Below are 44,415 nucleotides of genomic sequence, written 5' to 3' on the forward strand. Positions count from 1 at the left end.
ATTCCGTCAGCCCAGAGCTGACAGGTGAAAGGCTGAGATGGTATGACGACGTAAGGTGCCCCCTTTACCATGCTCAGAATTCAAACTGCGAAAAGCACTTTGATGTGAAGCTGCCTGCGGATCTGAAATCCCTGACACCTGAACAATATATGGAGCAGTTCCCGCAATGGCACAAGTGCTGTGACAGTTGTGCTGCCAGCAACAAGTAACCCCGGTTAACTGCCCATACAAAAAAATCCGATGACACAGGTTCATCGGATTTTTTATTTCGGGTTCAGTAAACCAGTAAGACTTTACTTAAATTCAGTCCAGATAGGTGCGTGGTCTGAAGGTTTGTCGATACCACGCAGCACGTAGTCCACATCAGCCCCTGTCGCTTTGGCTGCAAATGATGGGGTAGCCAGGATCACATCAATGCGCAGGCCGCGGTTGTCATCGAAACCTTTACTGCGATAGTCAAACCAAGAGTAACGCTCTGTCATATCCGGGTGCAGTTTGCGGAAGGTATCTTCAAAGCCCCAGTCCAGCAGTGTCTTAAGCCACTCACGCTCTTCAGGTTGGAAGCTGCATTTACCTGTCTTCAACCAGCGCTTGGCGTTGGCATCACCAATACCAATATCCAAATCCAGTGGCGAAATATTGATATCACCCATCACCACAATATCTTCGTCGCTACTGTGGTGTTCATTCAGATACTGCATCAGGTCTTTGTAGAACTTGCGCTTGGCCGGGTACTTGGTCTCGTGGTTGATGTTCTCACCCTGAGGGAAGTAACCGTTCAGTACTGTCAGAGTGCGGCCATCAGCTTGCTTGAATTTACCCATGATCATACGACGCTGAGCATCTTCTTCATCAGTGGGAAAGCCTTTCTGGACGGATTCTGGCTCAGCCTTTGACAGCATGGCCACTCCATAGTGCGCTTTACCACCATGGTAGTGAACCTTGTAGCCCATGGCTTCCACATCTTCAGCGGGAAAGGCTTCATCGTGAACCTTGGTTTCCTGCAGGCCGATGATGTCTGGCTGGTGAGCGTCAATCAAAGCTTGCAGCTGGTGTAGTCGGGCACGCAGACCATTAATATTAAACGATACAATTTTCATAGTTATTCTCAGGGCAGCACTGGTTTGAAAGGTTTGACTATAACGCTTTGATAAACGCCGGCGGCAATATAAGGGTCTTCATCGGCCCAGCTTTGTGCGGCTTCCAGAGAGGCGAACTCGGCAACCACCAATGAACCTGTGAAACCAGCTTCCCCAGGGTTCTCGCTGTCGATAGCCGGGTGAGGTCCAGCTAACATCAGGCGGCCTTCATCCGCCAATTGCTGAAGTCTGGCCAGGTGAGCCGGGCGCGCAGACATACGCTTTTCCAGGCTGTTTTCCACATCCTGGGATGAAATCATATACCACATTATTTGAGTTCCTTTTTCTGATCTTCCGGCAGGTGTTTAAACAGGTAGAACACAGTGGCCACTGTATTTACCAGGGTCAATGCCGTTAATCCAAATACTTTAAAGTTTACCCAGGTGTCCTGAGACATATAGAAAGCCACATAGATATTGGCCAGACCGCAGACAACAAAGAAGCCAACCCAATACCAGGTCGCCTTTGCCCAAATGGCATCGTCCAGCTTCATCTCTTTGCCCAGCATGCTTTTCAAAATGGGTTTATTGATGAACTGGCCAACAATCAGCGCTGAGGCAAACAGTGCATAAACTATGGTGACCTTCCACTTGATAAAGGCGTCATCGTGGAACACCAGTGTCAGGGTGCCGAAAACTGTGACCAGGGCGAAAGTGATCAGGTGCATCTTCTCTACGGTTTTATAGATGGCATAGGTAAGTCCAATCTGTACTGCTGTTGCCGCAATCAGTACGCCGGTCGCCGTGTAAATGTCGTAGAACTTATAGAAGGCGAAAAATATGACTAGTGGGAGAAAATCCAGTAACTGCTTCATGGGTAAATCAAGATGTAATTATTAAGTATGGAGCCCGAGTTTAGCACGGCAGAGTTTACAGGCAAATGTGGGCTGAAGCCCATGATATCGGGGATTGTAACAATCTATTCCCGGCTGGCATTAAAGGGGAGTATAGCTGGCTCTCTGGCTTACCTTTGTGCTCTGAGCTCCGTGGCTGCGGTGGCCTGTGTCGCCTCTGAGGATATCTGTTTGTCCCAACGCGCCAATTCGGCTTGCAGTTCTCCCGCCGCGGGATGAATTTGGGGGACGGATTCAGTTTGCTGTTCACTGAGCTTGGCGGAGCGATTCATTGACTCCAATGCCTGACTCAGGTTGTCCAGCTCTGATGTCAAATGCTGCAATACTGCCTGACTTTGTCGGGTATCGACTGTGGTAAGGGGGCTTTCAGGCTCCAACTGCTGCAACACTTCAGCCTGCGCCGCAAGCTCACTCAGAACATCCTGAGCCAGGTTACTGTTATTGCCCGAGCGGGTAGCCAGTGCTCTGACTTCATCTGCCACTACGGCGAAACCTCTGCCCATCTCTCCGGCCCGGGCGGCTTCGATGGCAGCATTAAGCGCCAGCATATTGGTTTGCTCTGCGATTGCCTGATTGTCCTTCAGCATCTGTGTCATTTTTTGGCAGCTGTCCAGAAGTTTGGCTGCGCAATCGGATTGGTGGTTCACATCATTTGTGGGTTTAGATACCGCCAACTCTTCAAGCTGCGTGGTTAAGGTTTGCACCAGTTGGGACAGTGTCTGCACCCTGGATTCAAGCTCTGAGGTGTCAGGGGTTATCAGTTGAGGAGAAGAGGGAAGCGTCCAGTCACTGCTGCGTACGATTTCATTCAGCCGCTGCATCGCCTGCTCACAACTTTGCCTGTATACCTGATGCTGTTGTTGAACGTCTTGCAGCGTTTTAAGCTGATTTTGTATCTCACTCATTCGCCCCTCTTGCTGTTTATAGTCCTCTGCTGTTTGTTTGCCGCTGAGGCTGCTTCTCCACCAAAGCAGGCTGGCAGCCAGGGCCAGTACTAAGCTGATAACCAGTGTGAGATTAAGGCTGTGCATTGCATGCTGCGACTGCTCAAGAACCGCTCTGGCGCGGGTCGACAATCTCAGTTCGGTAACTTGCTGCGCAGTATCAAAAGCCCACAACAGCTGTTGTTCACTTTGCGCGTGCTTTAGTTTCAGTTCCGCCACTTCCACTATTAATGATTGGGCTTGCGAATGACTCAAGTGGTAGCGGGTAAGGGCTTTATTCAACGCCTGTTGTTGCTGAGGTTTATCCGTAGCCATCAGGGCTATGGCCAGCTTTTTTTCTCCGGCTAGTTGATTCTCCTCATTTGATTCGCTGACAGATCTGTATTGATAACTATCCCATCGTATCTGGCTTTGAACCCGGTTGCTGTAGTAGAGAGAGATAATATCGTTGTCCGCCCTGGCATCTTTGGTGATGGTATCCAGCATGGTGACCAGCGCATCTGCAGCCTGCGGCACTGCCTGACCTTTCACAAAGTCCAGCTGCTGCTGTTTTTCTCCCAGATTAAGGGATAACAACTGGTATTGATCAAATAACTGGCCGGAATGCTGCCATTGTTCGGGAGCAAGCTCCTGCAATGCTTGTGGAATATCTTTTGGAACTTGCACTGCATATTCATCCGTCCCGGACGCCTGGGGCTGAGGTTGAGGTAATTTTGATACTTGCTGCTGAAGGGTGGAGATCTGGTTGAATTGAGATTTAAGGGATTGGAGTGACCACCAATAGTGGGCAGCAGTACCTGCCAACCCGAAGATAAGCATAATGAATATAAATAACAGTGCCTTAGCTTTGGCTGTCATCATGTTTCATTCAGTCCATTGTGCAGGACAACAAATAAAGGGCGTACAGATTCAGGTAAAGAAACCGATTTAAACCTGTTCCCTTTAGGTAGTTAGCTTTCTTTTAATAACCATGAGTTTAGTTCAATCCGGGAAAGTTTGCCCGGAAGAGGGGCTGGCTGATGAATAGGTATTCACTTAGTCAGTGTAAAGTTGCAGATAAGTAATGGGGAAAGCGAGGATGGAGCCGGACATTTTTGTGCCCGGCAGAGATCTGGCGTATTTCTACAATGAAAGCTTACTTTTCCTGATTTTTACAGTTATCCAGATAGACGCCAACCATCAGGCTCATCACAACTATCAAGGAAAAGAAACCACCTACCATGTATGCAAAAGTGTCTGCGCTCATTGTTTTTCTCGCTGCCGGATTAAAAGTTGCGCGCAGTATATTAAATGACCAAAGCAGTCGCAAGGCCAAATGTTAAAAATATAATTTTAAAAGGTGAAAAACACCTTTGCTGGGTGTTGTTTTTTGTTTACCAGATGGTTTTTCTCGATCTTGAAGGTGTAATCCAGTGTTTACCGAATGTTTTGAAGAAATTTTTATTGGCAGGGGTTCTCAATCCAACCAGAGGAAACCAGCCTGAGCTTCAGGCTGGTATCCCCGGACCGGTACTTCAGCTACTCAAGATCACAGCGGGGCAGGTCTTGCTGCTGTTGCGCTTTTCGATAGCTGGCTTTTTCATCTTCCATCGCCTGTTTCATGGTTTCCTCAAGTTGCAGGAAGAGATCGCGATAATGGGTATTGCTGAACCTGTTGTCATCTGCACCTGCTTTCCAGGTTTGGTAGAGCACCTCTTTACTCTGTTGCTCCCGGCGAACAAAGGCATCGCGCATCATATCGGCTTTGGGAGCAGGCATACCCACTACCTTTAATGCCTCTGTGCCCATTTGTACTGCAGAAAGGAAGGTTTCACTGATCACCATATCCGCGCCGGCAAGTTGCAGCGCATAAAGATGGCCTCTGTCGTAGGCCCGGGCCAGCACTTTAACTTGTGGGTAGTGATGTTTAACGTAGGTGACCAGTTCCACAGCTCTGTCTTTATCGTCAATGGCGATCACCAGCAGTTTGGCGGCTTCTATTCCTGCGGTATGCAGCAAGTCCGGACGGGTAGCATCGCCGAAATAGCCTTTAATTTTGATTTGCCGCATCAAATCTATCTGGCTTGGCTGGTGGTCCAGAATCACAGTCCTGATATTATTGGCCGTTAACATGCGGTTGACTATCTGACCAAAGCGTCCAATCCCGGCAATAATCACACTGGCCTGATCCTGAATATCATCTGCATCCCGTTGCTCAGCTTCGGCCTCATATCGGGGCAGAATGACTTTGTCGAAAAAGATAAACAGAGCGGGAGTCAGGAACATGGAGAAGGTGACCACCAACGCCAGCATCTGACTTAAATCCGTCGGCAGCACATGGTTTTGTTGGGAGTAATTCAGCAGTACAAAGCCAAACTCACCGGCTTGCGCCAGTGACAGAGAAAATAGCCAGCGGTCGCTGTATTTCACTCTGAAAATTAAAGTAAGGCAGAGCAGTACCAGAGCTTTAATCAGGATGACACCAAGTGTCAGGCCGATGATGGCCCCAAAGTCTTGCCACAACACGCTGAAGTCTATGCCTGCGCCGACCGTGATAAAGAAGAGGCCCAACAACAGGCCTTTAAAGGGCTCTATGTTTGACTCCAGCTCATGGCGGAACTCACTGTTGGCCAATACCAGACCAGCCAGGAAGGTTCCCAATGCCGGTGACAGCCCAATCAGGCTCATCAGGGCTGCGATACCAATCACCAGCATCAGAGCGGTGGCGGTAAAAATCTCCCGCAGGCCGGATTCAGCCACGTAACGGAACAGGGGGCGGCTGAGGTAGTGACCCGCAGTCACCAGCCCGGTGATGGTGAGTACTATCACTATGGCGTAGACCCATCCCGGCAACTCAGCAACAAGATTCCAGTGCTCAGAGTGAGAAGCTGCCTCTGCGGCCTGAAGCTGCGCCTGGGCCACCAACTCAGGAAGCGCAAGTAAAGGCAGCAGCGCCAGAATAGGGATAACAGCGATATCTTGGAACAGGAGTACCGAAAATGCCGTTCGTCCACCTTCTGTGCGGTTGAGCCCTTTCTCGTTGAAGGTCTGCAGCACAATGGCGGTGGATGACAGTGAGAAGATAAGGCCTATGCTCAGCGCGACGGTAAAGGTTTGACCAAGGGCAACGGCAATCAGGGTAATCGCAGCCGTGGTCAGCCCCATTTGCAAACCACCCAGGCCGATCAATTTATGTCGCATATCCCACAGTGATTTGGGGTTCAGCTCCAACCCCACCAGAAACAACATCATGACCACGCCAAACTCAGCGAAATGCTGAATGGCGACAGTTTCCTGCCCAACCAGACCAATCACAGGGCCGATAATTACCCCTGCTGCCAGATACCCGAGCACCGAGCCCAGTCCCAGTCGTTTGGCCAATGGCACGGCAACCACCGCCGCGCACAAATAGATAAAAGCTTGCAGGAAATAAGCTGTCATGAATTCTCCTCTGATGAAAAGCCCACGGATATTGCTCCTGTGAAGTCGGAGCTGAAATGAAGGAAGTTGCGGGCAGAAAAACGCCGCTACCTTGGTAGCGGCGGGATTATATCATGTATCAAGCTGTATCAGTTTGCGTCAGCGCAATTGCTTTCAATACCGCCAATCACAGAGCTAAGACTTGAGGGGCAGATAGATATGAGTTTCGCTCATATGTTCGGGGACTTCGGGAAACCAGGCTATGCGTTCAAAAAACAGGGGGAAGTCAGCGGCCTCTCTGCCACTGTCATTGAGCCATTGATAGAGCTGGTTTACCGCATCACCCAAACCATTATCTGAACCTGTGTAGGGTATCCAGGCGCAAAGCGCTCTAGGGAATTCCATTAGCTGTACTGGGTCATCAGTAAGCGCATCTGCCTTAATGCTTCCATGTTTGATTCCCGCAGCCAGTCCGAATCTGAACTGCTGAGGTGGGACGGTCGATGGATCGTCATAGATAAGGTTGAACGTGCGGCTGTCGGGAGGAATACATCCAGCCTTACGACGCCAGTTGATAAAGCGGCTGATAGTTTGGGGCAGCATTTGCTGGGGCCCTGAATGCATCATGAGGGCGATTGACTGACTTTCAAATTGACGGACTTCTACTGGGTATGAGGTCATGCTTTTTTCCCTGTTATTGTCGGGCAGGACCGTCAGGAACTTGAACTCAGGCGTGCGTCTGAATGCGCTGGGAGACATTCCCACGAGCTGCTTAAATGCCCGGCTGAAACCTTCCAGCGACTCAAACCCATTATCCAGCGCGATGTCGGTCACGCTGAGCTTCCGGTAGGTCAGTTGGTGGGCAGCGCGCTCAAGTCGCAAACGTCTTAAATACTCTGCAGGTGTCAAACCGAGCTGAGCCTGAAACACCCGGTGAAAGTGAAACCGGGACAGACAGGTACTTGCAGCCATATCTGCAAGAGACCAGTCTTTGCTGATCTCTTCAGTCAGCTGCTTGATAAGACGTTCAAGCCTACTTTGAATATTGCCTTTGTTTGTCATCCTGGCCTGCTTAAGTTAAAACACAGGGATAAATTACAGCTGTTGTTCCCTAAAAACCTGACCTGGATTGCGGTCTTGCTGATGCCAGTCAGTAAAAAAGAAGGCGGTGTTGCCACGGCCTTCCTTTTATATTGGTTGAGTTGAGCGCTTTTATCAGCTTGCGGCTTTCATGGCTGAGGTAAATTCGGCAAGTTTCGCCAGCATCACTTCAGGTTCAGTTTGATGCTGCTCAATAATCTTCACTACAGCAGAGCCTGAAATGGCACCGGCTGCACCGGACTCAATAGCGGCGCGAACCTGATCCGGAGAACTTACGCCAAAGCCCAGCAGTGGCGGCGGCGCATTAAACTCTGCCAATGCTTTTAATACTTCTCCCACTGGTTTGCCAGCTTTGGAGTCTGTACCTGTTACCCCGGCGCGGGACAGCAGGTAAGTGTACCCACTGCCAGCTTCGCTGACGCGTTTGAGGGTTTCGCTGTCGGCATTGGGCGGCGCGATAAAGATAGGGGCAATACCGTGGGCTTTAGCTGATTCGATAAACGGCCCGGCTTCTTCAACCGGCACATCAGCTATCAGAACTGAGTCGACACCGGCATCTTTGGCCTTGGCATAGAAGTTATCCATACCGTTGGCGTATACCAGATTGGCATAGACCAGCAGGCCGATAGGTAATTGTGGATATTTGGCGCGTACCTGGGTCAGCATTTCAAAGCAAACCGATGGCGTCGTTCCCGATGCGCGGGCACGCAGATTGGCGCCCTGGATCACAGGGCCATCGGCCAGAGGGTCAGAGAAAGGGAAACCCAGTTCCAGCGCGTCGGCGCCGTTTTGTACCAGGGTATCGATAATCGCCAGTGACAGCTCAGGGCTTGGATCGCCCAGGGTCACGAAGGGAACGAATGCACCGCGCTGCTGTTCATGTAGGCGGGCAAAGGTTGTTTGATAACGTGTCATTGTGTGCTCCTGCCGCCTTATTGGCCTGCTTTACTGTCTTGGGCTTGTTGTGCTGATGCCGATACAACAACTTTGGACTGAGCTTGTTGCTCAAGGATGTCAGATACAGTGAAGATATCTTTGTCGCCACGACCGGACAGGTTCACCACCAGAATGGTTTCCTCTGTGGCTTGTTCGGCCTTTTTCACGGCGTAAGCCAGGGCGTGGGCAGACTCCAGTGCGGGAATAATACCTTCAGAGCGCGCCAGCAACTGGAAAGCTTCCAGCGCTTCATCATCCGTAGCAGACCCGTACTGTGCACGGCCGGATGCGTGCAGGAAGGCATGCTGTGGCCCCACAGAAGGGAAGTCCAGACCTGCAGAGACTGAGTAGGACTCTTCAATCTGACCATCTTCATCCTGCATCAGCGGGGCTTTCATGCCAAAGAAGATGCCGGTCTTGCCATGGTGCAGGGGCGCGCCGTGTTCATCTGTATCTATTCCTTTACCGGCGGGTTCAACGCCAATCAGCTGGACTGAGGTTTCATCGATAAAGTCAGCAAACATGCCTATGGCATTGGAGCCGCCACCCACACAGGCGATAACTACGTCGGGCAGGCGACCTTCTTTTTCCAGAATTTGTTTCTTGGTTTCTTCGCCAATCACCCGCTGGAACTCACGCACAATAGTGGGGAAAGGGTGAGGACCGGCGGCGGTACCCAGCAAATAGTGGGCATCGTCGTAGCTGGCAGACCAGTCGCGCAGCGCCTCGTTACAGGCGTCTTTCAGGGTTGATGAGCCTGAATGTACAGGAATGACCTCTGCGCCCATCAGCTTCATACGGAATACATTGGGTGATTGGCGCTCAACGTCCTTGGCACCCATGTAGACGCGACACTTAAGGCCGAGCAACGCACAGGCCAGTGCAGTAGCCACGCCGTGCTGACCGGCGCCGGTTTCGGCAATGATCTCTTTTTTGCCCATGCGCTTGGCCAGCAGAGCCTGACCCAGTACCTGATTGGTTTTATGGGCGCCGCCGTGGAGCAGATCTTCACGCTTAAGGTAAATTTTCGCCAGCGGATTAGGGCTTAAGTTCTTGGTCAGGGTCAGGGCTGTTGGGCGACCGGCATAGTTTTTCAAAAGGTCGATAAATTCTGCCTTGAAGCTGTCGTCCGCCATGGCGTCAATAAAGGCTTGCTCCAGTTGTGCCAGAGCTGGCATCAGGATTTGCGGTACAAAGGCCCCGCCGTATTCGCCAAAGTAGGCATCTAATTTAAAGTGACTCATCTTTTTTCCTTTTGGCTTTCCATATCACCCAATTTCTTTGTCGAAAGTGCTCATTTATGATTTATAAACTCCGCGCTTTCTCCTTGAACTTGGGCGATTTGGCTATGCCTTTAATTCATTGATATTTGTTATTCGGTTCGTTTTGCTCAGCGTCTAATACAATCTCAGGGCGCTGAAGGCTTGCTCAATTAATTCCGGATCTTTGATGCCGGGCATGGACTCAAGACCTGAGTTGAAATCCAGCGCCAGAAATCCTGCGCTATCTGCGTCTCTGGCATTACCCGCATTCAGGCCGCCTGCCAGCATTGCACTGCTTTTATTTGGCAGGCTCTGTTGCCAGTCAAACTGCTCGCCGCTACCGCCAAAGCCCAATTGGCCCTTGCTGTCATATAGCAGGCGATCACAGCTTTGAATAAGTTCATCCGGGCAGTTGCCCACTTCCCCTGAGTCAGTATTGACACTGACTGCTTTCCAGACTTGTGCAGAGCCTGGCAGCAGCGTTTTAAGCTGGGCGATTTCATAAGGGGTTTCCTGACCGTGCAGCTGCACCGCAGTAAGCCCAAGCTGATTGGCGTACCCGGCAATCAGCTCTGGGCTCTGGTTTACAAATACGCCAACCAATGCCAGCTTTTGCTCAGCCTGTGCATTGGCGGCTGCAAGTGATTGGGCCTGCTCCAAGGTGATTTTGCGTTTGGATTTGTCAGCGAAAATCATGCCGCCATAAACTGCGCCTGAGCTGGCAGCGGCCTGCATATCTTCAATTCTGGTCAGGCCGCAGACTTTGTGCTCGCCACGAATAAGTTTGCGGCAAGCCATATCCAGATCATCTTGAGCCATCAGTGAACTGCCTACCAGGAAGCCAGCTACCAGAGGACTTAAGCGACGAACATCCTGATGGGTGTAGATGCCGGATTCGCTGATCACCAGGGTGCCCGCCGGAATGCGTGGCGCAAGCTCCTCTGTGGTGGCCAGATCTGTGCTCAGATCCCTCAGGTTACGGTTATTGATACCAATAATGCGGGCATCCAGGGCAATGGCGCGCTCAAGCTCCTGTTCATTGCTGACTTCGGTCAGAATATCAAGACGGTATTTGGCAGCCTCCGCGGCCAGGCTCCTGTACTCCTGGTCATCCAGCACGGAGAGCATCAGTAGGATAGCGTCAGCTCCCTGATGGGCAGCCAGTTGCACCTGATAGGGAGAGACAAAGAAGTCTTTGCACAAAATAGGCTGTTGGACTAACTCCCGTACCTGAGGGATATAGGCCATATCTCCCTGGAAAAATTCTTCGTCGGTCAGCACCGAAATCGCACTGGCGTGACGGCGATAAATGGATGCGATTTGGGCCACATCAAAGTCATCACGAATGAGTCCTTTGGATGGGCTGGCCTTTTTACACTCCAGAATAAAGCCTGCAGCAGGGGCGGCCAGGGCATCATATAAGCTGCGGTCTGAAATTTTGGGCTCAAGCGCTTCACCAAAGCGTGCTTTAAGGGCGTCGATATGTGCGGCCTTGGTGTCGACAATTCGGGTCAATACATTGCTCATGCCTGCTTCTCCTGAGCGATAGTGGCTTTGGTGTTGTCATCGATGCTGGCTAACTCCTGCAGCAAACTCCAGGCTTTGCCGCTTTCCAGGGTTGCCAGTGCCTGAGCTGTACCGGTTTTTACGCAAGGGGCCAGACCGCTCAGGTACAGGGCACAACCCGCATTGATGGCCACGGCATTGGTATGAGCCTGCTCGCCATTGCCCTGCAAAATTGCCTGAGTGATAGCGGCATTCTCTTCCGGCTCTCCACCTTCCAGATCTTTGATTTCAGCGCTTTCAACGCCAAAGTCTGCCGGGGTCAATGTGTATTGATTAAGCTGACCATCTTTAAGCTCAACCACGGTCGTCTCACCATGCAGGGCGACTTCATCCAGACCGCTGCCATGAACCACCATGGCGCGGCTTACTCCCAGCGCTTTGAGGGTTTCTGCAATGGGCACCAGCAATTCATCTGTGTACACACCCAGCAGCATATAGTCAGGGCTGGCAGGATTGATCAGTGGTCCCAGAATATTAAACAGGGTGCGGGTTTTCAGCTCCTGACGCACAGGCACCGCATGCTTGACGCCTGCGTGGTAGTGAGGGGCAAACAGGAAACACAGGCCCAGCTCTTCCAGACATTTGGCTGCAGTTTCAGGGGACATGGTCAGATCGATACCAAACTTGGCCAGCAGATCCGATGAACCTGACTTACTGGACACACTGCGGTTGCCATGTTTGGCGACCTTGGCGCCACTGGCGGCTGCAACAAAAGAGGCGGTTGTGGAGATATTGATTGTGTTGTAGCCATCGCCACCTGTGCCTACGATATCGATAATGCCGGACACCTCATCGGTTTTTGGAAAAGGCCTGGCGGCGGCGCGCAGGGCGCTGGCGGCCCCGGTTATTTCATCAATGGTTTCGCCGCGCATCTTCAGGGCAATCAACATAGCCGCGATATTGGCCTGGCTCATTTCGCCCTGAATGAGGGAGGCAAACAGTGACTGGCTTTCGGCTTTAGTCAGACTTTGACCCTGGTACAGCTGCTCCAGCAGGGCTTTTTGTTCGAACAGGCTTTGCTGAGATTGTGCCATCACAGGCCTCCTTTTACTTCTGACTGACTCTTCAGGTAATTGAGTGTTTGCACCAGCAACTGGCTACCGGCAGTGGTTAAGATGGACTCAGGGTGGAACTGGAAGCCCACTGATGGATGCTGCTGATGACCGATGGCCATAGGCAATTCATCTGTAGTGGCGATAATCTCCAGACAATCCGGGACCGAGGTCGCCACCAAAGAGTGATAACGGGCTACCGGCAGCGGGGTTGGCAGACCATCAAATAACGGGTTGCCATTGTGGATGATATTGCTCGCCTTGCCATGAACCACAAATGGTGCACGCCCCACAGTGCCGCCATAATGCTCAACCAGTGCCTGATGGCCCAGACAAATCCCCAGAATGGGTAACTTGCCAGCAACTTTATTCAGCAATTGCATCATGCAGCCAGCCTGATGAGGGGCTCCCGGACCGGGAGACAATATCAGGGCGGTGGGATTGGTCTCTGACAGCAGTTTGTCCGTCAGAAAGTCCACGTCTATATCGTTACGGTAGATCACCACTTCACAGCCAAGGGAACGGAATTGATCGACCAGGTTGTAGGTAAAGGAGTCGAAGTTATCCAGCAGATAGAGTTTCACAGGCCACCTCCCTGCTTGATGGCATTGATAACGGCCTGAGCCTTTTGTCTTGTTTCGTCGGCTTCCAGTTGTGGTACGGAATCAAATACTACGCCGGCACCGGCCTGAATATGCGCCACGCCGTTCGCAACAAATGCGCTGCGAATAACGATACAGGTATCCATATCACCCAGGCCGTTTAAGTAACCTACTGCGCCGCCATAGCTGCCCCGACGCTCACCTTCACACTCACGTACCAACTGAGAGGCTCTGACCTTGGGGGCGCCCACAAGTGTGCCCATATTCATGCAGGCCTGATAGGCGTGCAGGGCGTCCAAGTCATCTCTCAGTTCTCCGGTGACCCGGCTTACCAGATGCATCACATGGGAGTAGCGGTCGACTTTCAAAAGCTCGGCCACTTTGCGGCTGCCGGCGCGAGCAATACGCGCAATATCGTTACGGGCCAAGTCCACCAACATCAGATGTTCAGATAGCTCTTTCTTATCTAATCTGAGCTCAAGCTCAATGCGGGAGTCCAAATCGGCATCAATACTGCCGTCGAGTGCTTTGCCACGGGGGCGGGTACCGGCAATGGGGTACACCTCAACCTGATTGGACTGTGCTTCATATTTCAGCGCACTTTCCGGCGATGCGCCGAACAGGGTGAAATCTGGCCCACGGAAATAAAACATATAGGGGCTGGGGTTGCTGGCCCGCAGCGCCCGGTAAGCGCCAAGAGGATTTGGGCAGGGCAGGCTGAAACGGCGTGAAGGCACTACCTGGAAAATATCACCGGCGACAATGTGCTCTTTTAGTTCATCAACCTTGGAACAGAAATCACTGTCGCTGATATTCACGCTCAGTTCGGCTGTGACGGGATAGATTTCCTCGGCCGGGCAATGGGCTTTGGCTTTGTCGATAAGGTTGGCGGTGCGATTGGCCAGCTTACCGAGGACCAGATCGTCACGGGTGAAAGCATGGGTAATCAGTTCAGCAGACGCTTGTTGATGGTCAATCAGCAGCAGGGTTTCAGCAAGGTAGAAGAGGTAATCAGGACAGTGGTTGGCGCCATTGGCAGTGGCAGGTAGGGGTTCGACCGTATCTATCAGGTCATAGGCCAGCACGCCGCCGAGGAAGAGATCTTCAAAGGCATCCACGCCGCCTATCTCTTTGACCAGCATCCGCAGCCCTTCCAGTGGCGAACAGGCTTTTAAGCGGGAGTCTTCATCCATGACGCCGGTTGGCCGCACCAAAGTCACTGTCAGTGTGTCACCGTTTTCGCTCTTGCTCGAGCCCGGGAACTGCTCAGTGTTGAAGTAAGCGGCTATGGGGGCGAACAGGGCGCGGCCATTGCCACTTAAGGCGGTGAAGGTTAAGCGGTAGCCATCGGCGCGGATCATCAGAGCCGCATCTGTCATCACCAGGCTTTTTAAATGATCCTTGGTGTCGATTTCGGCAGATTCCAGCAGCAGGGTGTTGGCGCTGTCATTGCACAAATGCTGGTATAGACTCAGCGGATCACTGTGATAGCTGATCGCCTGCTTTTGGGTAAAAACGTCGGGAAATGTAGGGAGTCCCGTATTTTCTGTGTTTTTCATCTGTCTATCCTGTTTTCGCCAGTCTTGCTGACCTTTTGACCTGCTGCCTTGCGGGTCTTTTTGTAGATGCAGATTTAACTCAGATACAAAAAAGGCCCGCATTGTGCGGGCCTTTTGTCGAATTCTGTCTCAGTTAAATGAGTGCAGCACAACACACTACCCGCAAGTTGGATAGTGCCACCACCAGTTATTGTTAACGATGAAAGTATGCTTGTTCATTTAACGTGTCATCTCTGTTGTCTATGCCCTATAGAAAAACCAATCGTGGAAACTTTGTCAATTGAATAATGCTCATTTTTAACGATAACTGCTTTTTTCTTCGGCAAAGTGGGATTTTGGCAAGCTTTGCCTGTAAAACAGACCTGATATTTACCATCTGAACTCTGAGTATCTGCTACCGCAATTACACTGCGACCCCGATATTTGTGCAGTCTAGCTGTGACCGGCTTTAGTGAGTTTGCCTGACATTAGCTAAGTTCGCGCTTTTCCTGAAAGAAAAGAGTACAATTGCCACCATGACAACAGATACCTTACTGGCTGATTTACACAGCCATACCACAGCATCCGATGGCCGTCTGGCTCCAGCGGACCTGGTTGCCCGTGCGATTGAGCAGGGCGTGCAAATGCTGGCAATTACCGATCACGATACCGTTGACGGCTTGGGTGAAGCTCACCAATACAATAATGCCCAAAGTGAGCCTCTTAATTTGATTAATGGCGTTGAAGTGTCCACCCGTTGGAATCACTTCGATATCCACGTAGTGGGACTGAATGTCGATATTCACCATCAGCCACTGCTGGATTTTCTGGAAAATCAACGGAGCTTGAGAGAAGAACGTGCCCGTGAGATAGGTGTGCGGTTAGCCAAAGCTGGCATTGAAGGCGCCTATGAGGGGGCTAAATCACTGGCTGGGGATGCCGCCATCAGTCGTGGTCACTTTGCCCGTTTTTTGGTGGAGCATGGTCATGCACCTGACTCCATGGCGGTATTCAAGCGCTTCCTTGCCCGGGGAAAAACCGGCTACGTACCCAATAACTGGGCGGATATTCCCACAGCGATCGAGATAATACATGACGCTGGCGGCGTTGCTGTGATGGCTCATCCAAGTGCCTATAAACTCTCGGCGAAATGGCTTAAACGCTTGCTGAGAGAATTTAAAGAAGCCGGTGGCGATGCCATGGAAGTGGTCATGGGACAGCAGACATTGGATGACAGAACCAATCTGGCAGCTCTCAGTATTCAAAAGGGATTGCTGGCCTCTGTGGGCAGCGACTTTCATTTCCCCGGCCGATGGATCGAGCTGGGCAAAAACTTGTACCGGCCTCAGGGACTCTCCTGGGTCTGGGAATCAGAAAAATGGGAAACCAGATCATGAGTCAGTTTTTCTATGTACATGAGGTCAATCCTCAGGCCCGTTTGATTAGCCAAACGGTGAATATTCTTCAAAGCGGTGGTGTTATTGTTTATCCAACTGACTCGGGTTATGCCCTGGGCTGCATGATTGGCGATAAAGGTGCGATGGAACGTATTGCCCGTATTCGTAATATCAAGCATGACCACAACTTTACCCTGATGTGTCAGGATCTGTCCGAGCTCTCCAATTACGCCCGGGTCGACAACCAGGCGTTTCGCTTGCTTAAACACTGCACCCCGGGGCCTTACACCTTTATCTTTAAAGGCACCAAGGAAGTTCCCAAGCGCCTGCTTAACGATAAGCGCAAAACTATCGGTATTCGTGTGCCGGACAATGTGATTGCCCGTGAACTGCTGGAGGCCTTGGGTGAGCCAATGCTGTCCACCAGTTTGATTATGCCGGGTCAGGATTTTACCGAGTCAGATCCTGAGGCAATTCGCGATATGCTGGAGCATCAGGTCGATGCGATTGTGCATGGCGGTTATTTGGGTGAGAACCCAACGACCGTGGTGGATCTGTCTGAAGGCGAAGTGGAGATTATCCGTGAAGGCGCTGGAGATCTGACCCCATTTCTTTAAGTTCAGATAGCAGGTATAATCGCGCGTTTGGCGATAAAACGCCTGATTGCGGGTTAACTTTGGAGAGCTCATGCAGAGCGTACAACAAGTCTTACCATTAGCTGTTGTTCGCGGCGAGCCAATATCCGAGCTGCCCGCAGACCTGTTTATTCCTCCGGAGGCGCTAGAAGTTTTCCTGGAAGCCTTCGAAGGACCGCTGGATCTCTTGCTTTACCTGATCCGCAAGCAAAAACTGGATGTGGTGGATTTGCCACTGCAACAGATTGCGGCTCAGTACCTGGAATATATCACCTTGCTGACCGACGCCAGAGTAGAGCTGGCGGCGGACTATCTGGTGATGGCGGCGACGTTGGCGGAGATTAAATCCCGTTTGTTGCTGCCCAAAATGGTCACAGAAGATGATGAGGAGCTGGACCCAAGAGCCCAGCTGATTAAGCAGCTGAAAGCCTATGAGGTGATTAAGTATGCCTCTGAATCTCTGGATGCTCTGCCACGAATGGAGCGGGACCTGTTTCAGGCCAACGCCAAGGTAGGGCCAGGGGTAAAACCCGAAATATTGCCGCCGGACGTGACGCTGGCTGAACTGGCCAGAGCCTTTGCCGGAGTGCTTAAACGCATTGAGCATACCGCCCATCATGAGGTGAAACGGGAAAACCTCTCCACCCGTGAGCGGATGAGCCAGATTCTGGCGATGTTGGATGGCGAGAATTTTATCCCTTTTTCGTCGCTGTTTAAGGCGCAAGAGGGCAGAGCTGGTGCCGTGGTGACCTTTCTGGCACTGATGGAGCTGGTTAAAGAGTTGCTGGTGGAGCTTTACCAGCGCGAACCTCTGGCTATGATTTATGTAAAGGCGCGCTGATGCAGATTAATGCCGAGCAGCTGAAGCAACTGATTGAAGCCTGTTTGTTTGTGCAGGCCAAACCTATCACCCTCAAGGAACTGAGGGAAACTGTACTGGCACCTTTCAGTGTGTCCAGAGAGCGTATCCGGGCCGCAGTAGAAGAGCTGCAGCAGGATTATCTTCCCCGTGGTGTGCAACTGGTGAAAGTCGCCGGTGGCTACCGATTCCAGAGCCGGGAAGAGCTCAGTCCTTACCTGCAGGTACTTTGGCAGGAAAAGGCGCCTAAATATTCAAGGGCGACACTGGAGACACTGGCTGTGATTGCCTACCGACAACCTGTGACCCGCGGAGATATTGAGCAGGTTCGCGGCGTCGCCGTAGGCAGCCATACCATCAAGGTGCTCTCTGAACGGAATTGGATCCGTGTTGTGGGCCATAAAGAGGTCGCGGGCAGACCCGTTCTCTATGCCACCACCACGGAATTTTTATCATACTTTGGCCTGGATACCCTGGCGGATTTGCCCCCGCTGACTGATCCTGAGTCATTGGCTGCCCTGTTTTCCAACCGGGAGCAGGCAGCAGAGCAGTTAGAAGAGTCTACTAATGAGTGAAAAATTGCAGAAAGTCTTGGCCCGCGCAGGCCATGGCTCCCGTCGTGAGATGGAGGCATGGATTGCTGCAGGACGAGTTAGTGTTGACGGACAAATCGCAAATTTGGGTGACCGTATCGAGGCAGACGCCAAGGTACGTATCGATGGTCGTGCAGTTTCTCTGAAGTCTGCCGACGACATCGTGTGTCGTGTATTGGCTTACCACAAGCCTGAAGGTGAAATCTGTTCCCGTAAAGATCCAGAAGGTCGTCCTACCGTATTCGACCGCCTGCCCAAGGTGCGTGATGCACGCTGGGTGGCTGTAGGTCGTCTGGATATCAACACCTCAGGTTTGTTGCTGTTTACCTCTGACGGTGAACTGGCCAACCGTTTGATGCACCCATCCAACGAAGTTGAGCGTGAATACGCAGTACGTACCTTTGGTGAAGTCACTGAAGCGGCCGTGCAGCGTTTGCGCGGTGGCGTGATGCTGGAAGATGGCCCGGCCCAGTTTGATTACATCAAGGCTGCCGGTGGTGAAGGTATCAACCAGTGGTGGCACGTAGGCCTGCGTGAAGGTCGTAACCGTGAAGTGCGTCGCCTGTGGGAATCTCAGGAGATCCAGGTCAGCCGTCTTATCCGTGTTCGCTACGGTATGATTGAGCTGCCAACCACACTGCCTCGCGGCGGTTGGATGGAGCTGCCACTGGAGCAGGTAAACTATCTGCGTCAGTTGGCGGGTATGGATCCTGAAACCCGTACTTTGCTGGGCGCTGACAAGCACAGTGTTGCCCGTGCCAAGGTACGCAGTGCCAAGATTAAGCGTGCGGTACGCAAGCACAAAACTACAACCGGTAAGCCACGTCAAAAACCAAGTCGCCAGCGCAGCTAATCTCCGCTGACGATAAGCTTAAGGCTTTATCCTGTTGATTAAAAAGGTCGCATTTGCGGCCTTTTTGTTTTTCAGACAGACTGATAATAGGAGCCGAAGCTATTTGAGCGTCCAAATGTCTGCCAGGGATGAATATGAAACTCCAGTCTGTTGCTTGTATCTGGGATAAAGGTGAGCACAACGCCTTTACCGACCTGTGCCGTTTTAAGGGCCAATTTTACTGTATTTTCCGCGAAGCCAGCGCCCATGTGAGCGATGAGGCCGACTTGCGTATTCTTCGCTCTGATGATGGAGTTGATTGGCATTCTATTGCCCTGCTCAAGATGCCAGGCAAGGATTTACGGGACGGAAAGCTATTGGCTCAGGAAGATAGATTATTGGTTTATGGCGCAGCAGTAGACCGCAGTGACAGCGCTGATCCACATAACTGTCTGGAGTCCTGGGTGTGGCAAAGCACTGATGGTGTTGATTTCAGCGAACCTGAGATAACCGTTTCAGATAATAACTACTGGCTGTGGCGGGTAAGGCAAGCTCAGGATGAATCGGGCTTTTATGGCGTAGCCTATCGAGGCGGCCCTGAAGGGGATGTTCGCCTGTATCAAAGCGATAATGGCCTTGATTTTGAGTGTACTGTCGCACCCTTGAATTCATCCGGCTATGTCAATGAAGCCGATATGTTGTTTGAAGATGGTAAGGCTGAGATTTTACTTCGTCGCGACCCGGTATGGGGCCCGGAATTTACCGGTTTATTGGGGACTGCCGACGCTCCATATCAGGAGTGGAACTGGCTTGAGCTCAGTTGCCGTATCGGCGGCCCCGTGATGTTTGAATGGCAATCCCGTCTTTTTGCCGTAGTGCGCCTCTATGACGATAACGTCAGAACTTCTATAGTTGAAATCGACAGAGTCAGTGGCAAGATCACTGAGCATCTGACACTGCCCTCAGGCGGCGATACCAGCTACGCAGGAGTGGTGCTTGAAGGCAATAGTCTCTACATCAGCTACTACTCATCCCATGAAGGTAAAACCAATATCTACTTTGCTAAGGTTGCCTTGGCTTAACCTAACGGGCTAACCGAGAACTGAGTTCTATAAGTTTGTTTAGCGAGAGCTGGTATACCCATAATGTTTAAGGAACATCTGGTAGGGAAGCATGCCACTCTTCACAAATTCTTATTGAGGGGGCGTAATTACGCTTCTGATATGTCAGATCCATGCTAGCCACTACCTTACGTTGGTGCAAGAAAACAAAAAGCCACCTGCTGAGCAGATGGCTTTTATTGAATCGGATAAGTCAGAGAGGATTACTGAATGTTCTCTTCATCACCGAACTGGCCCTGGAACAGGACAGAAGAGAGGTAACGCTCTGCCGCTGATGGCAGGATAACCACAATGTTCTTGTCTGCAAACTCAGGCAGGGCAGCGATGCGGTTGGCTGCTACCACGGCTGCACCGGAAGAGATACCGACCAGAATACCTTCCTCTTTCATCAGGCGGTGAGCCATCTCGATGGATTCTTCATTGGTCACAGTTTCGACGCGGTCCAGCAATTCCAAATCCAGGTTACCCGGGATGAAACCGGCACCGATGCCTTGAATTTTGTGTGGTCCAGGTTGAACGGTTTGGCCGTTCATGGTCTGGGTAATTACCGGAGAGTCCGCTGGCTCAACGGCGACAGAGGTGATCTGCTTGCCTTTGGCATTTTTGATATAACGGCTGACACCGGTAATGGTACCGCCGGTACCTACGCCTGCTACCACCACATCCACTTCACCGTCTGTATCATTCCAGATCTCCGGACCTGTGGTCTGCTCGTGGATCTGTGGGTTGGCCGGGTTGCTGAACTGCTGCAGCAGCACATACTTGTCGGGATCTGAAGAGCGGATCTCTTCAGCCTTATCGATAGCGCCTTTCATCCCCTTGGCACCATCGGTCAGTACCAGATTGGCACCCAATGCTTTCAGCAGTTTACGACGCTCCAGACTCATGGTGTTTGGCATGGTCAGAGTTAACTTGTAACCGCGGGCGGCAGCTACATAGGCCAGTGCAATACCAGTATTACCTGAAGTGGGCTCGATAAGCTCTTTGCCTTCGGTGAGCAAGCCTTGCTTTTCGGCATCCCAAATCATATTGGCACCGATACGACACTTAACGCTGAAGCTCGGGTTACGGGCTTCTACTTTCGCCAGTACCTTGCCGTTGCTGACACGGTTTAAACGAACCAGTGGTGTGTGGCCTATGGTCAGTGAGTTGTCTTCGAAAATCTTGCTCATGGAATCTCTACTCCTTTGATTGCGTATGTAGAGCATAATTGCTGGCAGGCGTTTTTGAAGTGATTGTTTGCTATGCGTTATTCCATTTGGTTATACCATTATTTGCTGTTATTAAATTTTAGATGGCATGAAGGAGTAAGCGAGCTGGGAAGCCTGTGGTTTGGTGACGGAATAAAGAAGGGCAGCAGCCTGGTTGGTTTTGCACTGCTGCCCATAAACTTTAAGGTTGAACCTAGATCAGCCAGGCGTAGCTGATTTTCATAAACAGCGTCTGCTCATCCTGGGTCAGGCTTTTAATCTCATCATCCTGACGGAAGCCATCTGAGTAACCAAGATAAAACACGCTTTGTGGATTCAGCTGGTAGCCATACAGCACTTCGTTAAACATGCCTTTGTATTCGCTGTCTGGCGTGCTGTAGAGGTAGAGTGATGGATCGCGCTGAATGTCCGTATAGACAGAGCTGACACGCAAAAAGCTTTGCAGACTCAGTTGCCAGTTCAGGCGCAGATCACCCAGTGAGGCGTTAAACAGCTCACCCTCGGCAACATCCAGGCTGCGGTACTCCCAGGCGAAATCCAGTGCCAGGTTGTCCATCACATCCCAGGAGATACCGGGGCGGAAGCGGGTATTGGTGCCGGGACGGTTATTGGCAAAATCTATGGTGTCGCCGTAACTCATATTAAGACGGGTCTTGATGGTCTGGGCAGGCCAGAACTCCCCATAAAACCAACCGAAGGTTTCGTGAAACAGCGTGGTGTTATCTTCTATATTGAGGATGGACTTATCTTCCCGCAAGCCAACCCGGCTGCGATGTACCAGTCCCATTTCCATATAGCTCTGCAGCTTGCCCTCAAGCTCCAGCGAGGTTTCAATTTCCCGCTCAAGTTCTTCACCGGCGTCGTTGTGGGTGATATCCCAGTCTCCACCCCAGCGAATACGGTTGAAAGTGGCATCTTCCGGATACCAGATATACCCGCCACCGGCGACAAATTTATTAAAATCGACTCTGTCCACAAAGCCCAAATCCGCGCGGTAGTCCGCTGACGTTGCCTGATAGTGGAGATTGGCATACCAGTTACGGGTTTCCCTCTGGTATCTCAGCCGCAGCAGATCTCCGTCAAAGTCCTCCTGTTTGAGCAGGCGCAGTACCCGCTCATTGATATCACAATCGCCGCGTTCACAGCCGCCTGGCGGGATTTCGCAGTTGTCACTGTCGCCGCAGAACTCCTTGTAAAGACCTTCAGGGTACTGAGTATTACTGACGGAGTACTGGGCTGTGAAAGTGTCCTGATCTGTGGGTTGATACTTAATATCAGTGGCGAATTGATAGTTATGGTAATCCCCGGCTTTTCTCAGCGTCGTCAGCGCGCCGATCGAGAGTCCGGATGACACGTCATAGCGATAACGGCCCACCACATTCTGGCTTTCTTTGTCTATGCTGGCGACAGAAGAGGAGAGGTTACCCGGCACCAGAAATCGGGTTTGAGTGTCGTTGGCTACCAGGGCGCCAAAGGTATGTTGTCCTTCCCGGCCGGTAAGCTTGGCACCATAGTCAGGGTCGCCGATATTCCGCGTGTACACCAGGTTCATCTGGGTGTCGAAGTAGTCTTTATTATCCAGGAAGAAGGCGCGTTTTTCTGGAAAGAACAGGGCGAAGGTGTTGTTAACATCTAACTGTCCTGCATCGGCCTCGACCTGGGAAAAGTCAGGGTTAATCGTGGCACTGAGCAGCAGGTCAGGGGTGATGCCCCAGCGCACGTCAACTCCGACATCAACATCGGTTTCATCTTGCCAGTCACCGTTTGGCAATTCCCTGTCACGGTTGTGCCCGGCGACTAACGATGGAGTAATTTGCAGGTCATTACCCTGTTCCAGATCCTCAAGCCCGGTCACCACACCCAGCTGACACAGGGTACAGTTATTGTCCCTGTCTCTGGCCTGGGTCGACAGTCGGTGGTTTTCATCTCTTGGCCAGTAGCGGATCAGCTCAAACCCCCACTCCTGAACACTGGCCTTGTCGAAGTTGAACATACGAAATGGCAGCTCAATTTCGACCTGATACCCTTTATCTGTCATCTCTCCTGCGGCATACCAGATACCGTCCCAGGCGTCACTTTCGCGGCCGGTCAGCTCGTTTTCTATGGAGTCAGCCTGCACTCCGAAAGGATTGATAAAGAACTGGTAGGCGAGTCTTGCATCGTTATAAGTATCGAGTTTAATCCCCACCAGATCGTCGCCCCAGTTTCTGTCTCTGGGGCTGAGATTGGCGCGGATTTTTGAGGGATCAGGATCATGGGCAATAAAGGCCACAAACAGACTTTCCTGGGTTGCAAAGATTTTTGCATCGGTCATTACCGGTGCCGGCGTATTCTCGCCGGGGCCAGTTTCAATGGTCAGTTGGGTAGTGGCGGCTTGTTGCCAGACGGCATCATCCAGTCTGCCGTCGATTTCAGCAGGTGCAGTGAGCATGGGGATGTCGAGATGAAAGTTACCGGCATCTCCGGCGGTGGCCCCAAAAGAACTGCCAAGCAAGAGTGCAAGGGCAAAATATTGGCGTGGCATGTTTTTATTTCCTGTTGTTAACGCCTTGTGATTTCATTGTTATTTTGCCCGTAATGGCAGTGGGGTTGAAGGTAAGTGGGTAATAAGTATGTTACAAAACATGAAAAACGCAGCCTGAGCTGCGTTTTATCTGGTTGAGCGGGAAAAGGCAGGATTAATCCGGGGCGATTGCCGGGTTGCGATAGGCCTCGCGATATTTATCAACCCACATGGCGGTCGCACCGCAAATTGCCACAGGCATGACGATAAAGTTCACAATAGGGATCATGGCGAACAGGGTCACAGTAGCCCCAAAGCTGAAGGAGCTGCCACGGGTTTGCTTAAGAGCAAACTTCATATCATCAAAGGGAACCCTGTGGTTATCGAAGGGGTAGTCGCAGTACTGCACAGCCATCATCCAGGCACTGAACAGGAACCAAAGCACCGGCGCCACCATCTGACCCAGAACCGGCACCCAAAACAGCAGCAGGAAAACAATGGCTCTGGGCAGGTAGTACTTCAGCTTGGTCCATTCCCGTCCCAGCATACGGGGTATATCTTTGACGGTATCGACGGCACCGCCGGTATTGACCGACTTGCCGGTGAGCATCTGTTCAACCTTCTCTGCCAGCAAGCCGTTAAATGGTGCTGCCAGCCAGTTCATCACGGATGAGAAGATGAAGGCCATCACGACCACCATACTGATAACAGCCAGTGGCCACAGCAGGAAGTTAAACCATTGCAGATATTCAGGTAGCTGGCCTTCCAGCCAGGCAAACATGCGTTGCAGCTCGCCGAAGGCAAAGTAAAAGCCTGTGGCAAACAGCAATATATTTATTAATAAAGGAATCACCACAAAGGTGCGTAATCCGGGACGGCGAATAAGCTCGAACCCATCCATAAAATAATTGACGCCACTTTTGGCGGCTTTTGCTGTCTCTTTCATCTTCTATATCAGCATAAATCAACTCGTTAGCTCCGATTGTGGGCAAGGCTTGCGCGGAACACAAGCACAGGAGCGTTCAAGGGGGAGAAAAAGCGTTACAAAATGCTGCACCCTTTGATAAAGTTGCCTCCATAACTTCAGGGTTTTACTGATTATTTTTTAACGGCTTATTCCGGACCAACGTCGCCCACATGAGACTGAAACAGATAAAACTGGCTGGATTCAAGTCGTTTGTCGATCCCACCAAGATCCCTTTCCTTAAACCTTTGACCGGTATCATAGGTCCCAATGGCTGTGGTAAATCCAACACCATTGATGCCGTGCGCTGGGTACTGGGGGAAAGCAACGCCAAGCACCTGCGTGGCGATGCCATGACAGACGTTATTTTTAATGGCTCTTCTGCCCGTCGCCCTGTCTCTGTGGCCTCGGTTGAACTGGTGTTTGAAAATCTGGACGGTCGTTTGGGCGGCCAGTATGCCAGCTATCAGGAGATCTCCGTTAAGCGTCAGGTTAACCGTGATGCCGAGTCCAGCTACTTTCTTAATGGCCAGAAATGTCGTCGTAAAGATATTACCGATCTGTTTATGGGAACCGGCCTGGGTCCCCGCAGTTACGCCATTATTGAACAGGGCACCATCTCCCGTCTGATCGAGTCCAAACCCCAGGAACTGAGAGTCTTTATTGAAGAGGCCGCGGGTATCTCCCGCTATAAAGAGCGTCGTCGGGATACCGAGAACCGTATTCGCCATACCCGTGAAAACCTCGAGCGCTTGGGAGACATCCGGCTGGAGCTGGGCAAGCAGCTGGATAAGCTGGCGAGTCAGTCTAAGGCGGCGCAGCGCTATCGAGAGTATAAGCAGGAAGAGCGGCAAACTCAGGCACAGCTGTTGGTGATGCGTTATCGCGAGCTGATGCAAAGAGCCGACAGCCTGACGGATGAGATTAACAGTAATCAGCTTGAGCAGGAGAAACTGCTGGCTGCCAAAGCTTCTGCTGAAGCCAACAGCACTCGGGAACGAATCAAGGTTGAAGAACTTGAGCGACGTGAGCAGGAGTTGGTTCAGGCCTTCTTTCAGGCCGGTACTCAGGTGGCAAGACTGGAACAGCAACTGGCTCACGAAGTACAGAAGGACGCGGGTCTTAAGTCCTCTCTCGATAAGCTGGCCAATCAAAGAGAAGCACTGGTTAAAGAGCGTCAGATATTGCTGGAAACCATTGCTAACCTAAGCAGCAGTCGTGAGCCTTTAGCTGAAGAAGCGCCGTTGCTGGAAGAGATGCTTGCTGAACTGCAAGAGCAGTTTGCCGGGATGGAGGAGCAGAAAGACGCGCTGGATAGCGACCTGCACAGCGCCAGACAACAGCAGTCAGAACTCCAGTTGCAACTCGCCAAATATCAGGGGCAGCAGGAGCACAGCCGCCAGTTGTTAGTTATGAAGCGAGAGCAACTGCAGGAGCTTGATGACAGCAGTGACTCTTCGGCGGGGACCGATAAAATCTCCGATCTGCAGCTTCGTCTTGATGAGCTTAAAGAAAGACAGGATGAAGCCAGATTTCAGCTGGAAAATCTCAGAGATGGGTTAAACCAGCTGAATCAGCAGCGCGAGCAGGCAGAGGCCGACAGTCAGAAACTCAGAGCCGAACTCAGCGGCAATGAATCCCGGCAGACGCTGATCCGCCAATGGCTGGATAAAGCTGCTGGTGATGAACAGCCAGGATTGTGGCAGGTGTTGGATGTTAAGCCCGGTTGGGAAGATGCCGTATCACTGTTGCTGCGTGGCTGGCTCGACAGCCCTGTCGTTGACGATAACGCCGATGCCGGTACAGGTAATGCCTGGGTAAAAGCCGGTGAAGGCACTGTGCTGCCGCAGCTCAGTGCGCCGGTCAATCTGGAGCCCTGGCTTAAAGATGTTATTTGGCTTGATTCTCTGAATGAGGCGAAAGGCCGTCAGGCCAGTCTGGCTGCCCACGAACGTATTGTCACCGCCGATGGTTATCTGGTGGGGCAGGGCTTTGTGCTGAGTCAGTCTGACGCTGAAGACTCTGCCATGGCGCTGCAGAATGAGCTGCAGGCGTTGGAAAACGCAGCCGAGCCCCTGCTTAAAGCGGCTGGTGATGCCAGTGAAGAAAGTCGGCGATTAAAAGGTTTGATTGATGAGCAGACCAATAGACTGGATGCAGCCAGACAAACACTTGAGCAGGAATCCCATGAACTGATCCGGGTTGAACAGACTCTGCGCAGTGAACAGGAGTCTTTGGCCCGGCAGCAGCAACAGCTGTCTGCCAAAAAGCAGAAAACCGACAAGCTGAAGCATGAGATCGCCTCTCTTGAGGTTCAGGTCGAAGGGACTGAAAAACAACTGGAGCAGGTTAAGGTCAATGGCGAGGGGATCAACGAAACCGTAAGCCAACTGACACAGTCACAGTTAACTGCTGCTACCGCGCTCAGAGATTGTAAGGCACAGCTTGGCAGCCGCCGGGAGCAGTTACAACAATTGCAGCGGCAGCTGAGCCACGCCGAGACACAACTGGCGCTGAGTCGACAGCAGGAATCCCAGATCAACAGCCGTCTGGCTGAGCTGGATGCCAATGAGACTGAATTGAAAGACCAGCGTCGGCAACTTGACCCGGCCGGAGCCGGTGAGCGGGATGCTGTCCAGCAGGAACTGCAGCAGCAGATGGCCCGTCACAGTGAATTGCAGCAGCAACTTGAACAAATACGCGCCGAACAGGCCAGTTGGCAGGCCCAGCTGGAAGCATCACTATTGATGCAAAAACAGGAAGTTGGCAAGATAGAGGCGCTGAGTCAGAGTATTGCCGATCTGAAATTGAAAAGAGAAGGCATTAAAGGCCAGGCAGGCAGCCAGATGCAACTGCTCACTGAAGCCAATATCCGGCTGGATGAAGTGACGGGCAGTTTGCCGGAAGAGGCTAATGCAGAAGTTTGGCAACAAAAGCTGGATAGTCTGAGAGGGAAGATCTCCCGACTTGGCCCTATCAATCTGGCGGCCATTGAAGAGTATGAACAGCAGAGTGAGCGCAAACAGTATCTGGATAACCAGAATGATGACCTTGCCTCTGCGCTGGAAAGCCTGGAAGAGGCTATCCGTAAAATCGACAGGGAAACCCGAACCCGTTTTAAAGCGACGTTTGAGCAGATAAACGCGGATTTGGGCAGTTTATTTCCCAAGGTATTTGGCGGCGGCAGCGCTTATCTGGCGCTGACTGATGATGACCTGCTGGAAACCGGTGTCACCATTATGGCCAGACCGCCGGGTAAGAAAAACAGCACGATTCATCTGCTGTCCGGTGGTGAAAAAGCGCTAACCGCTTTATCATTGGTGTTCGCTATTTTCCGGCTGAATCCAGCACCTTTTTGCATGCTGGATGAAGTAGACGCTCCTTTGGATGATGCCAACGTCGAGCGATTCTGCCGCCTGCTCAGGGAGATGTCCCAGAGCGTGCAGTTTATTTATATCAGCCATAACAAGATAACCATGGAAATGGCAGATCAACTAATTGGGGTAACTATGCATGAACCCGGGGTTTCTCGCATTGTTGCTGTGGACTTGGAAGAAGCAGTGGCTATGGCCGATGCTGGATAATTAGAGTTAACGACAGGGTAACCAATGGAAAATTTTCAACTGGTATTGTCAGTCTTGGGTGGCGTCGCCATTGTCGCGGTGCTGGTGCATGGATACTGGTCAATCAGGAAGCAGCAACCCAAGCCCCTGCGAGATGGCACATCTGCACGTGCAAAGCAGGAGCCGGGCGCATCCCGTGATAAAGAGGGCTTTGATGCTGACGGTATTGGTCAGGTGCGTGTGGTCAAGGTCAATGACGAGCCAGAAGAGGCAGAAGCAGCGCCTGCGGCCGTCAAGGTTGAACCTCAGGTTAAGCAAGAGCCTGTGATTGCGCCAACCAGACAGGAACCCGTGATCAAACCTGAAGCTGAGGCCCCGGTTCTGGGAGAACAGGCCAGCCTGTTTGCCGAAGATGAGCTGACCACTCAGGCAGAAGAAAAAGTGAAACCCGAGGCGGTGGAGCCAGTCATCGAAGAAGCACCTGTTCAGGATGTAGAGCCAGAGTTGGAGCGGGAAGAGGAATTGCCGGACCCTCAGGATGTGCTGGTATTGCACGTTTGTGCCAAAGAGGGTGAAGAGCTGGCGGGCGCCGAGTTACTGCCATGCCTGCTGACACTGAACTTCAAGTTTGGTGATATGAATATTTTCCACCGTCACGAAGACAATGCAGGCACAGGAAAGGTGCTGTTCTCTCTGGCCAACATGGTTAAGCCAGGAGTATTTGACCCGGACAATATGGAGCAGTTCAGCACTCAGGGTATCGCCCTGTTTATGACACTGCCTTGCCATGGCGATGCGCTGCGCAACTTCTCAATTATGCTGAACTCCGCATGCCAGCTGGCAGATGATTTGGGTGCAGAAGTGTTGGATGACAGACGTCAGCTCTGGCACGCCGACACCAAGCAAGCCTACCTGGAACGCATCCGTGCCGTGGTGCAGTAAGGCTCATCAACAGAATTAACCGCTTCAAGGCCGCCTGTGCGGCCTTGTTCATTTCGGATAAGAGATATGCAAGAGATCCAACAGAAAATCCAGCAGCTTTCCAATGAGCTGAACCAACACAATATTCACTATTATGTTGATGATAATCCGACTATTCCTGATGCTGAATATGACCGCCTGATGCAGGAACTCAAGCAGCTGGAAGCTGACTATCCTCAGTTTGCACTTGCTGACTCGCCAACCCAGCGCGTCGGTGGTATGGCACTGGATAAGTTCAATCAGGTCGCTCACCTCAAGCCAATGTTGAGCCTGGATAACGCCTTCGATGAGGAGGATTTTAACGGTTTCCACAAGCGTATTACTGACCGAGCCGGACAGGTGGCATTCTGCTGCGAGCCCAAGCTGGATGGACTGGCTGTCTCGCTGTTGTATCGCAATGGTGTGCTGGAGCGTGCTGCAACCCGGGGAGACGGCACCACAGGGGAAGAGATCACTGAAAACGTCCGTACCATTCGCTCTGTGCCTTTGCGCCTGCGTGGTGAAGGCTACCCTGAGCTGTTGGAAGTTCGCGGCGAAGTGTTTATGCCCAAAGCGGCATTTGAGGCACTGAATGAGCGCGCCATCAAGAAGGGTGAAAAGACCTTTGTAAACCCGCGTAACGCTGCTGCAGGCAGTTTGCGTCAGCTGGACAGCAAGATTACGGCTTCACGTGCACTGGCTTTCTATGCTTACGCGCTGGGTGTGGTTGAAGGCGAGCACACGCCGATGGCGGGTGGTCACTATCAGCAACTGATGCAGCTGAAAGAGTGGGGGTTCCCGGTCAGCAGTGAAGTGAAGACAGTGGATGATGTGGCTGGAGTATTTGCTTACTACGCCGATATTTTGAAGCGTCGAAGCGACCTTGCCTATGAAATCGATGGTGTGGTGCTTAAGGTCAATGATATTGCCCAGCAGCAAACTCTGGGCTTTGTGGCCAAGGCGCCGCGCTGGGCCATTGCCTACAAGTTTCCGGCGCAGGAAGAGATGACCCTGCTGGAAGGTGTGGACTTTCAGGTGGGACGTACCGGTGCAGTAACGCCGGTTGCCCGTCTTAAGCCGGTATTTGTAGGTGGGGTGACTGTCTCCAATGCTACCCTGCACAACGCCGATGAAATTGCCCGTTTGCAGGTGAAAGTCGGTGATACGGTTATCGTACGCCGCGCCGGTGACGTAATCCCGCAGATAGTTGCCGTGGTTGCTGACAAGCGTCCTGACAATGCCGCTGATATTGTATTCCCTCACGACTGTCCTGTGTGTGGCTCTTTGGTTGAACGTCTGGAAGGCGAAGCCGTGGCCCGTTGCTCCGGTGGTCTTTTCTGCGAAGCCCAGCGTAAGGAAGCCATTAAGCACTTTGCCTCCCGTAAGGCGCTGGATATCGACGGCATGGGCGACAAAATTGTTGAGCAGCTGATTGATAAAGAGCTGGTGGCCAGCCCTGCAGATCTGTTTAAGCTGACAGCCTCAATGTTGACCATGCTGGAGCGTATGGGCATGAAGTCGGCCAACAATCTGGTGGCAGCGCTGGAAGTCAGTAAGCAAACTACCTTGCCACGTTTCCTGTACGCCCTGGGTATCCGTGAAGTAGGAGAGGCTACTGCCGCCAACCTGGCCAACTATTTCAAAACACTGGAAGCGCTGCGTGAAGCGACCGTCGAGCAGTTGATTGAAGTAGAAGATGTGGGTGCTGTTGTGGCCCAGCATGTGAAGTCTTTCTTCGAGCAGCCTCATAACAATGAGGTGATCGACAAGTTGGTTGAAGTGGGCATAGTATGGCCTGCCATTGAAGCGGTAGCTGAAGATGCGCAACCACTGAAAGGCGAAACCTGGGTGCTGACAGGTACGCTGACCCAATTGAACCGCAACGATGCCAAGGCCCGTCTGCAGGCACTGGGCGCTAAGGTTGCCGGTAGTGTATCCAAAAACACTACCCGCCTGGTTGCCGGTGAAGCCGCAGGTTCAAAACTGGCCAAAGCTCAGGAACTGGGCGTCGAAGTGTGGGATGAAGATCAGTTGCTGGCTTTGCTGAATAAATAACAGCAGGTCAGGAAGCCAGACTGACATAAACCAAGAACCCGGCAAAACCGGGTTCTTTTGTATCCTGGATAACTCGTTGTTGGACAGTAGTTACTTTGGATTATAGGGGTATAACGTACTAAATAGGCGTAAAGTGCTTAGCTAAAATTAGCGACGAAGTAGCGCAAGCCCTGTGTTTCGCATCCTTTTGAGTAATTTGTTAAGTAGACGATTTCCACTTAGCTACAATACTTTCATATTTTTCGCCAACCAGTTCATCAACGTCAGGGCACGAAAACAAGACAACTTGAAGCGCATTATAGGATTTTGGAAATGCTGAAAGTTTTTCCATTATGCTCAGTGCTTCTGAGTCAGATATCTCAGTTTTGTTAATATATGAAAGGGAAGCTGGTTCTACGATGTCCTGCACTGGGCTGAAAGACGATTGCTTCCAATATTTATACATTTCCATATGCTTTACTTGATCCAGCTTCTCTGAAGAAGGAACTCTGCATATTTCTTGAAGTACGAGAAAATGTGCGTCTTCACCTATTTCAATTGATTGCCCAATAATTCGCTTCCACTCACTTTCTTGATGGTAAGGAAATTTGCAATCAATGCTGTAATAAAATTCTTCGTAGGTCATTTCAATGCCATACTTTCCTTGGCTACTTAACGCCCCATTCAGGGGCTTTTAATTGCTGGCTAAAATAACGAACGCAATGAGAAAAAGCCAACTGTTAAAAGTCCCGCACTGCAGTGGTTTGTTATATTACTTAACCTGAGACTACCTCCCAGAACTTTATTCTAAACTGAGGTACACCAACAAATAGAACAATAAAACCCAAAACTATGCAATTTATACACACCAGCATAAGCGTTGCAACCAATTTACGTCTATCTTCATTTTTCTCATAGTACCGAGGGAAAAAGACAGATAGCCCTGAATGCTTAAGTAAAAACGGAACATTCTCTCCATATTTATGCAAGCTAGAAAGCCCAATAGCGGCCGCAAAGCCACAGGCAAAGCCAATAATCCACACTACTTTAAATATACTTACAACAATATCAATGTTCATAAAGGCATATAATATTTTAATAACGAGGGTGCCTGTTTATCTGAATAACCTGACGGCCTATTTATCCATTTTTGCGCTACCATGCTAACCATCCGTTTTAGTCACTAAATCTGCTACTTAAAGTATCTATGGATAGATAACTTTACGGACAAATTGAGACGTCTCGTTATCTCGCACCAAGCGTTACGCTTATTGGGTAAACGTTACCAGCAACAGGCTAAAAAATCGACACTTTTTGACTATTCAGCAGATAAATGTGAAAGTGCCGCGTGCGATAACTGGAGTCGTTTCCTGTTATCTCAGATTTAACGGGACAACTCCGAGCTGGTGGAATACACCAATTTCCCGTCCGAAGTTGCCGGAGGGAAATGGCTTCAATAGCAAGTCCCGTCATGGATGACGGGGCAGGCACCGCTGAGCCATGGATGGCGAATCGGTGTCGATTGCGTAATTGAAGTCATTTTACGATGGATCACAACTTCGGTTGGGGCGGCAAGGGAGATGCAAGAGGAAATTGCTGTTGATCCCCTCTTGCCCCGTGTGGGTGGAACCCACGACCTTTTATCGCCTGAAGGCGATTACCTTGCCATGCCGCAGGCAACTTTGGGGCAATTTCAAGCATCAGCTCTATGGGGGCTCTGATAGATCTTCCACAATCAAGACAAGCTCAGTGACATGATGAAATCATCATTAAAGCGCCACCATCTTTCCCCCAAGGGTTGAATTCCCCGATAACATCGCCATATCTCAAACAACTGAACAGCAAAACCCGGATGCGTACTTTGAACCTTAATCATGTCTACTGGATGGACGACAACGGCCACATCAAACCACCTAAATACCTGTACCTGCTGCTGGCTTTCCTGGCCAAGGCCTGGGTGGTGTGGGTGATGTCTCTGACACAGCACAGTGATAGAGCTGCCCTGGTTCGTACCCTTTACCCCATGCAGGCAGATTTTGTTCAGGCTTTGATGGTAGGCGCCGGAGCGGTGTTTATATTCCTGCTGGTATTGGCTGAAAGACGTCGCAAGCCTGAGTGGGTTATGCCTGTGTTCAAACAGGGGCGGGCTATTTTGATGGCTGTGCTGGTGGCAGAGGTTGTGGTTTGGGTACAGAGGTTTACACACTCAGATATGCTGTTTCACTGGGGCGTGGCACTGGATGCTGTCGCACTGTTCTGGTGTGGGATTTATCTGTTGAAATCCCGCCATCTCAAGGTTTACTTTAAAAGCTGGATACCCGAGAAGCAGTGATTTTCAGCCTGGCGGCCAGTATTTTCGTCCCTGTGATTGGCATATCGCTGGATGGTTTTTGAACAATAAAGCCAACATCCTCCGTAAGGATATTCTCACGTCCGCCAAGATGTTCTATATTTCAATGTATTAGTCGACTTCAGGACCATACGGAAAAAGGAGCCTTGTTGGCAAAGTCCGATCCGGTTCAGCTGCCGCTGAGCAAGGTCAGGGTAGGGCATACGGTTAAGTTGCCCCTGGCCTGGAAAGATCATCCGTTTTGGATAAACCGAATTAAAATCGAAGAACCGGCCCAGATTGAGATGATCAGAGGGCTGGGGGTTGAGTTCGTCTATTTACTTGCCGGTGAATTACCCCCGGACATTATGGATGATGAGCCAGAAGTCGATGAAGTGGTTACTGAAGTTGCTAAGCCAGCCAGCATTGATCAGCAGCTGGAAACCCGTAAAGCGATACGCTTAAGCCAAAAAAGGTTTTTAAACTCAGTTAACGGCAGCCGTACTGTTTTTGGCAAGTTGCTCAGTGACCCGGAAGGTTCCCTTGAGTTGGCAACCGGCTTGGTTGAAGAGCTGGCCGGCCATTTGGATGAAGGTATTAAACCCTACCTTGCTTTGGTGAGCAGTGGCGAGTCGGTGGTGGGGGTAACTCAACACTCAATCTCTGTTATGGTGCTGGCCATGATGATAGGCAGGGAGATGGGGCTTGACCGTGAACAGATGTGTCATATTGGTCTTGGTGCTCTGTTCCACGATATCGGCAAACTCAAAGTGCCTGAGTCGATTCGCAATAATCCCGGTGAGCTCACTACCCCTGAGCGTAATTTCCTGAAAGCCCACCCCAATTTCGGCCATGAGATGCTAAGTCGCAGTGGCCTGTTCCCTGAGCCCGTTTTGCATATTGTCCGGCATCACCATGAGTATTTTGATGGCAGCGGCTATCCCGATGCTCTGGCAGGCAAGGACATTCCGTTGTTGACTCAGATAGTGTCACTGGTGAATGACTTTGATCACCTGTTGGTGCGTGAAGATGTTCGTTCTCCCCAGGTGGCGCTCGGCTTTATTTTTAAGAAGCGGGCGGGTAAGCACGATATGGAGCTGATTAAGCTCTTGGTGCGGGTGTTGGGTATTTATCCGCCCGGTACTTTGGTTCAATTGTCAGATGGCTCAGTGGGTAAGGTCATGCTGACTTCCGATAAGGTGAAGCAGCCTCAGGTCTGGTCCTGCACTGTGGAAGGTGAAGAGCCCTGTCTGCGTTTTTTGCGTCAGGAAAAGGTGCAGGTGCTTGATGTGGTCGCCGCCGATGAATTGGCTCCCCAGGCTGCCAAAGTGCTGCAGGCATACGCCAATATCAGCTTTTATTTTATCTCGCCCGTCACAGCTTGAGTGGGGTTTCCCTCTGACACACTGATGAGCAGTTTTCCTGTCTTGTGGACTTGTATCCATCCTGTTTGTCTCTATTCTGTAGCAAATTCTAAAAAAGGAACTGACAGATGAAAATTGCCGTGACCGGCTGTGGTTGGTATGGACTTGCACTGGCTAAGGTATTGCTGCAACAGGGGCATACCGTGATTGGTTCCAAGCGGGACAGTGCAGGTTGTGAACAGCTTGAAAAAGAGGGGATTCAGGCGGTGGCACTGGATCTTGCCGCTGAGGTGGATGCTCTGGCCTGCGCACCGCTTGTTGATGTTGATGCCATGGTGGTGAATATACCCCCGGGCCTTAGAAGAGGAGATTCGGATTACCTCGGCAGGCTGCAAAAACTTAAGCAGTTAATGCTGCCCAACAGGCTGAAGAAACTTATCTTTATTTCCACCACCGGGGTTTATCCCAATGCCGGACGTGTATCTGAAGCCGATGCCGGTGTTTATTCTACTGGGAGTGAAACATTGCTGGCTGCAGAAGCCCTTTTTCTTGATGCCCCGGAATTACTGAGTGAGGAAGGTCAGGTATCTGTGCTGCGGTTTGCCGGTCTGGTGGGCCCAGGGAGACATCCGGGGCGTTTTCTGGCGGGTAAAACAGGGATTACCGGCGGCAATCAGTCGGTTAACCTGGTGCACCTGGAAGACTGTGTGGCAGCGACCTGTTTACTGCTGGATGCCGGGCGGATTGGCTCTGTCTATAATTTATGTACCCGGGATCACCTACCCAAAGCTCAATTTTATCCCCTTGCTGCCGCTTCCCTTGGCCTGGAGCCTCCGCAGTTTGGAGATGATGCCGACACTGATAAGCAGGTCGATGGCTCCCATATCTGCCGCGAGCTGAATTTCGACTATAGATACAAGTCTTTGATAGATTTACTGAACTTCTGTTGAGCCTATTTTCCCTTCTGATTTTCCTCTGAATTGACGGCGCAGTGTTTCCACTGCGCCGTTTTTACTTTCGACATTGGTCTAATACTGAAGGAGTAGAGTTTGCTTCTTTTGAAGGATAATTTTTGTTAACTGGTTGTTTTGTAGTGGTTAAGTGTTGACTCTGTTGTGTTTCGCAACCGCCGGTTAGACCAAAGTCGCGATTGTGACCAAGACCCCCCTTGTTAGATTGGAACTCGACTGAACTACTAGAAAAATACAGGGGAGTCACACTATGGCTTTTGAAAATGAAGACAAGGCCAAAGGTTATTGGCGAGAAAACCTCCGCTTGGTGCTGGGGTTGTTGGCGATCTGGTTCTTTGTTTCTTATATCTGCGGCATTGTGCTGGTTGATGTATTGAATCAGGTTGAATTTGCGGGCTTTAAGCTTGGGTTCTGGTTTGCACAACAGGGCGCCATGTACGTGTTCGTAGCTTTAATTTTTGTCTACGCGGTGAAAGCCAATGCGTTGGACAAAAAATATAACGTCCACGAAGATTGAGGAGCGCTGAAATGGATTTGCAAACTCTGACTTATATCATTGTTGGCGCGACCTTTGCGCTCTACATAGGTATCGCCATCTGGTCCAAGGCCGGTTCCACCAAAGAGTTTTATGTTGCCGGTGGTGGTGTGCCTCCTGTAATGAATGGTATGGCGACAGCCGCTGACTGGATGTCAGCCGCGTCCTTTATCTCACTGGCGGGTATCGTTTCATTTGTGGGTTTTGACGGCAGTGTTTACCTGATGGGCTGGACCGGCGGTTATGTGCTGCTGGCAACCTGTATGGTGCCTTACCTGCGTAAGTTTGGTAAGTACACAGTACCTGACTTTATCGGTGAGCGTTACTACTCTCAGGCGGCGCGTACCGTTGCCGTAATCTGTGCCATCTTTATCTGCTTTACCTATATCGCAGGTCAGATGCGTGGTGTGGGTGTGGTGTTCTCCCGCTTCCTGGAAGTGGAAGTGGATACCGGTGTTTATATCGGTATGGCCGTGGTGTTCTTCTACGCCGTACTGGGTGGCATGAAGGGGATTACCTACACTCAGGTGGCTCAATACTGTGTGATGATTTTTGCCTTTATGGTGCCAGCTATCTTCATCTCCGTGATGATGACCGGCCACATCTTCCCTCAGCTGGGCTTCGGTTCTCAGGTGTTGGATGCTGCGGGTAACCCTTCAGGTACTTATCTGCTTGAGAAGCTGGATGGTCTGTCTACTCAGCTGGGCTTTAACCAGTATACCGAAGGCTCCAAGTCCATGATTGACGTGTTTGCCATTACCGCAGCCCTGATGGTGGGTACTGCCGGTCTGCCTCACGTTATTGTGCGCTTCTTTACTGTACCCAAAGTAAAAGACGCCCGCTCAAGCGCAGGTTGGACGCTGGTATTTATCGCTATCATGTACACCACGATTCCCGCAGTTGCTGCTTTCTCCCGTGTAAACATGATTGAAACCATTAATGGTCCTGAGTCTACCGGGGTTGCCTATGAGACCGCGCCACAGTGGATTAAGAACTGGGAAAAGACAGGGCTTATTACCTGGGATGACAAAAACGGCGACGGCAAGATGTTCTACGCCAATGGCGAGCAGAACGAGATGAAGATTGACCGTGACATCATGGTACTGGCGACCCCTGAAATTGCGGATCTGCCAGCCTGGGTGATTGCATTGGTGGCTGCGGGTGGTATGGCGGCGGCACTGTCGACCTCTGCCGGTCTGCTGCTGGTGATATCCACCTCTGTTTCACACGATTTGCTCAAGAAAAACCTGATGCCTAATATCTCGGATAAGAAGGAGTTGATGTACGCCCGAATAGCCGCGGCAGTCGGGGTTATCGTAGCAGGCTACTTCGGTATTAATCCGCCCGGATTTGTGGCAGCTGTGGTGGCGCTAGCCTTTGGCCTGGCAGCGTCGAGCCTGTTCCCGGCCATTATTATGGGTATCTTCTCCCGTACCATGAACAAAGAAGGTGCTATCGCCGGTATGGTGACAGGCCTGGCATTTACCTCCGGCTATATCGTTTACTTCAAGTTTATGAACCCGGAACTGAATAATGCTGCCAACTGGCTGTTTGGTATCTCACCTGAAGGTATTGGCTTTATCGGCATGATAGTCAACTTTGCCGTGGCCTTGGTGGTAAGCCGTATGACCACCAAGATCCCGGATGATGTGATTGAGATGGTGGAAGGTATCCGCTTCCCCAAAGGTGCCGGTGGCGCCCAGGATCACTGAGTCTGATGCCTGACTGAACTGAAAAAGAGCGCTTCGGCGCTCTTTTTGTTTAAAGATAAGCCATTGGTCGAATGGAAAAACTATTGAAGACAAAGGTAATTTGTGAGGATAACAGCAAAGGACAACCCAATGGATTCAAGCGAGCTTCAACCCATTTTTGATTTTGTTAATGGCCTTGTACCTTTCAATCAGTTGCAACCTGAGAGCCTGGAGTGGGCTGCAAGGCAACTGGAGATAGCCTATTTCCCCGCTGCCTCTCATATTGTGCCCCTGAGTGACGATGACAGGCGGCTTTATATCGTTCGCAGCGGTGCTTTTGAAGTACGGGATAAAGAAGGGGAGTTGGTCGACAGACTGGGAGAGGGAGATTACTTCGGTTACCCATCATTACTTTCCGGCGATGAGATCAGCAACAGTGTCAAGGTGTTGGAAGATGGGCTGGTTTATCAGCTTCCCGAAGAGTGCTTCAGTGAATTGTGCAGTGCCAACCGGGAATTCAGTCGCTTTTTCAACCGTGCTTACGCCAGACGTATGCGTCACGAGGGGCGTTTTAAAGCCAGGTCTATGCTCACCACCAGTCGTTTGAGCAGTCTGATGTCGTCCGACCCGATAACCATAGATATTGACCAACTGGTGGGCGAAGCGGCGCGTTTGATGTCGCAACACAGGGTGTCGTCAGTGCTGGTACAGGAAGGTGAACAGCTGGTTGGTATATTGACCGACAGGGACTTGCGCAGCAGGGTGCTGGCAGAGGACAAAGGGCCATTCACCCGGATAGCCGATGTGATGACAACAGCCCCTTTGACCGTCGAGCCTGAGACCCTGGTATTTGAAGCGACAGTGTTGATGGGGGAACACAATGTTCATCATCTGCCGGTTACCCGAAATGGCAAGCCTGTGGGTATGGTCACCAGTACCGATATTCTGCGCAGTCAAAGCTCCCAGCCTTTATTGATGATGGGAGAGATTGACAGACAAACCCATATCGAAGGTTTGGTAAACCTCAGTAAGCGTATCCCCATGTTGCTGCAAAACCTGATTAGCGCAGATGCCAGAGCTGAAGAGATAGGACGTATTCTCACCTCTGTCACTGATGCCCTGACCCGCAGATTAATTGAGCTGGCGCAATCTCAGTTGGGTGAAGCGCCCATGGATTTTTGCTGGTTGGCGTTTGGTTCTCAGGGAAGACAGGATCAGGTTGCCTGCTCAGATCAGGATAATGGTATGTTGCTGGCCAGAGAGCCGGACAGCCAGGAAGCTGAGTATTTCAGTCAGCTCGCCAAAATTGTGTGTGATGGTCTGGACGCCTGCGGCTATATCTATTGTCCCGGTGACATTATGGCGATGAACCCCAAGTGGCGTATGTCCCTTAAAGAGTGGCAGCAAAGGTTCTCCTCCTGGGTAAACAGTCCAGAACCCAAAGCTCTGATGCATGCCAGTATCTTCTTCGATATGCGTGCTATCTATGGACCTGAACGTCTGTTCGACGGCTTGCAGTTAAGCGTTCTGGAGCTGACCCGGGACAATGACATCTTTCTGGCTTTGTTGACCGGCAACGCGATGAACTCCCGTCCACCATTGGGGTTCTTCCGTCAGTTTGTACTTGAGCGTGATGGCAGCGAGGTTAAGGGAATCGATCTCAAACACAAGGGCAGTGCCATCATCAATGATATTGCCAGAGTGTATGCCCTGAGTGCCGGTGTGCGGGAAATCAATACGCCAAAGCGAATAAGGCAATTAGTCGATTTGGGAGTTATCAACCGCAAGGATGCCCTCAACCTCGCCGATGCTCAGGAGTTTATTGCCCATATGCGTCTGGCCAATCAGGGGCGTCAATTTGAAGAGGGTCAGAAGCCTGATAACTACCTGAAACCCGGAGCGGTATCCTCTCTGGTCAGGCATCAGCTTAAAGAGGCCTTTAAAGTGGTTGATGACGCCCAGTCCGGGATTCGCCTCAGATTTATGCGGGCTTATTGATGAGCAGTGTGCCGGGTCTTACAGCACTGGCTCGCTGGCGCCTGAGCAGACGCCTTAACCATGAAGCTGAACATTGCGCTGTACCCTGGCTTGCGGCTTATCTGGCGAGCCTTGCGGATTTGCTCAGCCTGCCGGTGTCTCAGATGCCGCTGCTTGCATTTGACTTGGAAATGACGGGGCTGGAGCCCAGCGTTGATGAAATATTGAGTATTGGCGCTGTACCTATCGACGGGCCGAGGTTAACACTGACTGGTGCCTGGCACAGCCTAGTTGCCGGTGATACCGGGGTAGGGCAGAGCGCCTGTATTCACGGTATTGTGGATCAGGACCTGCAGCAGGGCACCAAACTCGAGCGCGCCTTGGTGGAGCTGTTTGCCAGAGCAAAAGGCCGCTGGCTGGTGGCCCATCATGCCCCTCTGGATATCAGCTTCCTGACCCATGCGATTGAACACTTGTATGGCATTAACGTCAGTTTGCCGGCGATCGACACCATGGCGCTGGAACATCGAAGATTGCAAATGACTCAACAACCCTGGGTTGAGGGCGGCTTAAGGTTGGCTGCTTGCCGACAACGCTATGGCTTACCACTCTATCCGGCCCACAATGCGCTGATGGATGCTATCGGCTGCGGTGAGCTGCTACTGGCCCAGAAGTCCGCTATGCAGCCCGCCAGTGTCATCGAGCTATTGCAGTAATCGCAACAGGCGTTTACAAATTTTGCCCCCCTTCACTGTCACTTTATGCTTTAGTAAAAAGAGAACAGTTTATGCTCGGTAAAAGAGCGGTGGATTTGGAGACAGTCTATGGCATGGCCCCTTATTTGGCTTGGTGGCGCGGCACTGGGTGCTTTGGCACTGGCCGAGGAGAAATCGCGGCGCGACCGGCTTAACCTGGATCGGCGATTGGGCAGGTTATCTCCTGAGGATAAAAAGTCAGGTGCAGCCCTGACGCCCAGCGTATTGCTCAGAACCGACAGCAAAACGGCTCCGGCTCCAGGCAGTATCGTCTGTTGCCATGTCTATGGGGTGATTGAACACACTGGCATATGGCTTGGTGATGACATGATTGCTGAGTTGCATGGTTCCGGGCTTGTTCGGGCTGTATCTCCCCGGCGTTTTTTGGCCGGTCGAACCGGTGACAGTATCTTTGTGGCGGCGACCGCTTCCCATGAGGCGATGGCGCAGGAACAAACCGCCAAACGAGCCATGGACAATCTGTTTACCTATCGCGACTACGACCTGCTCGAGAACAACTGCCACAGATTTGTGTGGTACTGCATGACTGGAGAGGAGCAGGAGATCCGCAGCTTCGACGGTTTTAACGAAAAGCTGAGCCTGCATTTTGGTAAAACCGTATTCTGGGATCAGTTGGCGGCATAAGTACTGCGTCAAGCTACATAATAAATAAGCTACACAATAAAAAAGCCACCTCGCGGTGGCTTTTCTGATTAGTCTTCGTGAGTCTTACTGCAGAAGTAGTCGGCAGCGCGTTTAACCAGCTCAAGACCTGTTTGGTCACAAGGCGGTAACTGCGCATCTGTCTGAGCCAGAGGTGTGACTCTGTCACCCCATTTAATCACTGCTGCAGCTGAGGTCAGACCGGCACCGAATGCACAGGACAGGATAGTTTGTCCCGGCTGAATGCGGCCCTGCTCGATAGCATCACAGATTGCGATTGGAATGGTTGCTGCACTGGTATTGCCATAATTGGCAATATTGACAAAGGCTTTCTCTTTATCAATCTTCATACGACTTACCAGAGTATCGATAATGCGCTCGTTAGCCTGATGCGGGATAACCAAATCCACATCTTCTTTATCCAGATCGCACTTCTCCAGTACCAGCTTGCTTAGCTTGCCCATTCCGGCAATGGCACGTTTAAAGATCTCCTGACCGTCAAACTGGATAAAGAAATCCAGAGACTCGGGGCTGAATCTGTCCATACTGGTACCGAACCCGGCTTTCAGAATATCGCGGCCAGCAGGGTCGTTATTCAGCTCATAGGCAAGAATACCTTCCTTTTTATCTGTGGCTTCGACCACAGCTGCACCGGCTCCATCACCGAACAGTACTGCCGTCTCTCGGCGGGACCAGTCCAGATAGAAAGTCAGGCGTTCAGCGCCAATCACAAGGACTCTCTGGCATTGGCCACTGCGGATTTGACCGCTGGCCAGGCCCAGTCCATACAGGAATCCACTGCAGGCGGCGTTGATATCAAAAGCAGCGCACTTGGCACCGATGTTAGCCTGGACTGTAGCAGCGATATTTGGAATAAGGGTATCTGGGCTGGCGGTGGCCAGAATGATCATGTCGATATCACTGCCTTCCAGGCCAGCGGCTGCCAAAGCGTGCTTGGCGGCAACTGTTGCCAGTTCAGAAGTGCCGACATGGCTGATATGACGTTGTTTGATACCTGTTCTAGGACGGATCCATTCATCAGAGGTGTCGATAAAAGTCGACAGATCATCATTGGTTAGAACTGCAGGGGGGACGCATTTTCCCCATCCGGTGATAGTGGCATACTGCATGAATTTCTCTCGTTATTATGGCGGCAAGTGCCGCAAACTCAGGCTGCTTAGACTTGGTTGCCCGTTATTCAGCGTCGGATTTAAGGACGGTGGCGACCAATTTTCTAATATCGTCAGCAGCTCTTAAAATATGCTTTTCCAGCAAAGCGACGGCGTTTTCAGTGTCGCGGGCTCTACAATAACGCAGTAGATCCTTGTGGTCCTGCTCTGCCTGAGGAACACCTCCGGTCAGCAGCAGTTGCATACGTATATAGCGGTCGCAATTGGTGTTCAGGCCCTGGACGACTTCCAGAGTATGAGGGCGCTTGGCGGCCAGATAAAGGCTGGTGTGGAACTCAGTATTTAACAATGCCCAACTGCCTATGGCATCTTCGCTGCGAAAAGCCTGTTCCATCTTGGAAAGCGTCTGCTCGGCCTGAGCGAAGTCTTCATCTTGCATATTGGGGATAGCTTTGGCAAGAAGTTCGGTCTCTATCATGGCTCTGAGTTCAAACAGCTCAGTAACTTGTTCAATAGAGAGTTCAGTTGCTGTCGCGCCTTTATGGGCTTCAAATTTGACCAGCCCTTCAGCTTCAAGCTGTAACAGGGCTTCTCTGACAGGAATACGGCTGACATTGAGTTCTTCAGCAAGTGCGCTCTGACGCAAAGGTTCACCAGCGGCAATTTCACCAGAGAGGATTTTTTCCCTGAGCACCTCTACCACTACCTGGGTCCGAGTCTTGTGAATAATGGGAGTTGAACGGCTCATATTCCCCTTACTTTTTATATTTAGAATCATGATTATCGCGTTAGGTTAACGCCTAAGCGCTGATAAATAAAGCAACTTGGACCAGTGGGGCAGGTTTTGCGGCTAGATAACCCAACAATTGCCATGGATGAAATATCTAGATTGTCTCCGACCATGTTGAGGTGAAATAATAGCGGCGACTAAATGAATTTGGAGGCTTTGGTGAAGAAAGCGGTTTTTCTGGATCGGGATGGAGTTATCAATGTCGATCACGGTTATGTACATCAGGTAGATGACTTTGAATATGTAGAAGGCGTGTTCGATGCCTGCCGCGAACTGAAGCAAATGGGCTACCAGCTGGTAGTCGTGACTAACCAGTCAGGAATTGCACGGGGTTATTACACGGAAGATCAGTTTCATACGCTGACCGAGTGGATGGATTGGAACTTCGCAGACAAGGGTGTTGAGCTCGACGGTATCTACTATTGTCCTCATCACAGCGAAAAAGGGATTGGTGAATACAAAATAGATTGTGATTGCCGCAAGCCCAAGCCTGGTATGTTGGAGTCTGCTGCACGTTTCCTGAAGCTGGATCTGTCTCAGTCCATTATGGTGGGAGACAAGCGTGATGACATGCTGGCGGCCAAAGCAGCCGGTGTTGGTACCGGAATACTGGTTCGTACCGGCAAGTCGGTTACCGCAGAGGCGGAAGCTGAGGCAGATATAGTCTTGAATAGCATTGCTGATGTTCCGGCTTATATAAAGAGCCAAAAATAAACAAAAACCACCTGACAAGGTGGTTTTTTCTTTATGGTTTTGTTGCCAGTTATGTGTGCAAACCTATGTTTTGGCGTAAAACTCGCCAGTTGAACTGTTTTTTTCGAAAATTGATTAAAAAGGCTTGCAGGAAAATCTGCCTTGCCTATAATTCGCTTCCGTTGAGACGCTGAAGTGAACGCGTCACCAATAACGAAGCTCAAAATGAGCGGCGATATTGGTCGCCCGTAAGGGCTTTGTTCTTTAAAAATTTATTACTAGACAATCTGTGTGGACATTCACAGTAGTTGATGAGGTCGACAAAGACTTATTCTCCTTCACTGGAGACATCAATGAACGAAGTTCGCGCAGCATGCAGATTTGATTTTACTTTCTAAAAGTAGAAACAAATTGAACAGAATTCATTGAGCAGTTTGGCGTAAGCCGAACAAC

Annotated in this window: 36 protein-coding genes and 1 pseudogene (1 of these 37 cut by a window edge); 19 read left to right on the forward strand and 18 right to left on the reverse strand. The window is 51.1% G+C overall.

The annotated features are described in order from the left end of the window. On the forward strand, positions 1-209 hold the 3' portion of the coding sequence (locus tag L2725_RS17565; protein ID WP_248935835.1) for a hypothetical protein. Its footprint begins 64 nt before the window's first position; the window shows 209 of its 273 coding nt (coding positions 65-273); its start codon lies off the left edge, out of view; its stop codon occupies positions 207-209. Between the two features lie 84 nt (positions 210-293). Here L2725_RS17565 and xthA read toward each other — a convergent pair whose 3' ends face one another. From xthA to L2725_RS17625, 12 genes and pseudogenes are all read right to left on the reverse strand, one after another. Further along, on the reverse strand, positions 294-1,100 hold the full coding sequence (xthA, locus tag L2725_RS17570; protein ID WP_248935834.1) for an exodeoxyribonuclease III: 807 nt from the start codon (positions 1,098-1,100) through the stop codon (positions 294-296). A gap of 8 nt (positions 1,101-1,108) precedes the next feature. Further along, positions 1,109-1,408: a YciI family protein gene (locus tag L2725_RS17575; protein ID WP_249250154.1), complete on the reverse strand. Its 300-nt coding sequence runs from the start codon at positions 1,406-1,408 to the stop codon at positions 1,109-1,111. Next, on the reverse strand, positions 1,408-1,953 hold the full coding sequence (locus L2725_RS17580) for a septation protein A (RefSeq protein WP_115137926.1): 546 nt from the start codon (positions 1,951-1,953) through the stop codon (positions 1,408-1,410). The genes L2725_RS17575 and L2725_RS17580 overlap by 1 nt, the downstream gene beginning before the upstream one ends. 149 nt (positions 1,954-2,102) lie before the next feature. Next, positions 2,103-2,564: pseudogene (locus tag L2725_RS23415) on the reverse strand (methyl-accepting chemotaxis protein); the annotation flags it as partial. Between the two features lie 1,890 nt (positions 2,565-4,454). Continuing rightward, positions 4,455-6,356, reverse strand: a complete 1,902-nt coding sequence (locus L2725_RS17590; RefSeq protein ID WP_249250156.1) for a monovalent cation:proton antiporter-2 (CPA2) family protein — start codon at positions 6,354-6,356, stop codon at positions 4,455-4,457. 174 nt (positions 6,357-6,530) lie between these two features. After that, positions 6,531-7,397, reverse strand: a complete 867-nt coding sequence (locus L2725_RS17595; RefSeq protein ID WP_249250158.1) for an AraC family transcriptional regulator — start codon at positions 7,395-7,397, stop codon at positions 6,531-6,533. 153 nt (positions 7,398-7,550) lie between these two features. Then, positions 7,551-8,351, reverse strand: a complete 801-nt coding sequence (gene trpA, locus L2725_RS17600; RefSeq protein WP_249250160.1) for a tryptophan synthase subunit alpha — start codon at positions 8,349-8,351, stop codon at positions 7,551-7,553. A gap of 17 nt (positions 8,352-8,368) precedes the next feature. Next, complete coding sequence (trpB, locus tag L2725_RS17605; protein ID WP_249250162.1) at positions 8,369-9,616, reverse strand: tryptophan synthase subunit beta; 1,248 nt, start codon at positions 9,614-9,616, stop codon at positions 8,369-8,371. 153 nt (positions 9,617-9,769) lie between these two features. Then, positions 9,770-11,161 (reverse strand): bifunctional indole-3-glycerol-phosphate synthase TrpC/phosphoribosylanthranilate isomerase TrpF, encoded by a 1,392-nt coding sequence (trpCF, locus tag L2725_RS17610; protein ID WP_249250163.1) that lies wholly within the window; start codon positions 11,159-11,161, stop codon positions 9,770-9,772. Continuing rightward, entirely contained in the window at positions 11,158-12,234 is a 1,077-nt protein-coding gene (trpD, locus tag L2725_RS17615) for an anthranilate phosphoribosyltransferase (protein WP_249250164.1), read from the reverse strand. The genes trpCF and trpD overlap by 4 nt, the downstream gene beginning before the upstream one ends. Then, entirely contained in the window at positions 12,234-12,836 is a 603-nt protein-coding gene (locus L2725_RS17620) for an aminodeoxychorismate/anthranilate synthase component II (protein ID WP_249250165.1), read from the reverse strand. Before L2725_RS17620 ends, trpD begins: the two co-directional genes overlap by 1 nt. Continuing rightward, positions 12,833-14,413, reverse strand: coding sequence for an anthranilate synthase component 1 (locus L2725_RS17625; RefSeq protein ID WP_249250166.1), 1,581 nt, complete (start codon positions 14,411-14,413; stop codon positions 12,833-12,835). The genes L2725_RS17620 and L2725_RS17625 overlap by 4 nt, the downstream gene beginning before the upstream one ends. A gap of 515 nt (positions 14,414-14,928) precedes the next feature. Here L2725_RS17625 and rnm point away from each other — a divergent pair. The 6 genes from rnm (at position 14,929) to L2725_RS17655 (ending at position 19,790) form a co-directional block, all read left to right on the forward strand. Further along, the gene (rnm, locus tag L2725_RS17630) at positions 14,929-15,789 is read left to right on the forward strand and encodes an RNase RNM (RefSeq protein ID WP_248935824.1); all 861 of its coding nucleotides are present in this window, start codon (positions 14,929-14,931) and stop codon (positions 15,787-15,789) included. Next, a complete protein-coding gene (locus L2725_RS17635) occupies positions 15,786-16,406 on the forward strand; it encodes an L-threonylcarbamoyladenylate synthase (protein WP_248935823.1) in 621 nt (206 codons plus the stop codon). The genes rnm and L2725_RS17635 overlap by 4 nt, the downstream gene beginning before the upstream one ends. Before the next feature lie 70 nt (positions 16,407-16,476). Beyond that, positions 16,477-17,265: a segregation and condensation protein A gene (locus L2725_RS17640; RefSeq protein ID WP_249250167.1), complete on the forward strand. Its 789-nt coding sequence runs from the start codon at positions 16,477-16,479 to the stop codon at positions 17,263-17,265. Then, positions 17,265-17,858 carry an SMC-Scp complex subunit ScpB gene (gene scpB / locus L2725_RS17645; protein WP_249250169.1) on the forward strand — a complete coding sequence of 198 codons (594 nt, stop codon included), beginning with the start codon at positions 17,265-17,267 and terminating at the stop codon, positions 17,856-17,858. Before L2725_RS17640 ends, scpB begins: the two co-directional genes overlap by 1 nt. Then, on the forward strand, positions 17,851-18,729 hold the full coding sequence (gene rluB, locus L2725_RS17650) for a 23S rRNA pseudouridine(2605) synthase RluB (RefSeq protein WP_248935821.1): 879 nt from the start codon (positions 17,851-17,853) through the stop codon (positions 18,727-18,729). Before scpB ends, rluB begins: the two co-directional genes overlap by 8 nt. 134 nt (positions 18,730-18,863) lie before the next feature. After that, positions 18,864-19,790, forward strand: a complete 927-nt coding sequence (locus L2725_RS17655; protein ID WP_249250171.1) for an exo-alpha-sialidase — start codon at positions 18,864-18,866, stop codon at positions 19,788-19,790. Between the two features lie 242 nt (positions 19,791-20,032). Here the strand turns inward: L2725_RS17655 and cysK are convergent, their stop codons facing one another. From cysK to cysZ, 3 genes are all read right to left on the reverse strand, one after another. Then, on the reverse strand, positions 20,033-21,001 hold the full coding sequence (cysK, locus tag L2725_RS17660; RefSeq protein ID WP_115137944.1) for a cysteine synthase A: 969 nt from the start codon (positions 20,999-21,001) through the stop codon (positions 20,033-20,035). Positions 21,002-21,233: 232 nt separating this feature from the next. Continuing rightward, a complete protein-coding gene (locus tag L2725_RS17665; protein ID WP_249250172.1) occupies positions 21,234-23,564 on the reverse strand; it encodes a carbohydrate binding family 9 domain-containing protein in 2,331 nt (776 codons plus the stop codon). 154 nt (positions 23,565-23,718) lie between these two features. Then, positions 23,719-24,489 carry a sulfate transporter CysZ gene (cysZ, locus tag L2725_RS17670; RefSeq protein WP_248934790.1) on the reverse strand — a complete coding sequence of 257 codons (771 nt, stop codon included), beginning with the start codon at positions 24,487-24,489 and terminating at the stop codon, positions 23,719-23,721. A 191-nt stretch (positions 24,490-24,680) separates the two neighbouring features. On the opposite strand from cysZ, the gene L2725_RS17675 reads away from it, so the two are divergent. The 3 genes from L2725_RS17675 (at position 24,681) to ligA (ending at position 31,085) form a co-directional block, all read left to right on the forward strand. Beyond that, positions 24,681-28,091 carry a chromosome segregation protein SMC gene (locus L2725_RS17675; protein ID WP_249250174.1) on the forward strand — a complete coding sequence of 1,137 codons (3,411 nt, stop codon included), beginning with the start codon at positions 24,681-24,683 and terminating at the stop codon, positions 28,089-28,091. A gap of 24 nt (positions 28,092-28,115) precedes the next feature. Further along, positions 28,116-29,012 (forward strand): cell division protein ZipA, encoded by an 897-nt coding sequence (zipA, locus tag L2725_RS17680; protein WP_249250176.1) that lies wholly within the window; start codon positions 28,116-28,118, stop codon positions 29,010-29,012. A gap of 66 nt (positions 29,013-29,078) precedes the next feature. Continuing rightward, complete coding sequence (ligA, locus tag L2725_RS17685) at positions 29,079-31,085, forward strand: NAD-dependent DNA ligase LigA (protein ID WP_249250177.1); 2,007 nt, start codon at positions 29,079-29,081, stop codon at positions 31,083-31,085. A 199-nt stretch (positions 31,086-31,284) separates the two neighbouring features. Here the strand turns inward: ligA and L2725_RS17690 are convergent, their stop codons facing one another. Beyond that, complete coding sequence (locus L2725_RS17690) at positions 31,285-31,710, reverse strand: hypothetical protein (protein WP_249250178.1); 426 nt, start codon at positions 31,708-31,710, stop codon at positions 31,285-31,287. A gap of 1,206 nt (positions 31,711-32,916) precedes the next feature. On the opposite strand from L2725_RS17690, the gene L2725_RS17695 reads away from it, so the two are divergent. The 8 genes from L2725_RS17695 to L2725_RS17730 all read left to right on the forward strand — a co-directional run bounded on the left by L2725_RS17695 (position 32,917) and on the right by L2725_RS17730 (position 41,331). Then, entirely contained in the window at positions 32,917-33,396 is a 480-nt protein-coding gene (locus L2725_RS17695) for a DUF2919 domain-containing protein (protein ID WP_249250179.1), read from the forward strand. Between the two features lie 167 nt (positions 33,397-33,563). Further along, on the forward strand, positions 33,564-34,778 hold the full coding sequence (locus L2725_RS17700; protein WP_249250180.1) for an HD-GYP domain-containing protein: 1,215 nt from the start codon (positions 33,564-33,566) through the stop codon (positions 34,776-34,778). A gap of 107 nt (positions 34,779-34,885) precedes the next feature. Then, entirely contained in the window at positions 34,886-35,707 is an 822-nt protein-coding gene (locus L2725_RS17705; RefSeq protein ID WP_249250182.1) for an SDR family oxidoreductase, read from the forward strand. 271 nt (positions 35,708-35,978) lie between these two features. Continuing rightward, positions 35,979-36,245 (forward strand): DUF4212 domain-containing protein, encoded by a 267-nt coding sequence (locus L2725_RS17710; RefSeq protein ID WP_115137957.1) that lies wholly within the window; start codon positions 35,979-35,981, stop codon positions 36,243-36,245. Positions 36,246-36,256: 11 nt separating this feature from the next. Next, positions 36,257-37,975 (forward strand): sodium:solute symporter family protein, encoded by a 1,719-nt coding sequence (locus L2725_RS17715; RefSeq protein WP_248934781.1) that lies wholly within the window; start codon positions 36,257-36,259, stop codon positions 37,973-37,975. Between the two features lie 129 nt (positions 37,976-38,104). Continuing rightward, positions 38,105-39,952: a DUF294 nucleotidyltransferase-like domain-containing protein gene (locus tag L2725_RS17720; protein ID WP_249250184.1), complete on the forward strand. Its 1,848-nt coding sequence runs from the start codon at positions 38,105-38,107 to the stop codon at positions 39,950-39,952. Further along, a complete protein-coding gene (locus L2725_RS17725; protein ID WP_249250186.1) occupies positions 39,952-40,647 on the forward strand; it encodes an exonuclease domain-containing protein in 696 nt (231 codons plus the stop codon). The genes L2725_RS17720 and L2725_RS17725 overlap by 1 nt, the downstream gene beginning before the upstream one ends. A gap of 108 nt (positions 40,648-40,755) precedes the next feature. Continuing rightward, positions 40,756-41,331, forward strand: coding sequence for a lecithin retinol acyltransferase family protein (locus L2725_RS17730; RefSeq protein ID WP_249250187.1), 576 nt, complete (start codon positions 40,756-40,758; stop codon positions 41,329-41,331). A gap of 68 nt (positions 41,332-41,399) precedes the next feature. Here the strand turns inward: L2725_RS17730 and L2725_RS17735 are convergent, their stop codons facing one another. Then, positions 41,400-42,479, reverse strand: coding sequence for a ketoacyl-ACP synthase III (locus tag L2725_RS17735; RefSeq protein ID WP_115137962.1), 1,080 nt, complete (start codon positions 42,477-42,479; stop codon positions 41,400-41,402). Between the two features lie 64 nt (positions 42,480-42,543). Continuing rightward, entirely contained in the window at positions 42,544-43,227 is a 684-nt protein-coding gene (locus tag L2725_RS17740; protein WP_249250188.1) for a GntR family transcriptional regulator, read from the reverse strand. A gap of 201 nt (positions 43,228-43,428) precedes the next feature. On the opposite strand from L2725_RS17740, the gene gmhB reads away from it, so the two are divergent. Further along, positions 43,429-43,983, forward strand: a complete 555-nt coding sequence (gene gmhB, locus L2725_RS17745) for a D-glycero-beta-D-manno-heptose 1,7-bisphosphate 7-phosphatase (RefSeq protein WP_248934775.1) — start codon at positions 43,429-43,431, stop codon at positions 43,981-43,983. Positions 43,984-44,415: the final 432 nt, after the last annotated feature.

The organism is Shewanella corallii, assembly GCF_023349125.1.
In the GTDB taxonomy this organism is placed as follows: domain Bacteria; phylum Pseudomonadota; class Gammaproteobacteria; order Enterobacterales; family Shewanellaceae; genus Shewanella; species Shewanella corallii.

Excerpts from the sequence above, each read along its gene's own strand:
- xthA (WP_248935834.1), bottom strand. The coding sequence starts at position 1,100 with ATGAAAATTGTATCGTTTAATATTAATGGTCTGCGTGCCCGACTACAC.
- L2725_RS17575 (WP_249250154.1), bottom strand. The coding sequence starts at position 1,408 with ATGTGGTATATGATTTCATCCCAGGATGTGGAAAACAGCCTGGAAAAG.
- L2725_RS17580 (WP_115137926.1), bottom strand. The coding sequence starts at position 1,953 with ATGAAGCAGTTACTGGATTTTCTCCCACTAGTCATATTTTTCGCCTTC.
- L2725_RS17590 (WP_249250156.1), bottom strand. The coding sequence starts at position 6,356 with ATGACAGCTTATTTCCTGCAAGCTTTTATCTATTTGTGCGCGGCGGTG.
- L2725_RS17595 (WP_249250158.1), bottom strand. The coding sequence starts at position 7,397 with ATGACAAACAAAGGCAATATTCAAAGTAGGCTTGAACGTCTTATCAAG.
- trpA (WP_249250160.1), bottom strand. The coding sequence starts at position 8,351 with ATGACACGTTATCAAACAACCTTTGCCCGCCTACATGAACAGCAGCGC.
- trpB (WP_249250162.1), bottom strand. The coding sequence starts at position 9,616 with ATGAGTCACTTTAAATTAGATGCCTACTTTGGCGAATACGGCGGGGCC.
- trpCF (WP_249250163.1), bottom strand. The coding sequence starts at position 11,161 with ATGAGCAATGTATTGACCCGAATTGTCGACACCAAGGCCGCACATATC.
- trpD (WP_249250164.1), bottom strand. The coding sequence starts at position 12,234 with ATGGCACAATCTCAGCAAAGCCTGTTCGAACAAAAAGCCCTGCTGGAG.
- L2725_RS17625 (WP_249250166.1), bottom strand. The coding sequence starts at position 14,413 with ATGAAAAACACAGAAAATACGGGACTCCCTACATTTCCCGACGTTTTT.
- rnm (WP_248935824.1), top strand. The coding sequence starts at position 14,929 with ATGACAACAGATACCTTACTGGCTGATTTACACAGCCATACCACAGCA.
- L2725_RS17635 (WP_248935823.1), top strand. The coding sequence starts at position 15,786 with ATGAGTCAGTTTTTCTATGTACATGAGGTCAATCCTCAGGCCCGTTTG.
- L2725_RS17640 (WP_249250167.1), top strand. The coding sequence starts at position 16,477 with ATGCAGAGCGTACAACAAGTCTTACCATTAGCTGTTGTTCGCGGCGAG.
- scpB (WP_249250169.1), top strand. The coding sequence starts at position 17,265 with ATGCAGATTAATGCCGAGCAGCTGAAGCAACTGATTGAAGCCTGTTTG.
- rluB (WP_248935821.1), top strand. The coding sequence starts at position 17,851 with ATGAGTGAAAAATTGCAGAAAGTCTTGGCCCGCGCAGGCCATGGCTCC.
- L2725_RS17655 (WP_249250171.1), top strand. The coding sequence starts at position 18,864 with ATGAAACTCCAGTCTGTTGCTTGTATCTGGGATAAAGGTGAGCACAAC.
- cysK (WP_115137944.1), bottom strand. The coding sequence starts at position 21,001 with ATGAGCAAGATTTTCGAAGACAACTCACTGACCATAGGCCACACACCA.
- L2725_RS17665 (WP_249250172.1), bottom strand. The coding sequence starts at position 23,564 with ATGCCACGCCAATATTTTGCCCTTGCACTCTTGCTTGGCAGTTCTTTT.
- cysZ (WP_248934790.1), bottom strand. The coding sequence starts at position 24,489 with ATGAAAGAGACAGCAAAAGCCGCCAAAAGTGGCGTCAATTATTTTATG.
- L2725_RS17675 (WP_249250174.1), top strand. The coding sequence starts at position 24,681 with ATGAGACTGAAACAGATAAAACTGGCTGGATTCAAGTCGTTTGTCGAT.
- zipA (WP_249250176.1), top strand. The coding sequence starts at position 28,116 with ATGGAAAATTTTCAACTGGTATTGTCAGTCTTGGGTGGCGTCGCCATT.
- ligA (WP_249250177.1), top strand. The coding sequence starts at position 29,079 with ATGCAAGAGATCCAACAGAAAATCCAGCAGCTTTCCAATGAGCTGAAC.
- L2725_RS17690 (WP_249250178.1), bottom strand. The coding sequence starts at position 31,710 with ATGACCTACGAAGAATTTTATTACAGCATTGATTGCAAATTTCCTTAC.
- L2725_RS17695 (WP_249250179.1), top strand. The coding sequence starts at position 32,917 with ATGCGTACTTTGAACCTTAATCATGTCTACTGGATGGACGACAACGGC.
- L2725_RS17705 (WP_249250182.1), top strand. The coding sequence starts at position 34,886 with ATGAAAATTGCCGTGACCGGCTGTGGTTGGTATGGACTTGCACTGGCT.
- L2725_RS17710 (WP_115137957.1), top strand. The coding sequence starts at position 35,979 with ATGGCTTTTGAAAATGAAGACAAGGCCAAAGGTTATTGGCGAGAAAAC.
- L2725_RS17715 (WP_248934781.1), top strand. The coding sequence starts at position 36,257 with ATGGATTTGCAAACTCTGACTTATATCATTGTTGGCGCGACCTTTGCG.
- L2725_RS17720 (WP_249250184.1), top strand. The coding sequence starts at position 38,105 with ATGGATTCAAGCGAGCTTCAACCCATTTTTGATTTTGTTAATGGCCTT.
- L2725_RS17725 (WP_249250186.1), top strand. The coding sequence starts at position 39,952 with ATGAGCAGTGTGCCGGGTCTTACAGCACTGGCTCGCTGGCGCCTGAGC.
- L2725_RS17730 (WP_249250187.1), top strand. The coding sequence starts at position 40,756 with ATGGCATGGCCCCTTATTTGGCTTGGTGGCGCGGCACTGGGTGCTTTG.
- L2725_RS17735 (WP_115137962.1), bottom strand. The coding sequence starts at position 42,479 with ATGCAGTATGCCACTATCACCGGATGGGGAAAATGCGTCCCCCCTGCA.
- L2725_RS17740 (WP_249250188.1), bottom strand. The coding sequence starts at position 43,227 with ATGAGCCGTTCAACTCCCATTATTCACAAGACTCGGACCCAGGTAGTG.